Source organism: Pseudomonas sp. MF6767 (genome assembly GCF_016405475.1).
Taxonomy (GTDB): domain Bacteria; phylum Pseudomonadota; class Gammaproteobacteria; order Pseudomonadales; family Pseudomonadaceae; genus Aquipseudomonas; species Aquipseudomonas paracarnis.
The window spans coordinates 1-57,671 of record NZ_JAEKCY010000014.1 but is presented as its reverse complement, the minus strand read 5'-3'; the positions used below and the strand labels follow the sequence as shown (position 1 = coordinate 57,671).

The window sequence follows — 57,671 nt, the reverse complement described above, 5'->3', positions numbered from 1 at the left end:
CGTCAACACATCGGCCCGTTCTTCGAAGATCGACTGCGTGCCGTTGCCGTGGTGCACATCCCAGTCGATCACGGCGACTTTGCCCAGTCCGTTGCGGGCCTTGGCGGCCTCGATGGCAATGGCAATGTTGGCGAGAAAGCAAAAGCCCATGGCGCTGTCTGCCAGGCAGTGATGCCCCGGTGGCCGCGACAGCGAATAGGCATTGTGCGCCTGGCCCTTGAGCACCGCGTCCACGGCGGCCAGGGTCAGTCCGGCGGACAGTTGCGCAATCTCGTAGCTGCCCGGCCCGATCGGTGCCTGGGGGCCAAGCTCACCGCCGCCAGCATCGCTCAGGGCCTTGAAACGCTGCAGATAGGAACGGCTGTGGACGCGCAGCAGATCCTCTTCACTGGCTGGCGGCGCGCTGCGCAGTTGTAGTTGGCGGCTCAATCCGGAGACATCCAACAGGCTTTTCAAGCGGCGCTTGGTCTCCGGTGACTCGGCATGCCCGCTGCCGGCCGGCGGCTGCACCCAGCCGCCCACGGGCAGGGTCAGCGCATGGGCGCCGGCGCTGTGCCACAGGCTAATTTCGTCGAAGAAAAATGCGGTGGTTGGGTTCATACCGGTTCCAGTTCAGTGGGGGAGTGGGGACGGCTGGCGATGATCATCACCAGCGACAGCAAGGTGATAGCGGCTGCACCGAGCAGCAACAGGCTGAACCCGCCGCTGGCCTCGATCAGGCGGCCGGCGAGCGCTGGGCCGATGGCCAGGCCGCCGCCGATGACCAGGTTGGAGGCGTTCATCAGCTTGCCGCTGTGATCGAGGTCGGCCAGGCAGGCCAGGATCAGCGGCAGAATGAAGGTCCAGGTGAATTTGAACAGCAGCGCCGCCAAGGCAAATCGCAGCAATGCGGGCTGGCCAAGCAACAAGAGCACCGCTGCCGCCATCAACAGGTAGCCCAGCAGCAACAGCACTCCACGCGGCAAGCGGGCCCCGATCAGTGAAGCGCTCGCTGCCCCGGCAATGCCCATCACGGTGGCGATGGCGAGGATTTCGCCGCCGTGCTGCGCCGAAATCCCGGCACTGGCGCCCAAGGCACCGATAAAGGTCCATACGCCCCCCAGGCTGATGTAAAAGGCCAGCACCGCGCCAACCCCCAGGGCGGCTTTCCAGCGTGAACCGGGCAAGACCGGGGCGCGGTTGGCGGGCAACGCAGGGCTACCGGCGGGAAACGCCCGCGCCAATGGCAGCAGCAGAGCCATCAACCCCGCCAGGATCAAGTAGCAGGCATTCAAGCCAAATCGTTCGAACAAACCAGGCAACACCACCAGGCCGACGGCACCGACGATCAACTGCCCCATCACCCACACACCATAGACCCGGCTGGGGTTGGCGGTGGTGGCCGCACTGGCCAGGCAGAGGATCATCAACGAGCCGCCGGCCAGGGCGCTGGTAGCGCGCAACACCAGCAGTCCGGCGTAGGTGTCGGCCAGCATCGACAGCAGGTTGGCGGCCATGAACAGCAGCGCGGCGACCCGGGCGGCGGTGCGCCAGTCAACCCGCTTGAGCCACCACCAGGCGGGCAAGGTCGCCAGGCTCATGGCGCCCAGCTCCACGGAAAACAAGTCGCCAATACGCGCCGGGCTCAGTTGCCACTGGCTGGTCAACTGCGCGGCCACGGCGGGAGCGGTCATCAGGATGGTCGGGGTGATGGCGGCAAACAGCACGATCGCTGCCAGCCGTGCTGTTATCGCAGGGTTGGAAATGGGCATTTTCAAGCTCCAGGGAAAGGGGTCAGAACACATGCACCAGGCGCAACAGCGCTTCGGTGCCGGCATAGCCATTGGAAGCCGCAACGCTTTGCGAAAGGCTGACCATCAGTTGGTTCTGCCGGTCGAGCCAATGCCCGAGTTCGAAGCCGACTTGGGTGTATCGCTTGTGGGTGTCGTCGAGGCGGCGGTTGTCGAGGCGCAGGGCGCCACCGTCGGCCTGGATCAGGCGCAGTGCACCGTAAGTGGCGGCGCTGAAGTCATACGAGGCAAAAGCCTGCAGGCGATACAGCGGGGCTTGCTTGAGTTCGCTGCCAAAGTAATCGTCATTGCGGCCATAGAGCTGGGCTTCCAGGTTGGCTTCCAGTACCCAGTTTTCGCCGATGCCGTGGGTGTAGTTGTAGACAAAGGTGGCGCCCCAGCGATTGGCACCGGGAGAGACGTCCGGGTTTTGACTGTGATACTCACCCACCGGCACGGTGATCAGGCTCAACAAGCCGCTGTAAGTGCGCGAAGCCGGGTCGTTGACGAAAAACAGCGTGCCGCCCACCTGTGGATCGCCCAGGCCGCGCTCGCGGCTGCGCTGGTTGGCGCCGGGCAGGCGTGCGCTGATGTCGGCAAAGGGCAGGATGAATTGCGGCGTGCACAACGTGCCGCAGGCGTCGGTGAAATACACCTGGCGGTAAGCCACGGCGTTGACCCTGAGGTCGGCCTTGCCGGTGCTGTCGGCGGGGCCATGGAAATCGCTGGCACGGGTGGCGGGCAGGTACAGCACACCCAGGCGGGTGCCCGGTGGGGCGGCGAAAAAGTCCCGGGCGTTGAGGTCGGCAGCCTGGCTGTCGAGGCTGAACAGGCTGGCGCACAGCACTGTCAGGTTACGTAGGCGCGTTGAAGTCATGGCGAAGCGTCTCGTGTCAGAGGAGGCCGGAAAATGGGCAACAGCAGCCCGTGACCGTAAAAAACGACCGTGGCAAAACCGTGGGAGAAGCGGGCAGGGTCAGTCGGGCGGGGCGTGCACCAGGTGCGCTATGCGCGCCTTGTCCTTGACGCCGAGCTTGGCGTAGATGGCGCGGATATGGTGACGCACGGTGTTGGGTGAGAGGCCAAGGTCGCGGGCCACTTCCTTGTAGGTCTTGCCCTCGCCAAACCCTTGGGCTACGTCGTTTTCCCGTGGGCTGAGCTGGGGCAGGGCGCGGTTGAGGCGCGCGGCCAACAGCAATTGGTCGCCCACCGGTGACGCCTGGATATGGATGCGCTTGCCGTCATGCCCGCGCTCATCCAGCAGCACCGGCAGAGTGGAGCCACGCCATTGCGGCCATTCGCTGAGCAGCAGGTCGACAAAACCGCGCTCGGCGCATTGCAACACACCCCGTGGGTCGCACACCGCCAGGGCCAGATTGCGCGGGCTGGCCAGGGTTTCACGCATGGCCACCAAGGTGCGGATCTGGTTTGCCGAGACCGCCGCCACCAGATGCAGCATCAGGTTATTGAGCAACTGGCAATCCTGCGCGTTGAACGTGGGCGCAGTGGGCTGGCGGTAGAGCGTCAGGTGGTGGCTGAGGTGGGTTTGCGGGTCGATATGGATCACACACAGCAATTCACCCAGGCCGTGGCGTTGCCCCAGCCAATTCAAGGCGCTGCCGTTGGCGGGGTCGCGCATATCGATAATCACTGCCTCGCCAGGCGAGGCATGCACCCGTGCAACGGTAACGTCCAGATGGCGGATCGACTGCCAGTCCGCCAGGTAGTCGGGTGGCAACTGATAGAGGTAGCTGTTGTGCTCTTGTGGCAGACCGTTGATGACAGCCGAGCGTCCCCACCAGGCACTGTCGAAGGCCAGCAATTGGCTGACGCGTGCCAGGGCATGGCGCTGGAAGTGTTCGATGTCCTGATGTTGGGCCAGGCGTTGCAGGTCCAGGGTCAGGGTGCTGAAGGCCTGCAACAGGCCCGAGTGATCAAAACGGCTCATGGGTGTTCCTCTGTGGGACTTTTTTTGTTGTTCTCGTCACAGGGTGAAGGCCGAAGCGTCGGGTTGACGGGGCAGGGCCTGGGCAGAGTATCGGCGCTGCGCATATGGATCGCCATCGTTCAGATGCAGGATGGTGCTGGTCGGCCAGTGGGAAAACTCCCGGCTCGTCAGCCAGGCGCTTAGCCTCTACACTGGCCCGCCACTTGTCTTTCAAAGGATGAAATGCAATGCACCCACCTGAACCGTCTATCGTGATCCAGCGTTTTACCGAGGCCCACCTGGAGGGCGTCGCCGCGCTCTACAACGAACCGGCTGTTTGTCGTCAGGTGCTGCAAATGCCTTTTCAGTCTGTTGAGATGTGGCGCAAGCGCCTGGTGATGGATAACGAGCGGCGCCTGCAGCTGGTGGCGGTGAAGGGCACTGAGGTGATTGGCCAATTGGGGCTTGAGCAGTACTTGCGTGTACGCCAGAGCCACGTTGGCTCATTGGGGATGGGCGTGGCGCCCGCGTGGCAGGGCAAGGGCGTCGGTTCGCGGCTGTTGGCGGCCGCGTTGGAGGTAGCCGACAACTGGATGAACCTGCGCCGTGTGGAGCTGACTGTTTACGCGGACAACGAGCCTGCGCACAACCTGTACCGCAAGTTCGGCTTCGAAGTGGAAGGGCGGCTGCGCGATTACGCCCTGCGCGACGGTATGTTTGTCGACACCCTGAGCATGGCGCGCCTGCGCACGTCGGCTTGATCCTGTAAAACTGTGGGAGCTGGCTTGCCCCAATGCCAGTCAGTTAATACAGAATCGGTAACTGTGGCGAGGGAGCTTGCTCCCGCTGGGGCGCGAAGCGGCCCCAAAAATGGGACTGCTACGCAGTCCAGCGGGAGCAAGCTCCCTCGCCACAAGTCACTGGTTGTCTGCTCTAGCTCTTAACTGACTGGCATTAGGGCAAGCGCGCGAAGGCGGAGTGTCAGTCACTGAATCTACAACTGAACCACCGCTATCGCAGGCAAGCCAGCTCCCACACGGGTCATGCATTACCCACAGAATCAGCGTCTGGTACAGATCCCCTGTGGGAGCGGGCTTGCCCGCGAAAGCGGTCTGACCGCCCGCCAGGATGTTGGATCAGACCGAGTACATACCCGTTCAGGCAAGGACCACAAAGTTGTGTAGACACCTAAGCCTCTAAGGCAAACCCCACTGCGGCCTGCGCATGCAACGCGGTGGTGTCCAGCAGCGGCAGGGCGCTGTGTTCGGGCTGGATCAGCAAGCAGATTTCCGTACAGCCGAGGATGATCGCCTGGGCGCCTTGTGCAGCGAGTGCCTGGATCACCCGCTGATACACCTGGCGTGACGCGTCACTGATGATGCCCACGCACAGTTCTTCATAGATGATTCGGTGCACCTCCTGGCGTTCATCCGCGTCTGGCACCAGCACGGTAAGCCCCTGGGCGGCAAGGCGGGACTTGAGGAAGTCCTGCTCCATGGTGAATGCGGTACCCAGCAAGCCTACCGTCAGGGTCCCGGCCTCCAGAGCCGCCGCCGCCGTGGCATCAGCAATATGCAGGAAGGGGATCGATACCGCCGCCTCAATACGCGGTGCCACCAAGTGCATGGTGTTGGTACACAGCACCACACAATCAGCGCCCCCGGCCTGCAAGCGCCGTGCGGCATCTTCCAGGATCAGCGCGGCATCGTCCCAACGCCCGGCATGCTGAGCCTGTTCCACCGGGCCGAAATCTACGCTGTACATCAACACTTGCGCCGAGCGCAGCGGGCCAAGACGGTCGCGCACGCGCTGGTTTATAAGGCGGTAATACTCGGCGCTGGACTCCCAGCTCATGCCGCCGATAAGGCCGATGGTGCGCATAGGGTGCTCCTGAAAAAGGATGAGCCTTCACCTTATCCACTCGAGGCTGATAAGTCATACGCAGTTGCCGACCCATTCACCGGAGCAGTTCAAGAAGCGTGGGTGATCCGTCATTGTTCGGTGCTCGGCGACTCGTCCACATCTGTGAGAAATGACAGTATATTTTGCTGCAAGCCCCATATTTAATCAGCACGAACCACCGAACAGCCCCTGAGCGCTCATGATGGCGACGCTCCGTTTTCCCCTACGCCGAAAGACCGCCATTGCCGGGTGACCTTCGGATACCTCTCACATCCTGCGTTTTTGATTTCAAATAAAGTCAGCCCTACTGAAAGTTTGATTCCAGAGGAGCTTTTCATGGCACCGCAACACTGTGAAGGCGACACCGATACCCGCCACAACAGTCATTCGTCCCCGGCGCCGCTCACTATTCCCGATATCCAGCTACCTTTCGCCGTTGCACCGCCGCGTGCCGACACTGAACGGCTGCGTGCGCATGCGCTTGCTTGGGCGCAGCGATACGGTTTGATCGGCAGGCGTGGCGCGCATCGGTTGACCACCACGGCACTGCTCGACCTGGGAATAGCATTGTGCGGGCGGGCGCCCACGCACCGAGCGCAGACTCTGGTGTGCTGGTACCTGTGGGCGCTTACGCTGGATGACCGTATTGATGACGGACCCTGGGCGGAAAACGGCGCGCTGGAGCATTTCATCGCCGCCGTGCAGGCATTGACCGACAGCGGCGATGCTGTGCCGTCAGGTGAACGCGGCGGGTTCGAGGACCCGATGCTGGCTGTTCTGGTCGACGACTTGTGGCCCGAGACCCAGCGTTGGGGCAGCGGGCCTTGGCGGCAGAGGCTGGCGGGGCACTTAATCCAGCATCTGCGCGCGCAGGCGGCGCAGGTACGCATGCGAGAAACCGATACGGCGCTCGCCCTGGCTGAGTATCTGCCGTTGCGCCGGGATTCCTTCGGCGCCCTGTTCTTTTTTGATCTGATCGATGGTGCCGAAGCCCTGGACCCGCACGAGCATCCTGCGCAGGTGGAAACATGGAGCAGGTTGCGTAAGCACGCTGCCGATATCATTGCGTGGACGAACGATATCCACTCGGTTGCCAAAGATGTGGTGTGTGGCGAGCGCTTCAATCTGGTGTCAATACTCGCGCACACCGCCGGCCTGGACTGGCCTGGCGCGATAGAAGCAGCCCATCAGATGATCAACACGGCAGTTGCTCAATTCACGGCAGCCGCTACCGAGCATGCCCATTACCCGCCGTGCGCTGCGACCGATCCGGACCGGTTGCGTCAGGTTGTCCGGGCGGCGGGGGACTGGCATCGCAGCGTTTCGCGCTATCACCTACAGGCCGATGGCTGCGCGGTACAGCACAGCCGACAAGTGGACCTGGCGCTGACTCCGCCGACCCTCAAGTCCCGCCAGTTCGAAATCGACCCGTACCCCTTGTATGAGCGTTTACGCACCACACTTCCGATCGCGTACGACGAGCCCACCGATGTGTGGCTGGTCAGTCGCTATGTGGATGTCAAAGCCGCGCTGACCCACCCAGGGGCAAGCAATCGCAACTACACCTGGCAGATTGGGCCGCTGCTGGGGCACACCATTGTGACCATGGACGGCTGCGAACACGCCCAGCACCGAGCATTGCTCACCCCGTCGTTTCGCAGCAAGGCGCTGGTGGCGCTCGAAGCGTCTGTCACCGCAGTGACCGCAGACTTGCTGGCGCGTATGCAGGGCCGGCCTCAGGTCGACCTGATTGCCGATTTCACCGCTGCGCTGCCGGTGCGAGTGATGGCTCATGCATTGGGCCTCCCGGCACACACACGAGAGGAGGTGGAGCGGCTCAAGCGTTGGTGTGCCATCGGCTTCGCGTACATGGGCAACTATCGTCAGGACCCAGCACTGTTGACTGGCGGGTTATCCAACCGAGACAGTTTTTACCACTTTATCCAGCCCTACATCGACGCTCGGCGTATAGAACCCAAGGACGACTTGATTTCACAACTCCTGGCGGCACGCATTGACGACCAGCCGTTGTCCGAGTCCTTTGTACGGTCCTATTGCGCGATCCTGATGACGGCAGGCAGCGAGACCAGTCACGGCGCCCTGGCGAATCTGATTGTCAACCTGTTGAGCGAACCTGGCGTGAAAGAGGCGGTGATCGCTGATCCAGCACTGATGGACAACGCCCTCACTGAAACCCTGCGACGCAACCCGCCATTGCAACTTGTGCTGCGGGAGGCGACTGAACCGCTGCAACTGCCCTCGGGAACAATTCCGGGTGGCGCAACCCTGGCCTGCCTGATCGGTTCAGCCAACCGTGATCCGGCCCGGTTCAGCGACCCGGACACCTTCAATATGTTGCGCGCCGAACAGGCGACCAGCCATTTCGCTTTCGGAGCGGGGCGCCACTTCTGCCTGGGCTCCATGCTCGCCCGGATGGAGATCACGATCGGTGCGCGCATGCTGCTGCAGACCTTTCCCAACCTGCGCTGGGCTCCGGGGTTCAAGCCCGAAGAGCGCGGGTTTCTCAATCGCTGCCCTGATCAATTGGAGGTCGTGCTTTGACCACATCTGTTTCCACCGAGCAACCCGGCTACACCCGCAGCTATCTCGCGGACCAACACGCAGGCCAATTGGCGAGGTTGCAAACCCTGGAGCGCGCCTTTGACCCGTTAAGCCATAAGGTTTTTGAACGATTGGATCTGCCGGACGCGCCCGCCATCCTTGATCTGGGCGCCGGTGCCGGATCGCTCGCCGGCTGGTTGAGCCAGCGATATCCCGACGCAACGGTTACCGCCACGGATATCGATACCCGCTTCCTGGTCGATATCCCCGGCATCAAGGTGATGACCCACAATGTCACGACCGATGATTTTCCTGCCGCATCGTTTGACGTGGTGCACGCCCGGGCGTTGCTGTGCCACCTCACTGACCGCGAGGAGATAGTGACGCGAGCCGCCACTTGGTTACGTCCCGGAGGCTGGTTGGTGATCGAAGATGTGAGCCTGCAACCGAGCCTCAGAACGACGAACCCGTTGTTGCGCAAAGTAGCCCAGGCCGGAATCACACTGTTGGAGCAGTCCATCGGGTCTGACATGTTCTGGGCCGATCGACTGCCTGATCGGCTACGTGACCGGGGGCTTGTCAACGTGGGGCATCGCACCCTCGAAGGCCGAATCGGCGACAACAGCCCGGCAGATGCCTTCTGGGCGGCAACCACCGCGCAGGCAGGGCCTGCATTGTTGGAACTTGGGTTACTCACCCAGGCAGAGCTGGATGCCATGGTCATGCTGCGTGCCGATCCAGCGTTCACCGACGCCGCGTTGACCTTGGTCAGTGCCTGGGGACAAATTCTTTAGCTCGATACTGTGTGGCGTGCGCGCCTCATTGCACAAAAGGAGATCCAGCATGATCCACGAGGTAGTGTTAGTCGACGCACAGGATGTACAGATTGGCGTGTGCGATAAACGCGATGCTCACCTGGGAGCTGGGCAGCTTCATCGCGCTTTTTCAGTGCACTTGATTGACAGCCGTGGGCGTCATCTGCTTCAGCGTCGGGCGGCGGATAAAATGCTCTGGGCAGGTTTCTGGTCGAATGCCTGCTGCAGTCATCCGGCACCTGGAGAGACTATTCTGGATGCCGCCTCTCGTCGTCTGCGTGAAGAGCTAGGCGTCTGGGCTTCGTGTCGAGCTCTCTATTACTTTGAGTATCATGCTTTGTTTGGCTCGATCGGCGCCGAGCATGAACTCTGTCATGTGCTGGTTGCTCAATCTGACGCTGAGGTCTCGCCCGTCCCAGAGGAAGTCAGCGATATCAAGTGGCTGACCCGCGCCGAAATAACGGCCCAGCTTGCAGAGCCCCGAGCGCCATTCACGCCCTGGTTTCGGATGCAGTGGCAGCGCCTTCTATCAGAGCATCCTTCGTTCGATGCGCCCAGGGCCGAGGCCACGCTCCCACCGCTGGGTCGCGGAGCATGAGGTAGATAGGCGTCGGCTGCCAGGTGAGTTTTTGGAACTGTTTTGCGTAGGAATACCACTGATACGCAGGTCGCCGGCCTGCCGTCAGGCGAGTAGACAAATGCCAAGTTCCCATAGGACTACCTCATGAATATTGATCCGAACATTGCGTTGGCAAGAGCATGCGCCACCAGCGTTGCACACAGGACTGTCGTTGAAATTGCTCATGCTGACGACCGCGGCGATAAGATTAAACATCGCCAAGTTTCATTGTCCATGGACCAAGTATTAAAAGGGTCAAAAGGTGCAGCCGGATTTGCCGGTTCACTGGGTTCCGGGGACCCTGCGGAGGTGACGTATGAGTTCGCCAATCGTCCCGAAACGGGGGGCACGACCAGCCAGTTCACAGAAGCACAAAAAGGCGTGATCCGTGAGACCCTGAATAATTTCAGCGATACTGCAAATATTCGGTTCAAAGAGTCTGTCAATGCACAATCCCATCATATGCAGATCAAGGTTGATGGCGGTAGCTTCAAGTGGCAGGCCCCCTGGTATACGCCCGTGTCCGATGACGAGCCCGGCAAGGTGCAGGTATCGCTGAACCAGCGCCATGCCGATGAGCTGGTAAAACCCAATAGTTTTGGGCGTCACATCATTGCAAAGGCTGTGGCCTTTAAATTAGGTCTTCCTGACCCAGCGTCTGCAGTATCGAGAAGCAACTACGCGGAAAATACGTCGGCTTACACGGTAAGGAGTCCTTTTCTGGAAACCCGCTCAGACCATCGCTTTAATAAGTTCCATGGTGATAAGACTCAGTATTCAAGTGCGCTGATGATGGATGATATTGCAGTCACGCAAGATAAATTTGGTGCGAACCTCCAAACGCGGACCGGGGATACGACGTATGGCTTTAACTCCAATGCTGATCGTGACGTATTCAAACTGCAGTCGAGCGACGACTTGCCGGTGTTTTGCGTGTGGGACGCCGATGGTAATGACACCTTCGATTTCTCCGCCTTCAGGCAAGATCAGGTTCTCAACTTGAAATCGGGCAGCTTCTCTAATGTTGGGGGAGGCCTAGGCAACGTTTCGATCGCCAATGGCGTCACCATCGAACGGGCTATTGGCGGTGCGGGCAATGACATTTTAATTGGCAATGACGTCGGTAACGAACTGGAGGGCGGCGAGGGCGATGACATTCTTTATGTCAAGGCGAACTCGGGTTTTAACCGGCTGACAGGCGGGCCGGGTAAAAATACCTTCGTTATCGGCGCGAACGACTCATCTGCCAGCTTCGCAAACACCGTAATAATGGATTTCGTCAGCGGCAAGGATAAATTGGATATTTCAGCCCTGCGCGCAGCCCACCCTCGACTCACCTTCACCCACGAATATTATCGCAGCCATAATCTCACCTTTTTGCGTTTCGATTTCGATGGCGACAAAAAAGAAGACTTCATGGTGAACATATATGGGCGAATCGCGGATTCCGATTTCCGCTTCTGACCTGAATGTTTAACGCATGTACTGGCTGGCGCCGAGCGAAATCAGGTGTGCTGCCCAAGTATTGGCTATACCTATAGCTCATTCTTACGATGATGGTCGCCAGGGAGTTCACTAATGAAGCTAAGGCTAATAATCGGCACAGTGTGCGTCGCCTCGCTCGGTTTGGTTGGTTGCGCCAGCAAAGTGGTGCAACCGAATGAATATTCAGGGTTCCTTTCCAACTACAGCCAGCTCAAGGAAGCCAAGTCACCGTCGGGGGCTGAGGTGATGCGCTGGGTTGATCCACAGCTGGACCTGAGCCGCTACACCGCGGTCTACATCGAGCCTACCCAGTTTTACCCCAAGCCCCAGGCCACTTCCCGAATTCCCGAGAGCACGTTGCGGGGCATCAATGACTATTACAACCAGGCGCTCAAGCGCGAGCTGGGTCAGTCACTGCCCGTGGCCAATGCCCCAGGCCCAGGGGTAATTGTTGTGAGAGCGGCGATTACCGCCGTGAGCAGCAAGACCGAGAGTCTCAAGCCATATGAGTTTATTCCCGTCGCCCTGGTGGCTGCGGCAGTGAGCACGGGCACCGGCATTCGCGACCAGGAAACCACCCTGGGCACCGAGGCGCAGTTCATCGATGGCGCCACTCATAAAGTGCTGGCCCAAGTGGTGCGCAAAGGCACCGGCAAGCCGCTGGCTAATGACTCCCAAGTGATGAAGGCCGACGATGTAAAAAGCGTCATCGACGGTTGGGCGTCAGACCTGCACCAGTCCTACGTGAAACTGAAAAAACACTGAGTCAAAAAAAAAGCGCGGCGGGTCATCGCCCGTCGCGCTTTTTTTATTCGCCGAGCTTATTTAAGCGGCGTCAACGCTGGTAGCTTCCACTGGCCGCTGCCAACTTCAGGCTTGGGCAGGTAAATGCGCAAGACCGCGTAAAACGGGCCGGGTGGGGCCGGCAACCAGTTGCTCTGCTCAGCCTTGGGAGGTTCGTGGTGCTGCAGCGCCAGGGTCAAGCCACCATCGGCATCGAGCTTGAGGGTGGGCAGCATCTGCGAGTTGATCAGGTAGCGCTTCTTGTGATTCGGCACCAGCAATTTGGTCTTTGCGTCATACATCGTCAGCGACCAGAACGCATCAGCCGGCGGCAACTGATCCTTGGCAAAATGCACGGTGTAGCTGTGGCGTGCACCATTGGCCGGCTTGCCCTCGCTGTCAATGACGTAGCTCAAGTGCGCGGCTTCATCACTGGAGTTGCCGAACATCCCCAGCTCGGCACCGGCGTAGCGGTACAGGTAGTTGTTTTGCAGGTGATCGCGGCTGCCGTACAGGTCTGCGCCGGTTACTTGGTGGGTGTCGACCTTGGCCTTCTTGAACGCGGCGAATTCTGCGCGGCCATCGGCGATGCCGTCTTCCAGAGCCTTGCGCTGCTCGGCGGTCAACTGGTTGACTTTGAACGGCGCGCCCGGCGCAATACCGATCCTGGCAAAGCGCGCCAGCAGGTCTTTTTCATTGTCCTGGGGCGCGGCGAAGGCCAGCATGAAGTTCAGGTAGCGAAACAGCTGCGGGCCTTCGGTCATCGTCGCCATCGGCTTGGGCCATTGGATCTTCGGCACGTTGGCGGGGGCGGGTTGCTTCACATAACTGCTCAGCGCCTGCACCTTGTAGCCGCTCTGGATCTGCTTGACCTTGCTCAGGTCTTTGTCGTCAAACAGTTGAGTGCGGTAAAGGGCGTAGGCGATGTTGCTTTCGCTGTAGACCACACGGTCGATGTCCACCGGCTGCTGACCTTTCCAGTCTGGCCCGGCGATCATGTAGTGGCCGCCGTTATTGCCGGTACTGCGGGTGCCCAGGTAGGCGAAATTTTGCGTATAGAGGTCGATCAACTGCACCGAGTAATAGCGGTTGTCTTCAATCTTGGGCAGGGTCAGCACCAGCGGCTCTTTGCGCAAGTCCATCCACACGAACGAGTAGGGCGTGTCGACGTTCGGGGTGGTAACTGCGTTGTCCTTGGGGGTGAGCACCTGGGCGCTGTTTTCGATACGGTTGAACGGCGCCTTGAAGTGGGCACCGCCTTTATCAACGGCCTGGGTGTAGAGCGTCTTGTACATCTGCACCACCGGGAAGCCGTACAAGTAGGCTTCCTTGGCAATGGCCCTGGCTTCGCTGGGGCTTGCGGTGAAGTCAGCCCAGGCGCCGGAGCTCATGAGTATCGAGAGGCTCGCCAACAGCAGGCGCGTCGGTTTTCCAATCATGTTGTTGCGTCCTTCCTGAGTGCTATCTGAGAGCGTGGCGTGAAGGCGCTGAGTTTCCTGTTTTATTGGCCGGTCGTCACGTTAATCTCTGCAAAGGACCATGGGGAAGGGGCGTTAGAGCATGGATTTGACTTTGTCACGCAACTGATCGATCGAAAACGGCTTGCCAATCACCTCCATACCCTCGGGTACATCAATGTTTTCGGCATAGCCGCTGGCAAACAGGATAGGCAGGGTCGCGCGCAGTTCGCGGACTTTGTTCGCCAGTTGTTTGCCGTCCATGTCGGGCAGGCCAACGTCGGTCATCATCAGGTCGATGATCTTGTCGGTATTTTGCACTAGCGCCAGTGCTTCCCCAGCATCCGCGGCTTCGAGCACCGTGAACTCCAACTCTTCGAGGACATCGACGATCAGCATGCGCACGATGGCGTCGTCTTCGACTACAAGGATGGTGGAGGTGTGAGACATAGTGGACTTTCCTGAACAGTGAGAGCGCTGGGCTTAAAGGCAACTAGATTGTGAGTAATAACAATGCCAGCAAGTTCCGAAGCAATTGCTGGCATTGTGACCTTAGCGGCGCAAAAAGTCCCGTCCGCTTGCGTGCTGACTCACCAAGGTGCAGGCGCCATGAGCTAGACCGCATCCGCTGCCAATCAACGCACAAACATAGCGTTGAGCGACGTTATTCGGGCAAACTTGCGGTTTTCCCGCATTTGGCCAAGGCATGCCCATGACACCCGCGTCGTCCGTCGATGAAAAAAGCTTTCGTACCTTGCTGAGCCGTAACGTGGCCCTGCCCTTGGGCGTGGGCGTGCTCAGCGCGGTGTTTTTCGTCTGCCTGATTACCTATTTGCTCTCGGTGATCCAGTGGGTGGAGCACACCGACCGCGTCATTAACAACCTCAATGAGACGTCCAAACTGACGGTTGACCTGGAAACGGGTATGCGCGGGTTCCTGATCACCGGTGACGAGCACTTCCTTGATCCGTACGAAGTGGCCAAGCCGCGGATCATTGCCGACCTGCGCAATTTGCAGGATCTTGTGGCCGACAACCCGCAGCAGGTCGACCGACTCAAGCGCTTGGAAACCTTGCAAACCGAATGGAACAACTACGCACAGTCGATGATTGAGCTGCAGCGCAACAGCGGTGATTACCGGGGCGCGGTCAAGGCGGGCCGGGGCAAGCGGCTCACCGATGAAATTCGCAAGGAATATGAGGACGCGGTGGCGATGGAACAACAGTTCCGTATCACCCGTAACGCAGAGGTTACCCGCACGACGGTGATCAGTGTCACGTTGTACCTGGCGTTTGTACTGGGGCTGAGTGGTTTTCTGGCCTACATCGGCAGGAAGAATTTAATTTCACTTTCAAAGAGTTACAGCGCAAACCTCGCGTCACAACAGAAGATTGCACGGCGCCTGGAGCAAACCGCCTGGCTGCGCAATGGCCAGACCGAGCTGGCCGAGCAAGTGCTGGGCCAACTGACCCTGAACATGCTGGGACGCAATATCCTGCAGTTCTTCGCCCAGTACATGGGCTCGGCCGTCGCGGCGCTGTACGTGCGCGAAGAACACGGCGGCCTCAAGCGTGTGGCCACGTATGGCTTCTCCCGCGAGCAGGAACAACAGGAACAGTCGATCTACAGCGACGAAGGCATCGTCGGGCAGGCCGCCCAGCGCGATCGCCTGATTCGCCTGGACGATGTGCCGGTGGATTACTTCAAGGTCAGTTCCGGCCTCGGTGAAGGGGCCGCCCGCAGCGTATTGGTGGCGCCAACCAGCGATGATGACCGTGTCAATGGCGTGGTCGAGCTGGGTTTCCTGCGCCCGCTGGATGAGCGTGATATCGAACTGCTGGAACTGATCGCCGGCAATATCGGCACCTCCATCGAAGCCGCGCGCTATCGCCAGCGCTTGCAGGAAGTGCTGGCCGAGACCCAGCAGCTCAACGAAGAACTGCAAGTACAGCAGGAAGAGCTCAAGACCGCCAACGAAGAGCTGGAAGAACAGTCGCGCATCCTCAAGGAGTCCCAGGCCCACCTGGAAACCCAGCAGGCTGAGCTGGAGCAGACCAACGAGCAACTCGCCGAACAGACCCAGACCCTGGCCGAACAGCGCGACGCCATGGACCGCAAGAACATCGAGCTGAACCAGGCCCAACTGGAGCTGGAAGACCGCGCCGATGAGCTGCAGCGTTCCAGCAAGTACAAGTCCGAATTCCTGGCCAACATGTCTCACGAGCTGCGCACACCGCTGAACAGCTCGCTGATCCTGGCCAAACTGCTGGCAGATAACCCCCAGGAAAACCTCAGCGCCGAGCAGGTCAAGTTTGCCGAATCGATCTATTCAGCCGGCAATGACTTGCTCAACCTGATCAACGACATCCTGGATATTTCCAAGGTCGAAGCCGGCAAGCTGGAAGTGCGCCCGGAAAACGCTAGCGTCGAACGCCTGGTGGATGGCCTGCGCGGCATGTTCGAGCCGCTGGCAATGGACCGCAAACTGGGCTTCCAGGTGGACGTGCAGCAAGGCTCGCCAACCCTGCTGTTTACTGATCGCCAACGCCTGGAGCAGATCCTCAAGAACCTGTTGTCCAACGCCATCAAGTTCACCGAACAGGGCGAGGTCAGCCTGTCGGTGTCACGCGCGCCGGGGGAGGGCATTGCCTTTACCGTGCGCGATTCCGGCATAGGTATCGCCCCGGATCAGCAGGAAAGCATCTTCGAAGCCTTCCGCCAGGCCGACGGAACCACCAATCGCCGTTACGGCGGTACTGGCCTGGGCTTGTCGATTTCCCGTGACCTGGCCACCTTGCTGGGCGGCTATATCAGTGTGACCAGCGAACCGGGCAAAGGCAGTATTTTCACGCTTGTACTGCCTGAACAGTATGTCGAACGCGACGAGGACGCAGCGCCGATCGAGCCACCGCGTCAAGTGGTGGTCGCGCCGGCACCGGCGCCCGTCAAGGTGTCGCCATTGCCGGTGGCCGACGCCAAGCTGATCCCACGCTTTGCCGACGACCGAGAAAAAGCACCGTTCAGCACCCGCTGCATCCTGGTGGTGGAAGACGAGCCGAATTTTGCGCGAATCCTGTTCGACCTCGCTCACGAACTGGGTTACCACTGCCTGGTCGCCCACGGTGCCGACGAGGGCTATAGCCTTGCCGAGCAGTACATCCCCGACGCGATCCTGCTGGACATGCGCCTGCCAGACCATTCCGGGCTGACCGTGCTGCAACGCCTCAAGGAACACGCCAACACGCGCCATATCCCCGTGCATGTGATTTCCGTGGAAGATCGCGTCGAAGCTGCCATGCACATGGGCGCCATCGGTTATGCCGTCAAGCCCACTACCCGCGAAGAGCTCAAGGACGTGTTTGCGCGCCTGGAAGCCAAATTGACCCAGAAGGTCAAACGCATCCTGCTGGTGGAAGACGATGACCTGCAGCGCGACAGCATTGCCCGCCTGATCGGTGACGATGACATCGAGATCACCGCCGTAGGCTTTGCCCAGGAAGCCCTCGACCTGCTGCGCACCACCATCTACGACTGCATGATCATCGACCTCAAGCTGCCGGACATGCTCGGCAACGAGCTGCTCAAGCGCATGGCCACCGAGGACATCTGCTCGTTCCCGCCAGTAATCGTCTACACCGGGCGTAACCTGACCCGGGATGAAGAGGCCGAACTGCGCAAGTATTCACGCTCGATCATCATCAAGGGCGCGCGCTCGCCCGAGCGTCTGCTGGATGAAGTCACGCTGTTTCTGCACAAAGTCGAATCCCAGTTGTCCCATGACCGCCAGAAGATGCTCAAGACTGCCCGCAGCCGCGATAAGGTCTTCGAGGGGCGCAAGATCCTGCTGGTGGACGACGACGTACGCAATATCTTCGCCCTGACCAGCGCCCTGGAGCACAAAGGCGCTGTGGTGGTGATCGGGCGTAACGGCCAGGAAGCCATCGACAAGCTCAATGAAGTGGACGATATCGACCTGGTGCTGATGGATGTGATGATGCCGGAGATGGACGGTTACGAGGCCACTGCCTTGATCCGCCAGGACCCACGCTGGAAAAAACTGCCAATCATTGCCGTGACGGCCAAGGCCATGAAGGACGATCAGGAACGTTGCCTGGCAGCAGGCTCAAACGATTACCTGGCCAAGCCGATTGACCTGGACCGCCTGTTCTCACTGATTCGCGTATGGCTACCGAAGATGGAACGCATTTAAGTGGAGCAGTGTTTCTTGGATAAGAGCAGCGATATTGAGCTGCGCCTGTTGATCGAGGCGATTTACCTCAAGTACAGCTATGACTTTCGCGACTACTCGGGCGCGTCGGTCAAACGCCGTGTGGCCCATGCCTTGCGTCAGTTCGACTGCGCGACCATTTCCGCACTGCAAGAGCGCGTGTTGCACGACCCGGCCGCGTTCATGCAGTTGCTGCAGTTCTTGACCATTCCGGTGAGCGAGATGTTTCGCGACCCGTCGCACTTCCTCGCGATTCGCCAGGAAGTCGTGCCGCTGCTCAAGACCTACCCGTCGATCAAGATCTGGATTGCCGGCTGCAGCACGGGCGAGGAGGTGTACTCCATGGCCATCCTGCTTCGTGAAGAAGGCTTGCTGGAACGCACCATCATCTACGCCACGGACATCAACCCCGCGTCGCTGGACAAAGCCAAGCAGGGCATCTTTTCCCTGGAGAACGTGCGCGCCTACACCGCCAATTATCAGCAGGCCGGCGGGCAACGGTCATTTGCCGACTACTACACAGCGGCTTACGATTACGCGATCTTCGACAAGACATTGCGCGAGAACGTGACCTTTGCCGACCACAGCCTTGCGACCGACAGCGTATTCTCAGAAACTCAATTAATTTCATGTCGTAACGTATTGATTTATTTCAATAAAAAATTGCAAGATCGAGCGTTTGGCTTGTTTCATGAGTCGCTGTGTCATCGCGGCTTTTTGGTGCTGGGCAGCAAGGAAACCCTGGATTTTTCCGCCTACAGCAAGCAATTCGAGCCCTTGGTCAAGCAGGAACGGATTTACCGAAAATCATGAGCGACGCGCCAGACACCCCGATTTCGGGGATCGAAGCCATCGTCGTCGGCGCTTCCGCCGGCGGCGTTGAGGCGTTGCTGAGTATTTTCGGCCAGTTGCCGAGCACCTTCGCGCTGCCGATCATTGCCGTGCTGCACCTGCCGGACGAGCGCCGCAGCCAACTGGCAGAAGTCTTTGCCCGGCGCCTGAACATCCCGGTCAAGGAGGCCAGGGACAAAGAAGCGCTGGAGGCGGGCACCTTGTACTTTGCCGGGCCCGGTTATCACCTCTCGGTAGAGCAGGACCGCAGCCTGTCCCTGAGCCAGGAAGACCGGGTGCACCATTCCAGACCCGCCATCGACTACCTGTTTTCCTCGGCGGCCGATGTGTATGGGCCTCGCCTGCTCGCCATTTTGTTGACTGGCGCCAACCAGGACGGCGCAAGCGGGCTGGCCCACGTCAAGCAATCGGGTGGCATTACCATCGTGCAGGACCCACAAGAGGCACGCATTGCCGTCATGCCCCTGGCGGCCCTGGCCTTGCACACACCTGACCATATTCTTTCCTTGAGCCGAATCGGCTCATTGCTGGCTTCCCTGGAACCCTTCCCATGTTAAGTACTGTCCAGGCCAAACTGCTGATCGTCGACGATCTGCCGGAAAACCTGCTGGCCCTCGAGGCGCTGATCAAGCGTGAGGATCGCCAGGTCTTCAAGGCATTGAGTGCCGACGAGGCGTTGTCCCTGTTGCTGGAACATGAATTCGCCATGGCGATCCTCGACGTGCAGATGCCTGGCATGAACGGTTTCGAACTGGCCGAACTGATGCGCGGCACCGAAAAGACCAAGAACATCCCCATCGTGTTCGTCAGCGCCGCTGGCCGCGAACTCAACTACGCCTTCAAGGGATATGAAAGCGGCGCGGTGGACTTCCTGCACAAGCCGCTGGATATCCATGCGGTCAAGAGCAAGGTCAATGTGTTCGTCGACCTGTATCGGCAGAGCAAGGCGATGAAGCTGCAAGTTGAAGAACTGGAGCGCAGCCGCCGTGAGCAGGAGCTGTTGCTCACGCGCCTGCAGGCCACCCAGGCCGAGCTGGAACAGGCGGTGCGCATGCGTGACGACTTCATGTCGATTGTCGCCCACGAAGTGCGTACGCCCCTCAACGGGCTGATTCTGGAGACCCAACTGCGCAAGATGCACCTGGCCCGGGACAACGCCGCGGCGTTTACCCTGGACAAGATGCGCGCCATGGTTGACCGCGATGAGCGCCAGATCCAGAGCTTGATCCGCCTGATCGAGGACATGCTCGACGTGTCGCGTATCCGTACCGGCAAGCTGTCGATTCGCCCGGCACGCATCGACCTTGCGCAACTGGTACGCAACCTGGTGGATAACTTCGCGCCGCAAGTGGCAGCCGCCGAGTCGTCCATGCAATTGCAGGCCGAAAGCCCGGTGCAAGGCTGCTGGGATGAGTTCCGTATCGAGCAGGTGATCACCAACCTGCTGACCAACGCCCTGCGCTACGGAGCCAAGAGCCCGGTGCAGGTGCGGGTGTATACCGAGCATGGCGAAGCGCGGGTAGAGGTACGCGACCATGGCATTGGTATCAGCGAGGAGAACCAGAAGCGTATTTTCCAACAGTTCGAACGGGTTTCGGCCAACCATTCCGCAGCCGGCCTGGGCCTGGGCCTGTTTATTTCCGAGCAGATCGTGGCGGCCCATGGCGGCACGATTGAGGTCGAGAGTCAGATAGGTGAGGGCGCCCTGTTCCGGGTATGCCTGCCTTTGGAAGTGGCCGAGTGAAATCAATCGTCACCCCGACGCAACCTCTGCGTGACCCCATGGTCGTAACTGCAGCAATTGACCGGACAAAGGCTTCCCATGAGTGAAGATGCACAAGATGTCGTACTGATCGTCGAGGACGACGAATCTATTATGTTTGTGCTGGGCGAGTACCTGGCAGGCTTGGGCTACCGGGTCTTGAAGGCGATCGACGGGGAGCAGGCCTTCGAAATCCTTGCGACCAAACCGCACCTGGACTTGATGGTGACCGATTACCGCCTGCCGGGTGGGATCTCGGGCGTGCAAATTGCCGAGCCGGCAATCAAATTGCGTCCGGAGCTGAAGGTGATCTTTATCAGCGGGTACCCGCAGGAAATTCTGGACTGCCACAGCCCCATCACGCGCAATGCGCCGATCCTGGCAAAGCCGTTCGATCTGGGTACGCTGCAGGAGCATATCCAGCGGTTATTGGCGTAATACCGCACAACTTGAGACTCTGCGCATCTCGACGCTCTTCTTTTTAGGTGGCGTGACCGCCTCAGGCCCTGATCATTTCTCGGACCTTGGCGGTCAATAAATCGAAGGTAAACGGCTTGGTGATCAACTGCATGCCCGGATCCAGGAATCCCCCTCGCACGGCGGCATGCTCGGCATAGCCGGTGATGAACAATACCTTGAGTTGAGGACGAATCTGCCGGCCGATTTCCGCCAGTTGCCGGCCGTTCATACCGGGTAGGCCGACATCGCTGATCATCAGGTCAATGCGCTGTTCGGATTCAATAATCGGCACCGCCGTATTCGCATCCCCAGCCTCGATAAACCCATACCCCAGTTCTTTGAGCACAGCGCTGACCAGCACCCGAACCGCGGGGTCATCCTCGACAATCAACACCGTTTCCCCAGCATTGGCAAACGGCAGCAGTGTCGGGTTGAGCGGCGCCTGTGCCTGGGGCTCACCGATGAAGCGCGGCAGAAACAGGCTGACCGTCGTGCCTTGGTTGACTTCGCTGTGGATGGTCACATGCCCACGAGACTGACGAGCGAAGCCGTAGATCATCGACAACCCAAGACCGGTGCCTTGGCCGATGGGTTTGGTGGTAAAAAACGGATCGAACACGCGGCCCATCAGATGTTGCGGTATGCCGCAACCGTTGTCGCTGACACTCAGCTCTACGTAGTCGCCCGGGGTCAAGGTGCCGTAGGCGGCGGTAAAGACACTGTCGAGGTGGCGATTGGTGGTCTCCACGGTCAGCGTGCCACCCGTGGGCATGGCGTTGCGCGCGTTGATCACCAGGTTGAGCAAGGCGCTTTCGAGCTGGTTCGGGTCGGCTTCGGCGGTCCACAGGGCATCGCTCAGACGCATGTCCAGGCTGATGCTTTCGTTGATGCTGCGTTGCAGCAACTCGCCCATGGCTGCCACCAGTTGATTGATCTGCACGGGCTTGGAGTCAAGCGATTGTCGGCGCGAAAACGCCAGCAACCGGTGTGTGAGGCTGGCCGCGCGATTGGCGGAGGTCACACCCAGGTCGATCAGGCTGTCCAGGTCATCCAGCTTGCCTCGGGATACCCGCCTGCGCAGCAGTTCCAGGCTGCCGATAATGCCCGTGAGCATATTGTTGAAGTCATGGGCGATACCGCCGGTCAACTGGCCGACGGCTTCCATTTTCTGCGACTGGCGCAAAGCCTCTTCGTTATGGCGCAGTTGAGCCGTGCGTTCTTCCACTTGCTGTTCAAGCGTTTCCAGGGTGCGCTGCAGCCGCAGTTCACTCTCGCTCAAGTCAATCAACCGGTCCCGTGCTTCGTATTGGCGACGCCGACCGCGCAGCGCGGCGCTCACCAGGCTGATCAGGGTAATGGGGTGGAAAGGCCGCTCCAGAAACGTCACGTTGCCCAGCAAGCCACTGAGCCGGGTGGAGCCGTTCTGCTCTTTGCCGCCATGATGGGTCATCAGCACGATCGGCAGGTCGGACCACGCCGGCTGCTGGTGCAATTGCTCGAGCAGTGGTTCAAGGTCTACGCCACGCAGCGCCTCGGCGGCAATGATGAGCAGGCCGGCGCCTTGCGCCAGTTCTTCGCACACTTGCCCCAGGTTGCTGGCGACGATCCCGCTGTAGCCGGCTTCGTTAAGCATCATCAGCGCCAATGAACCATCGCGGCCCATGGGCGCCAGCACGATGGCGCGCTCGGAGATGGGGGAGAGGGCCGGCACTAGCCCTCATCCTTGAGCAGAGGGGAGCCGGCGCCCATATAGGTTGGAATGCCGCGCAGCACACCCTGGAAGTTATCCAGGGGAACACCCACGGTCATGCCACGGCTGCCGATGCGATATTCGCGGATAGTCGACTCATGGGAGCCAGTCCTTTTCTTGATGATCGAAATGGCCCGGCGAACTTTGCCCAGAGCCTCGAAGTAACGCAGCAGGATCACGGTGTCAGCCAGGTAGGTGATGTCGACCGGGGTCTGCATATCGCCCACCAGGCCGTGCTGGGCCACCGTCATGAAGGTCGCGGCACCGCGGCGGTTGAGGTACAGCAACAGCTCATGCATATGGAGGATCAACGCGTTTTCTTCAGGCATTGCGGCCTGGTAGCCGTTGATACTGTCGATGACCACCGTCTTGATGCCGCGCTCATCCACGCAGCGACGAACCCGGTGCGAAAATTCGCCGGGGGAGAGTTCAGCGGCGTCTACCTGTTCGATCAGCAGGTTGCCGGTGTCCCGTAGCGCGGCGAGATCAATGCCCATGTTTTTCATGCGCTCGAACAGCAGGCCCAGTTCTTCATCGAAGATAAACAGCGCAGCCTTTTCGCCTCGCGCCACGGCGGCGGCGGCGAAGATCATCGAGATCAGCGACTTGCCGGTGCCCGCCGGGCCGAGAATCAGGCTGCTGGAGCCGGTCTCGATACCACCGCCGAGCAAAGAGTCCAACTCCTCGATGCCACTGCTCAACGTTTGACGGTTATAACCACCGCGATGCTCGGCCGCTACGAGGCGCGGGAACACGTGAATGCCGTCGCCCATGATGGTGAAATCATGAAAGCCGCCACGGTATTTCTGGCCACGGTATTTCACTACGCGGATACGCCGACGCTCGGCACCGTAGGTGGGGGTCAGTTCTTCCAGGCGAATCACGCCGTGGGCCACGCTGTGCACGGTTTTATCCAGGGACTCGGTGGTCAGGTCGTCCAGCAGCAGTACGGTGGCGTCATAGCGTACGAAGTAGTGCTTGATCGCCAGGATCTGCCGGCGATAGCGCAAGGAGCTTTGCGCCAAAAGGCGGATCTCAGACAGGCTGTCGACCACCACGCGGGTCGGCTTGACCCGTTCTACCACTTCAAAGATCTGGCGGGTGGCTTCACCCAGTTCCAGGTCGGAGGAATACAGCAGACTTTGCTGGTGATCGGCGTTGAGCAGGCTTTCCGGTGGGGTCAGCTCGAAGATATGAATATGCTCATCCAAGTCCCAGCCGTGGGATTTGGCACCCTGGCGCAGTTCGTGCTCGGTTTCGGACAGGGTGATATATAAGCAACGTTCGCCGTTCTGCGCACCGGCCCGCAGAAAATGCAGGGCCACGGTGGTTTTACCGGTGCCGGGTTCGCCTTCGAGCAAAAACACGTGGCTTCGCGATAGCCCCCCGGCAAGAATGTCATCAAGACCTTCGACGCCGGTGGCCGCCTTTTCACTCAACAGCTGTTTGGATGTACTCAAGAAGTGCCCTCAGGTCACGTACAAGTAGAGGGGCACGCCGAATGGGACGCGCCATATTCACTTGACCGTAGTGGCACGTAGCGGTTCAACGTTTTGTAAGAAATGCAGCCGTGTAGGAGCGAGCTTGCTCGCGAAGATCTGAAGGGCGCCACGGTGAACCAGGCAGTCCGCGTTATCGTTAACGATCTTCGCGAGCAAGCTCGCTCCTACAGGCCCTGCTGTAGCGCCGGATCATCCGGGTTCTGTTGCTCCAGTTGAGCGAGCAGCACCTGGACGTTCTGCAACTGGCCGGTCTCTTTCCAGTAGGTGACCAGCAGCACGCGGGCTTTGCGGTTGGCGGGGTGACGCTGGACGATTTCTTCCAACTGGCGCTGGGCCGCCTCTACTTCGTCCTGGGCGTGCAGGGTCGTGGCCAGGTCGTAGCGATAATCCGGGTTGTCCGGCGCAAGCTCCACCGCCTTGGACAGGCCGAGCAGGGCGTAGGGCCGCTCGCCATGGTGCAGCAGCCACATGCCCAGAGCATGTTGCAGGTAGGCCGATTCGGGGTGCGCAGCCAATTGTCGGGCCAGCAGTTGACGCGACTCGTCAGTCTTTCCTTGTTTGTCCAGCAGTTCGATTTGCGATACCACCGCTTGCAGGTTGTCCGGCTGCAAGCGCATTGCCTGCTCCAGGGCGTTTTGCGCCTCCGGCAGCAGGGCGCTGTGGATGTACAGGCGCGCCAATTGAATCCAGCCTTCAGCCGTTTCGGGCTGGGCCTTCAGCGTTGTCACGAATTCGTCGAGCACCTGCTGCAGTGGGCCAAAGTACAAACCCAGGGTATCGGGCGACAGGCCGAGCAAGGCGTTGGCGGCCGCAAAGCGCACCGATTGTTCCGGATCGTCCAGCACCGGGCCGAGCAGTAAGGTGCGCTGGCCAGTGGGCACCAAGCCGACGATGCTGTGAATCGCGGCTTCGCGCACCAACGCCGACTTATCGGCGAGGTCTTTATCGGCCAGTTTCAGCGCCTGGGGGCTGGGGTAATTGGGCAGCTCGGCGTGCAAGGCGGCGCGGCGCTCGGGCGACAGGTCCGGCCGGCCGAGCTGTTGGTACAACACACGTGCGGCGCCTGGCTCGCCGTTATGCGCCTGCTTCAAGGCCTTGGAATAGCCATGGGCGATGGCCGGGGGGACGGCCACTGCCGGGGTACGGGAGAAAAACCAGGTGATCAGTACGATCAGCAACAGGGCGCACAGGCCGATGATGGAGTAACGGCGAGACTTTGACATGCAGGCGTCCGAAAGCTTGGGCAGCAAAGTTCCAAGCTTCGGTCAGTGCGAGGCGAGTGTCAAACCCGCGTCAGGTCAGCACGTAGTCCGCTGGCTCCAACGCTGGCGGCAGGTTGACTTCACCCAAGGCGGAGAGCATCTCGCGCTCCAATGTCCGCAGGATAGCGTCACACGGCAAGTCGTTTTCGTCGAAGCCGAAGGGGTCTTCCAATTCATCGCCAATCGCATCCAGGCCAAAGAAGGTGTAGCTGACAATCGCGGTGAACACTGGCGTCAACCAGCCAAGAGGCTCGGCCATGGCGAATGGCAGCAAGATGCAGAACAGGTAAATGGTGCGGTGCAACAGCAGGGTGTAGGGAAAGGGCAGTGGTGTGGTCTTGATGCGCTCGCATGCCGCCTGCACCTGGCTAAGGCTGACCAGCCGGGCTTCCAGTTGGGTGTAGCGCCATTCGCTGATCACGCCCTGTTGTGCCAGGACCGAAAAGCGCGCACCGACTGCTTGCAGCACGCTGTCCGGCAGGTTGGGGTGGCTCGCTGGCACGCTGATCCACGGGTGTATCGCCCGGGCTTGATCTTCATGGCGCAAATGCGCGACCAAGCCATGGGCAAAACCGCACAGGCCGCGCAGCAGGCCAGCACGCTCGGCGGTGTCCCCCAGCACCTGGGTCTCGCGAATCAGCGAGCGCACGTCAATGACCATTTGCCCCAGTTGCTTGCGGCCCTCCCACCAACGGTCGTAGCAGGCGTTGTTGCGAAAACTCATGAAGATCGACAGTGACAGGCCCAACAAGGTGAAGGGCGTAGCGTTGACCTTGGAAAAATAGGCGGGGTGCAGGGTTTCCACCAGCACGATGACCGAGGCCAACAGCGTGACCAGCAGGCTGCGCCAGGCAATGCGCTTGGCAATGGAGCCTTTGAGGGAGAACAGGATACCCAGGACGTTGGGTTTAGGGCGAACGATCATGGAGGGCTTCTGTGGCGGAGCAGGCTGTCAGATTAGAAGCTGCTATGCATCGCGTCCAATCACTTGGATCGACCGTCTGATCAGTCAACTCAATGACTAACGTGTGAACCGGCAGTACATAACCCTGTGGGAGCAGGCTTGCCTGCGAAAGCGGTGGTGCAGTGACAGTCGGGGTGACTGACCCACCGCCTTCGCGGGCAAGCCCGCTCCCACAGAAAAGCGAAAAAGCCCCCGTGTTCACTACGGACTGGCCAAACCAGTCAGCCAAGTTGAAGGCTTTGACCATTGCCGCTGCGCCGCTCTGGAGCGACTATTTCAGCGGTTTATCGAGTTGTAAACGTCCTGAAAATAAAAACACAGAAGGATAGGAAGCGATGCGTGAGTATTTGGCTGCCACTACCGAGTTTGATTACCAGCATACCGCCGACGCCGCACTGGCCGGCAATCTGCAGGCGCTCAATGCCTGTGTTGAATGCTGTGACCGTCACGCGCTGCCGGGGCGCATCGCGTTGTTCTGGGAAGGCAAGGACGGGCGCAGCGCCACCTCTACCTTTACCGAACTGCAGGAGCAGGCCGCACGTTTCGCCAACTTCCTGCTGGCCCAGGGCGTCAAGCGCGGTGACAAAGTGGCGGGCCTGTTGCCTCGCACTGCCGAATTGTTGGTGGTCGTGCTGGCAACGTGGCGCATCGGCGCGGTCTATCAGCCGCTGTTTACCGCGTTCGGACCCAAGGCGATTGAACATCGCTTGAACAGCTCTGGCGTAGCGCTGGTAGTCACCGATGCAGTGAACCGTCCCAAGCTGGCGGAGGTCGCCGACTGCCCGACCATCGTCACAGTCGCCGGGGCCAAAGGCGAAGGTATCGTGCGGGGCGACTACAGCTTCTGGGCCGAACTGCCCAATTACTCTTCTCACTGCGAGCCGGTGCTGCTGGGCGCAGAGGAGCCGTTCCTGCTGATGTTCACCTCCGGCACCACCGGCCCGTCCAAGGCGCTGTCGGTACCGCTCAAGGCCATCGTCGCGTTCCAGGGCTATATGCGCGACGCCGTGGACTTGCGCCCCGAGGACGCGTTCTGGAACGTTGCCGACCCTGGGTGGGCCTATGGCATCTATTTCGGCGTGACCGGGCCGTTGTCCATGGGGCACCCGATTACCTTCTACGATGGCCCGTTCACTTTGGAAAGCACCTGCCGGGTCATCAATAAATACGCGATCACCAACCTGACCGGTTCGCCCACGGCGTATCGGCTGTTGATTGCCGGTGGCGAACAGTTCGCCCGTTCGATCAAGGGCAAGCTGCGCATCGTCAGCAGCGCCGGCGAGCCATTGAACCCGGAGGTGATCCGCTGGTTCGCCGACAACCTGGGCGTGACCATCCACGACCATTACGGCCAGACCGAGCTGGGCATGGTGCTGTGCAATCACCATGGTTTGGCGCATCCGGTGCATGTCGGCTCGGCGGGTTTTGCCTCGCCAGGGCATCGCATCGTGGTGCTGGATGACAACCATCAGGAGCTGCCAGCCGGCCAACCCGGCATCCTTGCCATCGACCGCGAGCAATCGCCTATGTGCTGGTTTGCCGGGTACGACGGCGTGAAAACCAAGGCGTTCGTCGGCAAGTACTACCTCAGCGGCGACACCGTGGAGCTGAACCCGGACGGCAGCATCAGCTTTGTCGGGCGCAGCGACGACGTGATCACTACATCCGGCTACCGCGTGGGCCCTTTCGATGTGGAAAGCGCGTTGGTGGAACACCCTGCAGTGGTCGAGGCTGCCGTGGTCGGCAAGCCTTGCCCGGAGCGCACCGAGCTGGTCAAAGCCTTTGTGGTGATCAGTGAGCAATACCGTGCCACCCCGGAGCTGGCTGAAGAGTTGCGCCTGCATGTGCGTCAGCGCCTGGCCGCCCATGCGTACCCGCGGGAAATCGAATTTGTCAGCGACTTGCCCAAGACCCCGAGCGGCAAGCTGCAACGCTTTATTTTGCGCAATCAGGAAATAGCCAAGGCCCAGGCGGCCGTGGCGTGATCCCTTTAAAAGGAAACAACGATGCAGATTGAAAACAAGGTATTCCTGGTCAGCGGCGGCGCGTCGGGCCTCGGCGCGGCCACGGCTGAAATGCTGGTCGCCGCAGGTGCCAAGGTGATGCTGGTGGACTTGAACGCTGACGCCGTGGCCGCCAAGGCCGAGCAACTGGGCGACAACGCCCGCAGTGCCGTAGCAGACATCAGCCAGGAAGCCGCTGCAGAAGCGGCGGTGAAGGCAGCGGTCGAGGCCTTTGGTGGCTTGCATGGCCTGGTCAACTGCGCGGGTGTGGTGCGCGGCGAGAAGATCCTCGGCAAGAATGGCCCGCACGGCCTGGCAAGCTTTGCCCAGGTGATCAACGTCAACCTGGTCGGCAGCTTCAACCTGTTGCGCCTGGCCGCTGCGGCTATCGCTGAAACCGAGGCGAATGCCGACGGCGAGCGCGGCGTTATCATCAATACCGCCTCGGTGGCGGCATTCGATGGGCAGATCGGCCAGGCTGCGTACGCCGCCTCCAAGGGCGCGATCGCCAGCCTCACCTTGCCTGCCGCACGGGAACTGGCGCGCTTTGGTATCCGCGTGATGACCATTGCACCGGGCATTTTCGAAACCCCGATGATGGCCGGCATGACCGACGAAGTCCGCAACTCCCTGGCTGCCGGCGTGCCGTTCCCGCCACGCTTGGGCAAACCCGCTGAATATGCCGCGCTGGTACGCCACATCATTGAAAACAGCATGCTCAATGGCGAGGTGATCCGTCTCGACGGTGCCTTGCGCATGGCCGCCAAATAAGGAGCAATTGCCATGAACGACCCTATTGTTATTGTCAGCGCCGTGCGCACGCCCATGGGCGGTTTCCAGGGCGACCTCAAAAGCCTGACCGCACCGCAGCTGGGCGCAGCCGCCATTCGTGCGGCGGTCGAGCGTGCCGGTATCGCCACCGATGCTGTTGACGAAGTGCTGTTTGGCTGTGTGCTGCCCGCCGGGCTTGGACAGGCGCCTGCCCGCCAGGCTGCCCTGGGCGCCGGGTTGGACAAGGGCACGCGCTGCACCACCCTCAACAAAATGTGCGGTTCCGGTATGGAAGCGACGATTCTGGCCCACGACTCGCTGCGCGCTGGCAGCGTGGATGTGGTGATCGCAGGCGGCATGGAAAGCATGTCCAACGCCCCGTACCTGCTGGATCGTGCGCGCAGCGGCTACCGCATGGGCCACGGCAAGGTGCTGGACCATATGTTCCTCGACGGCCTCGAAGATGCTTACGACAAGGGGCGCCTGATGGGCACCTTTGCCGAGGACTGCGCCGAGCACAATGGTTTTACCCGGGAAGCCCAGGACGCGTTTGCCATCGCTTCCCTGACCCGCGCACAAGAGGCCATCACCCACGGCAGCTTTGCCAGTGAAATCGTCCCGGTGCAGGTCACCGTGGGCAAGGAACAAAAAACCATCCTTCACGATGAGCAACCGCCGAAAGCCAGGCTGGACAAGATTGCCAGCCTTAAACCGGCGTTCCGTGACGGCGGTACAGTGACGGCAGCCAACTCCAGCTCGATCTCCGATGGCGCCGCGGCGTTGTTGCTGATGCGTGAGTCCGAGGCGCTCAAGCGCGGCCTCAAGCCGTTGGCAGTGATCCACGGGCACGCCGCGTTTGCCGATGAGCCTGGGCTGTTTCCGGTGGCGCCGGTGGGGGCGATTCGCAAACTGATGAGCAAGACCGGCTGGGGCCTCGACGAGGTCGACCTGTTCGAAATCAACGAGGCCTTCGCCGTGGTCAGCCTGGTGACCATGAGCAAGCTGGAGATTCCCCACGACAAGGTCAACGTGCATGGTGGCGCCTGTGCATTGGGCCACCCCATTGGTGCCTCCGGCGCACGCATCCTGGTGACGTTGCTCGCGGCCCTGCGCCAGAAGGGCCTCAAGCGTGGCGTCGCCGCTATCTGCATTGGCGGCGGTGAAGCCACGGCCATGGCCGTTGAATGCCTGTATTGAGGATGACCTATGTTGCCCAATGACGAACAACTGCAGATCAGCGACGCCGCCCGGCAATTTGCCCAGGAACGTTTGAAACCCTTCGCCGCCGAGTGGGACCGCGAGCATCGTTTTCCCAAGGAGGCCATTGGGGAAATGGCCGAACTGGGATTTTTCGGCATGCTGGTCCCGGAACAGTGGGGCGGTTGCGACACCGGCTACCTGGCCTACGCCATGGCCCTGGAAGAAATCGCCGCGGGCGACGGTGCCTGCTCCACGATCATGAGCGTGCACAACTCGGTGGGTTGCGTGCCGATCCTCAAATTTGGCAATGACCAGCAGAAAGAGCAGTTCCTCACGCCCCTGGCCAGCGGCGCCATGCTCGGTGCCTTCGCGCTGACCGAACCCCAGGCCGGCTCCGACGCCAGCAGCCTGAAAACCCGTGCGCGCCTTGAAGGCGACCACTATGTACTCAACGGCTGCAAACAGTTCATCACCTCCGGGCAAAACGCCGGGATCGTGATTGTGTTTGCGGTCACCGACCCCGCCGCAGGCAAGCGTGGAATCAGCGCGTTTATTGTGCCCACCGATTCGCCCGGTTATACCGTGGCCCGGGTGGAAGACAAGCTGGGGCAGCATGCCTCGGACACTTGCCAGATCCTGTTTGAAGACGTGAAAGTACCGGTGGCCAACCGTCTGGGCGAGGAGGGCGAGGGTTACAAAATCGCCTTGGCCAACCTGGAAGGTGGCCGCGTGGGCATCGCCTCCCAGTCGGTGGGCATGGCCCGCGCCGCCTTCGAAGCGGCCCGCGACTATGCCCGTGAGCGTGAAAGCTTTGGCAAGCCGTTGATCGAACACCAGGCCGTGGCCTTTCGCCTGGCCGACATGGCCACCCAGATCGCCGTCGCCCGGCAGATGGTGCATTACGCCGCCGCCCTGCGTGACAGTGGCAAGCCGGCGCTGGTGGAAGCGTCCATGGCCAAGCTGTTTGCGTCCGAAATGGCCGAGAAAGTCTGCTCGGCCGCCTTGCAAACCTTGGGCGGTTACGGTTACCTGAACGACTTCCCTCTTGAGCGGATCTACCGCGACGTGCGGGTCTGCCAGATTTACGAAGGCACCAGCGATATTCAACGCATGGTCATCTCACGCAATCTTTAAGGAGCCGATACATGAGTTACGAAACCATCCTGCTTGACGTCCAGGGCCGTGTCGGGCTGATCACGCTCAACCGTCCCAGCGCACTGAACGCCTTGAATGCACAACTGGTCAGTGAGCTGAACCAGGCGCTGGACAGCCTGGAAGCCAACCCTGAAATTGGCTGCATCGTGCTGACTGGCTCGAAAAAAGCCTTCGCGGCCGGTGCCGACATCAAGGAAATGGCCGAGCTGACCTACCCGCAGATCTATATGGACGACTTGTTCAGCGACAGCGATCGCGTGGCCAATCGCCGCAAGCCGATCATCGCCGCCGTGAATGGCTTCGCCCTGGGCGGTGGCTGCGAACTGGCCCTGATGTGTGACTTTATCCTTGCCGGCGACACCGCCAAGTTCGGCCAGCCGGAAATCAACCTGGGCGTGCTGCCGGGCATGGGCGGCACCCAGCGCCTGACCCGTGCAGTGGGCAAGGCCAAGGCCATGGAGATGTGCCTGACCGGGCGTTTTATTGACGCGGTAGAGGCCGAGCGCTGCGGCATTGTCGCGCGTATTGTGCCCGCCGATGAGTTGCTGGAAGAAGCGCTGAAAGTGGCCGCCCTGATCGCGGGTAAATCCGTACCGATCAGCATGATGGTCAAGGAAAGCGTGAACCGTGCGTTTGAAGTCAGCCTGTCCGAAGGCGTGCGCTTTGAGCGCCGGGTGTTTCATGCGGCGTTCGCGACCCAGGATCAGAAGGAAGGCATGGCCGCATTCGTGGCCAAGCGGGCGCCGGAATTCAAGGATAAGTAACCCCTGCCAAACGCCCCAGAGCAAAGGTGGGAGCTGGCTTGCCTGCGATGGCATCGCCTCGGTTAGCTGATGGACCGAGGTGTCTGCATCGCAGGCAAGCCATAATGCCAGACGGTCAAGGCATTTTTGTAGGAGCGAGATTGCTCGCGAGAAGCTCACAGACGCCGCGGTCAGTCAGCAAGCACGCGTTATCGTTGACGTTTTTCGCGAGCAAGCTCGCTCCTACAGAAGCCGATGGTGTCATGTCCGTCAGAGCTGGTAGTTTTTCAGCTCCCTGGCAATCACCATCCGCTGAATCTCGCTGGTGCCTTCGTAAATCTGCGTGATCCGTGCATCCCGGTAGTAGCGCTCCACCGGGTAATCCTCCAGATACCCATACCCTCCATGAATCTGCATTGCCTTGGAGCAGACCCGCTCGGCCATTTCCGAGGCGAACAGCTTGGCCTGGGAGGCTTCGGACAAGCACGGTTTGCTGGCAGTGCGCAGGCGTGCGGCGTGGAGGATCAGCAGGCGCGCAGCGTTGAGCTGGGTTTGCATGTCGGCCAGCAGGTTGGCCACGCTCTGGTGTTCGATGATTGCCTTGTCGAACTGCACCCGATCACGGGCGTAGGCCAGCGCGGCTTCAAACGCGGCGCGGGCGATGCCCAGGGCCTGGGCGGCGATACCAATGCGGCCGCCTTCCAGGTTGGAGAGGGCGATGGCCAGCCCCTTGCCGCGCTCACCCAACAGATTGGCTTCGGGAACCTTGCATTGGTTGAGGGTGACGGCGCAGGTGTCTGACGCACGAATGCCCATCTTGTGCTCGGTGCGGTCGACCACGAAACCTGGGGTATCGGTGGGCACCAGGAACGCCGAAATACCTTTCTTGCCCAAGTCCGGATCGGTCACGGCGAACACGATGGCCAACTTGGCCCGCTTGCCGTTGCTGACAAACTGCTTGGCGCCATTGATGACCCATTGGCCATCACGCAGCTCGGCACGGGTGCGCAGGTTATGGGCTTCGGAACCGGCCTGGGGTTCGGTCAGGCAGAAGCAACCGATGGCCTGGCCACTGGCGAGTTCGGCCAGCCAGGTGTGTTTCTGTTCGGTTGTGCCGTAGTTGAGGATCGGCCCGCAACCCACTGAATTATGGATGCTCATCAACGCGCCCGTCGCAGCGTCACCGGCGGATATTTCCTCCACGGCCAGGGCATAGGCGACGTAATCGACATAGGTGCCACCCCATTCTTCCGGGACGACCATGCCTAGCAGGCCCAGCTCGCCCATCTTCGCCACCAGGGCGTCGTCGATCCAGCCGGCTTTTTCCCAGGCTTGGGCATGGGGGGCGATTTCGCCTCGGGCAAAATCCCGCGCCATGTCGCGGATCATCACTTGTTCTTCAGTGTATTCAAGATCTTGCATGGCTTATTTCCCAATCTGCACGAAGTCGCGGAAGAAGCTGTCCACATGGCTGGCATCCAGCGCATGGAGGGTGGGCGGGTTCCACTTCGGAGTCTTGTCCTTGTCGATGATCAGTGCGCGAACCCCTTCGATCAGGTCGCCGCGCTCGAACCATTGGCGATCCAGATGCAGTTCGAGGGCAAAGCACTGTTCCAGTGGCAAGTGGCGGCCACGGCGCAGCATCTCCAGGGTCACGGCCATGGCCAGGGGCGAGCGGGTCTGCATGAGGTTGGCGGTGGTCAGCGCCCAGTCATGGCTATCGGCCACGGTGACTTGTTGCAGTTGCTCGACGATGCTGGGCACGTCCGGCAACCCGAAAAAGTGGTCAATGGCCGGGCGCAAGGCCGCCAAGGGGGCGTCGGGCAATTGCTGCACGGCGAGCTTGGCGAGTGCGCCTTGCAGGTCCTTGAGCGGTGAGTCATGCCATTGCAGGCCGTCGAGTTTCTGATCCAGCTCAACCCACTTGGCGCTGTCGATGTACCAGTCTGCCAATCCGCAGTACAACGCATCGGCCGCACGGATCTGCACGCCAGTCACCCCAAGGTAAGTACCCAACTCACCCGGAATGCGTGAGAGGAAATAGCTGCCGCCGACATCCGGGAAGTAGCCGATGGCCACTTCCGGCATCGCCAGGCGGCTGCGTTCGGTGACTACCCGCAGGTCCGCACCTTGCACCAGGCCCATGCCACCGCCGAGGACGAAGCCGTCCATCAACGCCAGTACGGGTTTGCGGTAGTGGTGAATGGCCAGGTCGAGGGCATATTCCTCGACGAAGAAGTCCTGGTGCAGGGTGTCGCCTTGCTTGAAGCTGTCGTACAGCGAGCGGATGTCGCCGCCGGCGCAAAAGGCTTTCTCACCGGCGCCGCGCAGTACCACGGCATAGACCTCGGCATCGTCGGCCCAGGCCTGCAAATGCGCGGTTAACTGGCGGACCAAGTCCAGGGTGATGGCGTTCAAGCCAGCGGGACGATTGAGGGTGAGGTGGCCGATATGGTTGCGCACGCTTGCCAGGACAGCGTCCTGCTGCACCTCGGCGTGGCTTGCTTGGGATGAAACCTGAGCAGTCATCTCTAACTCCCTGCTTTTATTGTCTTTATCAAGATGTTCGCGGGTGAACTCTCTCGTGATCGTACCAGTGCAAATTTGCCCAGTACAACCCGGAATCCTGCAGGTCGTTGTTGCATTTATGCAGTGCCGGTCAAACCACCCGGCTGGCCAGTACCTCACCGATACTGCGACGTCGGGCATGGCCCTCGGCGGCGTGGATCAGTTGCTCCAACTCTGTCGGTTCGACATCGTAGAACTGCTCCATCTCGGCCAACGCGAGCTTGAGGTCGGCTGCCGTGATGCTCGGCTCGCTCACGGCATTGGCAGAGCCCAGGATAACCGGGGCTGGCTCGGCAAGGCCCTTGGGATAACGCGTGCGCGTGGCATTGTTATAGGCCAGCGCGCAGGCGAGCAGGGCGCCGGCGCCGAGCATCACCGGCGCAAGCTCGTACCAGCCGAGGTTGACCGATGCCGGATCGGCCAGCACCAGGGTCATGGCCAGGCCGCCGGCCGGTGGGTGCAGGCAACGCAGCCAGCAGATGAGAATCACGGTCATGCCCGCCGCCAGGCAGGCGCTGCCCAAGGTGCGCCCCAGGACGCGGGCGACCAACAACGCGACGATGCCTGCACACAGGTAACTGCCCATGATTGACCAGGGTTGGGCCAGCGCCCCCGACGACACGGCAAACAACAGTACGGCCGATGCGCCCAGAGGGCCGAGCAGGTGCAGGGCCACCTCCATGCCGAACACCTGGGCACAGGCCCAGACACTGAACATCGTGCCCAGGGCCATGCCGATGGCTGCACGGCTCCATTCGGCGGGACGGGTGTTGATTGCAGCGGGTAACCAGCGAGCGAGCATTGAGAGACGGTCCATAAACAGCGGGCGAAAAAAAAGGCCTGCCTGGTTTCCCGGAACAGCCCTTTGAAGGTTCCAACATTTGGGGGAAGGAACCTGTGCAGTGTGCAGTGCTTGATAACGCGGCGCCAATGCATATTAATGAGGGTTAAATGCAAAATAAATGCAGCTAAAAGGCCTCGCCGTAGGTAATCGGCCCGGAGTCTGCGGGTGTAGCCGGATTGATCTTGCCCAGCACGCGACTATGGGTTTCTTCATTGAACAGACGCGCTTGCAGGTCTTCGCGCAGCCTTGGATCGTCGGCCAGCGGCCCCTTCAACGCCACCAGTGCGTCACGCAACGCCATCAAGCGATCCAGCCTGGGTAAAGGGAGGGTTAACAGGTTTTCTCGCACGGCATTGTCCTCTCGATGAAGTAAGCCATCGCGCGCGGGCAGCCTACAACGTCCTTGTTGTCATGAAGTGCCCTGGCCCAAGCGTTTCAGGGCAGTCCTGGCGGTCGGGTGGTAGATAGTAAGTGCACGTGGCAGCGAGTCTACAGTTGGGCTCCGAGCACCGGAAGGGAAAGTGCACCAGCCATTACGCAAACAAATGTAGGTGTTTTCTTGGTACCTATGATGAAAGTCGCCCACTCGTGGAGGAGTGGGCGTTCTTTCTTACAGTGCAGCGGGCATAGCACTCAAGGCGTCGTGGCTTTTGCCAAGTGCAGCAACACATACGGATTTTTGTCGAACGCTGCGGTGAGCGTCGGCGTGATTGAGCGCAGGCGCGGATCGTCCAGTGCCTGGAAGTCAGCCTGGCTCATGACCAACCATGCCGGCGCCTGGACCGGTTTCAATTCGGCAGGCAGTTGGGTAAACAGCGGCACCTTGTCGCAATCGAAGTTGACCATGAACTTGATAGCTTTCGCGTCTTTGCCCAGTGCATGCAACACCAGCGGCGCCGGTTGCTGCTGAACGTGCGCCTTGACGGCAAGGCTGAAGGTGCGGGTGTCGTACACCTGACGTTCCAGGGGTTCAACCACCATGATGTAGGTGGTCCAGAGGGCGAGCACGGCGGCCAAGGCGGGGCCGTAGGTGCGCAGCCGCGAGCGGAGCAATGCCAGCAGGGCCAGCACCTGTAGCGTGCCGAGCACGACGAAGATCAGCTCAAGGTCGGCCAGCGGTTCCGGGTAGCGCCGCCGCGCCACCATCAAGCCAATGGCCAACAGCGTTGGCAACAGCGTCCAGATGCCCAGCATCAAGGCGCGTAGCCACGCAAACTGTCGCCCTTGCGTGACCGCGAAGGGGTACGCGGCAATGATCGCGGCCATCGGCAGCATCGGCAGGATGTAGCGCGCTTTCTTGGCTTGAGGTACCGACAGGCCCAGCATCACCAGCACAGCCGCTGCCGCGCAGTAGAGCACCAGCTTCAAGGCCGGGGCCGGTGCGCGTCGACCGTCCATCAGCACCGCCAGCAGCACTAACAATGCCAGTGGATAGGCCAGGGCGTAGTTGCCCAGGGAACTGGTGAAGTAATACAGGACGCCGCCGGAGCCTTCGCTGCCATCCATTCGCCCCAGGAACTGCATGCGAATCACATCATGCATGAAGTCTTCGCCGCCGCTGAGCTTGGCCAGCAGCAACAACAGGCCGACGCACGCCGCCAGCAGCGCCAGTGCCAGCAGGCCGAAGCTGAACAGCTGGCGCCACTGACGGTTGATCAGGTAGTAGCTGCACAACACGCCCGTGGGGATCACCAGGCCAATCGGGCCACGAATGGCAAACCCCAACAGCAGCAGAAAAAACACCCAATGCAGGCGCTTGGCTGCAGCGAAATGGTCATGGGCATAGCCCAGGTAGAACACCGCCAACGCCACGGCGGCGAGCATCTGGTCGAGGGAGACTGCGCGGGTTTCGCTGACGAAGGTACTGCTGAGCAGCAGCATCGCAATGCTCAGCAGGCCCCAGCGCGGCGAGTAGGGCGCGGTGAGGCGATAGACCAGCACCACGATCAGCGCCGACGCGACCGCCGTGGGCAGCCACGCTGTCAGGCTGGTGACCTGACCCAAGGGCAACGACAGCAGCCATGTCAGCAGGGTCGACGTTGCCAGGTAATCGGCATACGGCTGACCATAGGTGGTGGGAAAGAAACTCGGGCCATGGCGCAGCATTTCCTGGGCAAACAGCACAAAGCGCGAATCAAAGCCGATGATCGCCTGGTGCCAGTTGCCGACGATAAACAGCAGCAGCGCCAAGAGCCCAAGCCCCAGGGACTGGCGACGGATCGTTGCACGCTGCCCGGACGGTAAGGCGATGTTCACTTAGCAAGCGTCCTTGACCTGTTCCACCCAGTTTTGCTGGGGGATCGGTAACTCGCAGGAGTCGCCGCGGCCGATGGGGAAGTACTTGAAGCCTTTGCGCGTCAGGCGCTCGCCGTCGTACAGGTTACGGCCGTCGAAGATCACCGGGGTTTTCAGGCGCTGGTGAATCAGGTCAAAGTCCGGCGCCTTGAATTGCTGCCATTCAGTGCACACGATCAACGCATCGGCGCCGCCCAAGGTGGATTCCGGGGTGCCCATCAGCATCAGGCGCGGGTCATCGCCGTAGATGCGTTGGGTTTCCTGCATGGCTTCAGGGTCGAAGGCGCGCACATTGGCCCCGGCAGCCCACAGGGCTTCCATCAGCACGCGGCTGGGGGCGTCACGCATGTCATCGGTGTTGGGCTTGAAGGCCAGGCCCCACAAAGCAAACGTCTTGCCCTTGAGGTTGCCCTGGAAGAACGCGTTGATGCGCTCGAACAGCTTGCTCTTCTGGCGCTGGTTGATGGCTTCCACGGCTTCGAGCAGGTCGCTGGAGCAGTTGGCCTGCTTGGCGCTGTAGATCAGGGCGCGCATGTCTTTGGGGAAGCACGAGCCGCCATAACCGCAGCCAGGGTAGATAAAGTGGTAGCCGATGCGTGAGTCGGCACCGATGCCCAGGCGCACCGACTCAATGTCGGCACCCAGGTGTTCAGCCAACTCGGCGATCTGGTTGATGAAGCTGATCTTGGTGGCCAGCATGCAGTTGGCGGCGTACTTGGTCAGTTCGGCGCTGCGCAGGTCCATGAAGATGATGCGATCGTGGTTGCGGTTGAAGGGCGCGTACAGGTCGCGCATCACGTCGCGCACCTCTTCACGCTCGCAGCCGATGATGATCCGGTCCGGGCGGCGGCAGTCGGCAACGGCTGAGCCTTCCTTGAGGAATTCCGGGTTGGAGACGATATCGAACTGCAGCTCACGGCCGGCGGCGCTCAGGTTGTTGAGGATGTGGTCGCGCAATGTGTCGCCAGTGCCGACCGGTACGGTGGATTTCTCCACCAGGATCACCGGCGCCACGCGATGGCGGGCGACCGCATCACCCACCGACAGCACGTATTTCAGGTCGGCAGAGCCGTCTTCATCCGACGGCGTGCCCACGGCAATAAACAACACTTCACCGTGCTCGACGGCGAGTTTTTCGTCGTGGGTAAAGCGCAGGCGCCCGCTTTCCAGGTTGTCCTTGACCATGGCTGCCAGGCCCGGCTCAAAGATAGTCACGTGACCTTTTTGCAGCGATTCGACCTTGTGCTTGTCAACGTCCATGCAAATGACATCGTGACCGACTTCGGCTAATACAGTGGCCTGGACCAGACCAACGTAACCACTACCAAATACACTGATTTTCATGGGGTATTCCTGGGACTTGAGGTGCTAGCACGACGAGAGTTGATAACCAGCACGCCGAGGATGACCAAGGCCACCCCCAAGGTTTTTGAAAGCGAAAAAGTTTCGTTGAACGCCGGCAGGCTGGCGGCCAGCAAATACACCAGCGCGTAACTGATGCTGAGCAGCGAATAAGCGCGGCCCAGGGGTAAGTGCTTCAGTGCGCCGAGCCAGCACAGCATCGACAGCGCATAGGCGATGGTCGCCAGGATCACCACGCCCAAGGCGCCCAGGTCGATGCTGTTATCCGTGAAGGCAGCCAGCCATTGCGTGGGAAGCGGCAGGCGCGTCATGCTCCAGCGCATGCCCAGTTGGGCACCACTCACCAGGCCGACACTGCCCAAAGCCAGGGCGAAACCCCGCACGCGACTCATACCTGGCGCCCCAGCAAGACCACGCCGGCAATCACCAGCCCCACGCCCAGCCAATGACGAGCATCAATGGGTTCATGAAACACAAAGCGCGCCATCAGCGTGACCAGCACAAAATTCAGGCTGAGCATGGGGTAGGCAATGCCGACTTCCAGGCGCTGCAACACCAGCAGCCACACCAGCAAGCCCAGGCCCAGGCACACCAGCGCCGACCACAACCACGGTGAGCGCAGTTTCGGTGCCCAGCCGTCCGGCACGTCGCGCCAGCTTTCCACGGCGAATTTTTGCGAGACTTGGCCCATGCAGGTCAGCAGGCAGGCCGTGAGCAGTAGCAGCAGGGTGATCATGGCGCGACCTGCGGGAAAATCAGGATCACGATCTTGCCTTGCGCATAACGCTTGCCGTCAGTGGGCAGCAGTGCGAGTTCTTCTTTTTCGCCGGTGCTATTGACGCGCATCACCACGCCCACCGCGCCGGTACGCCGGGTTTCGGCCATCCACGCCTGGATGCGGTTACGGTCGACCAGACGCGGGGCCGTATCCTCGTAAGCCAGGCCGTACTTGACCTCACCCGAGGTGTTGTACAGCGTGATATCGGGACGCTTGAGGCGCCAGGACAGCGCCGAGGCGGCGCCCAGGTCGTTGCTCAGCAGGGCAACGCTGGGTTGCAATTCGTCGATGTGATCAATGATGAACTGGTCCGGGGTCTTGTTGTAAACCACCGAATGAGGCAACGCCGCAGGCACCAGCAGCACCAGCAATCCACTGCCGATCAGCGGCGCGGCCCACAATGCCAAAGGGCGCGCCGCTTGCAGCAGATTGACCACGATCCAACCGAACAAAAAGATGAACACCAGCACCAGGCTGAGGGTTTCTTCTCCCGGTTCGTATACCGGCTTCTTCAACTGGAACCAGCTGAGGGCCAGCAAGACCAGCACGCCGATCACCAGGTTCAACCAGCCATTGATGCGCAGAACGCGGTCGTGGCCTTGAGCCAGTTTGTCGCTCAGGGCCGAGCCCATCAGCAAGGCGAGGGGGAGCATGCACGGCATAATGTAGGAGGGCAGCTTGCCTTTGGCCAAGCTGAAAAAGGCCAGGGGCATCAACAGCCACAGTAGCAGGAACGCGGTTTTCGGCACACGCCGTTGCAGCCAGGCCTGCTTGAACGCGGACGGCAATAGCGCAACCCACGGCAGTGCGAACCCTACCAGCAGCGGCAAGTAATACCAGAAAGGTTCGGCGTGCTGGGCGTCTTCACCGGCAAAGCGTTGGATGTGCTCGTGCCAGAAAAAGAAATGCCAGTAGTCCGGCTCTTGCAGGTGCACAGCCAGGGCCCACGGCACGCTGACCGCAATCGCCACCACCACGGCAACAGGGCCAAATTTGCACAACTCGCCAAAACGTTTTTGCCAGACGGCGTAGGGCAGGGCGACCAGCACCGGCAGCAACCAGGCCAGGAAGCCCTTGGTCATGAAGCCCATGCCGCACGCCAGGCCCAGCAAGGCCCAGGACCACAAGCGCGCACGCCGCGTGGTGCTGTCGAAGCAGAACCACAAGGCCACGCCGGTCAGGTTGACCCAAAAAGTGAACTGCGGGTCCAGGTTGGCATAGCCGCCCAGCGCAGCCACGCTGACGAAACTCATGTAGAGCAACGTGCTGACCAGGCTTTTTTGCGGATCATTCCACAACCGGCGAGAGACCAGATACACCAGCAGAATGCTCAAGCCGGTGCTCAACGCCGAGGCAAACCGTACGCCGAACAGGTTCTGGCCGAAGATCGCCTGGCCCAGCGCGATCATCCAGTAGCCGGCCGCAGGTTTTTCAAAGTAGCGAATCCCCATGAAGTGCGGCGAGGCCCACTTGCCGGTCATCAGCATTTCCTGGCTGATTTGTGCATAGCGGGTTTCATCGGGAATCCACAGGCCATGGGTGGCCAACGGCAGCAGGTAGAACACCGCAAACGCGAGCAGGAGCAGGGGCAAGGCCCAGCGGCGGATCATGCCTGCTGTACTCCAAGCCAGCCCTCGCGGCCGCTCAAGGCGCCGCGTACCAGCTGTTGCTGGGGCAGGGTGGTCACATCCGTGGGCAACAGTTCGCCCAAGGGTTTGAAATCAATGCCGCGCTGCCCTGCCTGGGCGAGCAACTGGCGAAAATCATTGGCCATCAGAATCCCTTCTACTTCTGCGTGGATCGTATAGACGTTCAGCTTCGACGCGCTGAACCTGTCGAGAATGAAACGGTTGAAATCGTTGGCAGCCACCACCGGCCCGACGACTTCGTCGAAGGTCGGCAGGTCTACCGGAATTTGTGGGGTGCCCGCACTGCCATCGGCCAAGGTTGGTCGAAACAGGCTGGTGCCCCGGCAATCGCTGTTGTAGCGAAAGTTGAAGCCTTGCTTGGCTTGCACCACGCGCTCATCGGCACGCCAGCCGGCGGCCGCTGAACAGTCGACGCGCTCGCCGAGGATGTCGCTCAAGGTGTCTACGCCGCGCCGAATCTGCTCGACCAGCTGTGCCTCGCTCCAACGCCCGGTGTTGGCCTGCCAGCCATGGTGGTCCCAGGCGTGCAGGCCGACTTCATGCCCGGCGGCCTTGGCCTGGCGCATCAAATGCCCCAGGTCGCGGCCAATCGGCTTGCCTGGCCAGGCGGTGCCGGCCAGCAAAATATCCCAGCCATACAGGCCGGCAGCGTTGGAACGCAGCATCTTCCACAAAAACTGCGGGCGGATCAGGCGCCACAAGTGGCGCCCCATGTTGTCCGGCCCGACACTGAAGAAGAACGTCGCTTTGACCCCAGCTTCGGCCAGGGAGTCGAGCAACCGTGGCACACCTTCACGGGTGCCGCGGTAGGTGTCGACGTCGATGCGAAGACCTGCCTGCATTACTTTTTATCCGCAATTTCAAGCATGGCTTCACGCAAGAAGAAATCGAGCGTGTTGCCGATGGTTTCGCTCATCTGCACGCTCGGCTCCCAGTTCAGCAGGCGCTTGGCGTTTTCGATGCTCGGCTTGCGGTGCGCCACGTCCTGGTAACCTGTGCCGTAGAACGCCTTGCTCTCGACGTCGCGGAAACCGGCGAACGGCGGGAAATTGTGGCGCAGTGGGTGAGCCTCGAACTGACGCAGCAGTTCTTCGCCCAACTGGCGAATGCTGGCTTCGTTTTCGGGGTTGCCGATGTTGATGATCTGGCCGTCGCAGACGCCATTGTCGTTATCAATGATGCGCGCCAGGGCTTCGATGCCGTCGGCAATGTCGGTGAAGCAACGCTTCTGCTCACCACCGTCGAACAGACGGATCGGCGTGCCTTCCACCAGGTTCAGGATCAGCTGGGTAATGGCGCGGGAGCTGCCGATACGCGCCGAGTCCAGGCGGTCCAGGCGCGGGCCCATCCAGTTGAATGGACGGAACAGGGTGAACTTCAGGCCCTTGTCGCCGTAGGCCCAGATCACGCGGTCCAGCAGTTGCTTGGAGACGGAGTAGATCCAGCGTTGCTTGTTGACCGGGCCCACCACCAGGTTGGAGGTGTCTTCGTCGAAATACTGGTCTTGGCACATGCCATAGACTTCGGAGGTCGACGGGAAAATCACGCGCTTGTTGTACTTGACGCAGTAGCGCACCAGCTTGAGGTTTTCTTCGAAGTCCAGTTCGAACACGCGCAGCGGGTTACGGGTGTATTCGATCGGCGTGGCGATGGCCACCAGCGGCAGCACCACGTCGCATTTCTTGATGTGGTACTCGATCCACTCGGTGTGGATGCTGATGTCGCCTTCCACGTAATGGAAGTTCGGGTGGCTGCGCAGGCGCTCGATGGCGTCGGAGCCGATGTCCAGGCCATAGACTTCGTAGCGGTCGTCACGCAGCAGGCGCTCGGACAGGTGGTTACCGATAAAACCGTTCACGCCCAGGATCAGCACACGGGTACGGCGCGGCTTGCGGCCCGACTCGGCGCCGCGCAGCACGGAACCGTCTACCAGGCCCAGTTCATCGGCCAGGGACGGGCCGGCCAGGTACAGGCCGTTTTCGTTGCGCTGGCCGAACTTGACCACCAGGGAATCTTCACCGCAGGCAATGCGCAGCGGGTTGACGCTGATTACACGGCCAGGCGCCAAACCTTCGTTGCCCTTGACCACGTCGGCTTGCCACACGATCAGCTTGTGCTCGCCCACGGCGCAGAAGGCGCCGGGGTACGGCTGGGTCACTGCGCGTACCAGGTTGAACAGTTGCTCGGCAGGTTTTTTCCAGTCCAGCTTGCCATCGGCGGCGGTGCGACGACCGAAGTAGGTGGCTTTGCTCTCGTCCTGGGCGGTTTCGCTCAGCTTGCCCTGGGCCAGCTGTGGCAGAGCATCGCGCAACAGGGCAGTGGCCGCCTCACGCAGCTTGGCGTGCAGGCTCAGGCCGGTATCGCTGCGCTCGATGGTGACTTTTTGCTGGGCCAGGATGGCGCCGGCATCGGCACGCTTGACCATGCGATGCAGGGTCACGCCGGTTTCGGTTTCGCCGTTGACCAGCACCCAGTTGGCCGGGGCGCGGCCACGGTATTTAGGCAGCAACGAGCCGTGCAGGTTGAACGCGCCTTTGCGGGCGGTGGCCAACAGCGGCTCGCTCAGCAGGTTGCGGTAGTAGAACGAGAAGATGTACTCCGGGTTCAGCTTGGCGATGCGTTCGATCCACAGCGGGTGGTTGGCGTCTTCCGGTGCATGTACCGGGATGCCATTGCGGGCGCAAAGTTGGGCGACGGAACCGTAGAAGTTGTTTTCCTTGGGGTCATCGGCATGGGTGAACACGGCGGCAATGTCGTAACCGGCGCTGAGCAGCGCTTCAATGCCTGCGCAGCCAATATCGTGGTAGGCGAATACAACAGCTTTTGAACTCATGACTGGACCTGATCCGAAGAAGAAGTAGAAGTATGGGAAGACACCAGGCCGTCGACCACGACGACTGGAGCCGGTGCTGCCGGTTGGTTGCGCAGCACTTTTTCAATAAAGAAGCGTGGGCGGGCACGTACATCGCTGTACATGCGGCCCAGGTATTCGCCCAGCAGGCCCATGCCGATGAACTGGCCACCGGTGAACACAAACAACACCGCAAACAGCACGAACAGGCCATCACCGGCCCAGTCGGCGCCGAAGGCCAGGCGCATGACGATCAGGGCAAAGGCAAACAGCACGCCCAGCGCCGCCAGGCTGAAACCGACGATGGACAGCAGGCGCAAGGGCGTGGTGGTCATGCAGGTCAGCAGGTCGAACATCAGGCTGATCAGGCGCATGGTGCTGTATTTGGATTCGCCGTGCTCACGTTCGGCGTGGTGCACCAGGATTTCCGTGGTGTGGCGGGCGAAGCCGTTGGCCAGGATAGGAATGAACGTGCTGCGCTCACGGCAGGCGAGCATGGCGTCGACGATGGTGCGGCGGTAGGCACGCAACATGCAGCCGTAGTCGGTCATGGCCACGCCGGTAGAACGTTGCACGGCGAGGTTGATCAAGCGCGACGGCCAGCGGCGGAAGGCCGAGTCCTGGCGGTTATTCCGCACGGTGGCAACCACGTCGTAGCCCAGGGCAGCTTGCTCGACCAGGCGCGGGATCTCTTCCGGCGGGTTCTGCAGGTCGGCGTCAAGGGTGATCACCACTTCGCCACGGCACTGTTCAAAGCCGGCCATGATCGCCGCGTGCTGGCCGTAGTTGCGGTTAAGGATCACCGCTACCACATTGCTGCCGTCTTCCGCGGCGGCGTCTTCGAGCAGTTGGGCCGAGTTGTCGCGGCTACCGTCATCCACCAGGATGATTTCGTATTCGTAGGCCAGATGCTTGCAGGCTGCCGTGGTGCGACGCAGCAACTCAGGCAGGCTTTCTTGTTCGTTGTAGACCGGGATAACGATCGACACGCAATGAATAGGGTAGGGTTTCAAAGATTCATGACCTCGGGCTAAAGCGACTTCAAGCGTGAAAACGGCAGCGTTCATTGGGCAAAACTACAGCCCGCAGGTTACAAAACGGGGCTAAAGATGATGCGTTTTCAATAGGTTAGTCGATAATCCACGGATTGCTCTCAAGTGTTGCCTACAAGGTTAAGCGCAAAAATGTGCAACGAATATGAAAGGCGGATGAAAAACTCGTTTATTTGACAGGCAGACAGCTTGGGTTCAGCTAAGTAATCAAGGCGTTACATGTAGGTCTCACAGGGCGACATCGGAGCTTCGTACAAGACGCTTGGTTCAATCTGAGCGAGGCGATCAGCCCAATGCTCGCCCTTCAACAATCTTCTCTGCATTAGCGCTCAAGTGCCGGTAAAGTAAGCCCTCTCTTGCCAGGGTACTCGGATGAATAGCGTGCAGCTTTTACGCGGCCAGTTGCGGCCAGCGCTGATGGGATTGTTGATGACGGTGGCCTGTGTCACCAGCGTGCGGGCCGATCAAGGCGTCGCGCTGACCCCACTGGACCAGGTGCCGGACGGGGTGGAAGTGCGCGGCAAGCAGGTCGCGGCTTATACCTGGGATGACCGCCAAGGCAAAAACCTGCTGGTACTCGCCGAGCAAGTCGGTGAGCGCGATGACGATGGTACCCAATCGGCCTTTGTCTACGCGGCGCAATACGTGCTGGGTGGCGAGCGCCCCAAGCGCGTGTGGATGCTGTACGACGATGTACAGCACTGCGAATTCGACGCAGGGCTGCGCTTTGACCGGGCTGCCACCAAGGTCACCGACCTGCTGGGCGACGGCAATACCCAGGCCACGGTCGGTTATTCGCGGGCCTGCACCAGTGATGTCAGCCCCAACGAATTCAAGTTGATCATGCATGCCGGCAAGTCCGAGAAGTATCGTCTGCGTGGCCTTGACCGCGTGGGCGCCAGTTGGTGGGACGAGGACGCTGGTGCCTTGCGCGGCATGCCCCTGCCCACCGACTGCAGCGTCGCGGCGCAGCAAGCGCTGGTCAGCCAATACAAGGAGCAGGGCACCGAACTGCCCCTGCCAGGCTGCTATGGCGACGAGAAGGACTTTGCCAAGGCGCCGGACAGTTACCTCGCTTTTATGCGCCAGCAGTGGTTCGCGCTGATGCAGCAACAGGACGCTGACTGGAGCCAATCCCAGGCCCAACCCCAGGCAGCCAGCGAAGACGACGAATCGGCCCCGTGATTTTGTGCCAGGGCCGGTCCTGGGTTAGACTCGGCCTTCGCCAATCCACTAAATACATCGACTAATCAAATAGTTGGTCGGTGTATTTAATCCAAAGGCTGATCTACCTTGACCGAGTCCATTTGCAACCCACTGACCCTATATCTCACCCGCCTGGCGCCTTCCAGCCAACTGACCATGCGCTACGTGCTGCAGGATGCCGCCGACCGCTTGGGTTTCGAAGACCTCAACCTCGAAGAGATTGACTGGCACCTGCTGCAGCCTGAACACGTCATCGCACTGGTGGCTGCCTTGCGCGAGGACGGCTTAGCGCCGAACACTTCGTCGCTGTATGTGAATGCGGTGCGCGGGGTCATGAATGAAGCGTGGCGCATGAGCTTGATCAGCCAGGACCACCTGTTGAAGATGCGCTCGGTCAAGGCCACACCTGGCACGCGCCTGAGCCAGGGCCGCAACCTGCGTCGCACCTTGATCCGCGAGATGCTCGACGTCTGCGCCGCCGACCCTCGGCCCCAGGGCCTGCGGGATGCAGCGGTGATCGGCCTGTTATATGGCTCGGGCATGCGCAAGTCGGAGTCGGTGAACCTGGACTTGGCACAGGTCAACTTTGACGAGCGCAGCTTGCGCGTGATCGGCAAGGGCAACAAAGAGTTGGTCAAGTACGCGCCGGACTGGGCGTTTGCCAAGCTGCAAGCCTGGCTGGCGTTTCGTCGCGAGCACCTCAAGGAAGGCGAGCAGGACGACAGCTTCCTGTTCAACCGCATCCGGCGAGGCAGCCATATCACCCGAGAGCGGATCACCAAGCATGCGATTTACTACATCGCGCGCCAGCGCGGCGATCAAGTGGGGGTCAAGATCATGCCCCATGATTTCCGTCGTTCGTTTATCACCCGGGTGATCGAGGAGCATGATTTGTCGATTGCGCAGAAACTGGCGCATCACACCAACATCCAGACCACTGCCAGCTATGACGTGCGTGACGACAATGAGCGCCGGCGGGCGGTGGACCGATTTGATTTGTAGGCTTGTGGATACGCCACGATTCAAATGTGGGAGCTGGGTTGCCTGCGAAGAGGGCCTCACAGGCAACCAGAATGTTGAATCTGCCTGCTCCTGTGCTCAAGAGGAAGGCGGGACGCTTGAGGTCAAGTGAGCCGGTAAGCGCCGCAACGTCCACAAGGTGGTCAGCATCGCGGCAAGCGCACACAGCGCAATACCGATCAACATCGGCGCCGGTGTATGGTCGGCAAAGATACCCACCAAGGTCATCGCCACAGCCGCTGTGACCATCTGGATCGCACCCAGCAGTGCAGACGCAGAACCTGCCACCGCACCATGATCCTCCAGCGACAGTACCCCGGCCGCCGGCAATAGCAGGCCAAGAAAGCCGAAACCGATAAACAACAGCCCCATCATCAAGCCCAGGCTGTCACCCCACAGTGTGGTGCCCGCCAGCAAGCTCATGACCGCCGCCACGCCCACCACCGACCAGCGAATCAACGGCGCCAGGCCAAAGCGGGCGCTGAGGCGGGCGGTCAATTGGCTCATGGCGAAAAACGAGGCCGCGTTGAGCGCAAAGCACAGGCTGAACTGGGTCGGTGTCAGGCCAAAAAACTCGATGTACACGAAGGGCGCGCTGCCGATGAACACGAAGAAGGTGGCCAGACCAAACCCGCACACCACCGACAAGCCCGTAAAGACCGGGTCGCGGAGGAGGGCGCCATAACTGCCGAACGCCTGGCCCAGTGTCTTGCCCAGGCGGCGCTCGGCCGGGTGGGTTTCTGGCAGTTGTACTGCGGTCATCACCAGACACAGAACGGCCACCACCGCCAACACGGCAAACACTTCGCGCCAGCTCCAGATCGAAATCACCACGCTACCGGCCAGTGGCGCGAGGATCGGCGAAACACTCATCACCAGCATCAACAAAGCCATCAGACGCGCCGCTTCATGGCCGGTGTACAGGTCACGGACAATCGCCCGTGGAATCACCATCCCCGCACAGGCACCGAACGCCTGCACCGCACGAAAGCCAATCAACACTTCGATGGTCGGTGCCAGCGCGCAGCCGACACTGCCAATGGCAAAGATCACCAGGCCCGCATAAATCGGCGGTTTACGCCCGAACACATCGCTGAGGGGGCCGTAGAACAACTGGCACACGCCGATAATCATAAAGAACACCGTCAAACTCATCTGCACGGCCGCCGGCGAGGCCTGGAGGCTGGCGCCCAGGGTGGGCAGCGCCGGCAGGTAGATGTCGATTGCAAACGGGCCGACGGCGGTGATCAAGCCCAGCAACAGGGCGAGACGGGCGATACGTTGAGGCATTTGGCAGATCCAGGTAGAGCAACGGACGGTCAGCTTAAGGGAACCGCGCAGATCCGCAAACTTAGGCTTCACTAACAAGCAACAGCTGCCGATACAGCTAGCAGCGACATTGAAACGGTTGGGTTCCCAACCGGCGTTCCTGGCACGGGGTACCACTATGACGATCAAATTACGCTTGGTGCTGTTGATTGCGACCGGGTTGCTCACGGCTTTGATCATGAGCCTGGCTGGCTACCTGGGCAATACGCGGATGGCCGATGCGGTACAGGACAACGACGTCAGCATGACGGTACTGCGCAACCACATGGAAGCCGACATGATGCACGACGCCCTGCGTGCGGATGTACTGTCGGCGATGTTGGTCGGGCTGAGCAAAAGCACCAGTACGCCGGCCGAGGTCAACAGCTCGATCAAGGAGCATGCCGAGCACTTTCGCGAGGTGCTGGCGGACAATCTCAAGCTGCCGTTGGACGCCTCGATCAAGGCCAGCCTGGAAAAAATCAAACCCAGCCTGGACACCTACATCAGTGCCGGCGAGCGCATCGTCGCGCTGGCCCTGGAGAATCCAGAGGCCGCACGAGGGGAACTGCAGACCTTCAATGCCGCGTTCAGCCAGTTGGAAGAACAAATGGCGGCGTTGAGCGAACTGATCGAAAACAATACCCAACTCACCAGCACCGGTACCCGGCAAACCATCAGTAACGCTAACTGGACCTTGATTATTGTATTGGGGGCGAGCCTGCTGTTGCTGCTGGCACAAGGACGTTGGGTGACCCTGAGCATCATGGGGCCGTTGCGCACCGCCAGCCGTATTGCCCAGAGCATTGCCCATGGCAACCTGAGCGAGCCGATTGCCGAACCCAAGAACCAGGACGAAGCCAGTGCACTGATTCGCAGCCTGGCGACGATGCAGCGGGATTTGCGCGGCATGATCGAAGTGGTTCGCAGCAATGCCCATGGCGTGAATGGCATGAGCGAGCGCCTCAGCCAGGGTTGCCATGAAGTGGCAGGCAGCAGCCAGCAACAAAGCGTCGCCGCCAGCACCATGGCCGCCGCCGCGAGCGAAATGACCGCCAGTATCGAAGAAATCACCCGTCACGCCCAACGTGCCCTGGACATGGCCAGTCAGGCTGAAACCCTGGCCAAGGACGGCGGCCGGGTTATCCACCAGGTGGTCAGCGACATGGACGGCATCGCCCGTTCTGCCCAACAGTCGGCGCAAGTGATCCGCACGCTGGACAAGGAGTCCGAGGCGATCTACAGCATTATCCAGGTGATCAAAGGGATTGCCGACCAGACCAACCTGCTGGCCCTGAACGCCGCCATCGAAGCCGCCCGCGCCGGTGAACAAGGGCGCGGCTTTGCAGTCGTGGCCGACGAAGTGCGCAGCCTGGCCGGACGCACCAGCGCCTCCACCCAGGAAATCGCCAGCATGGTCGGCAGTATCCAGCAAAACACCCGTGAAGCGGTGATCAGCATGGAGGAGGGTGTTGCCCAAGTGGACAAGGGCATGGCGGTGACTGCCGAAGTGGAACGCGCCATTCGCGAGATCCTCCAGGCCACGTTGAGCACTACTGAATTGGTCAATGATATTTCTCGCACCATCAGTGAACAGAGCTTGGCCAGTAATGAGATTGCTCATCAGGTGGAGAGGATTGCGGGGATGTCGGAAAGTAACAGTCGGGTGATTGGCGAGACGGCGTCGACGACGGATGAATTGTCGAGTTTGGCGGGGAAGCTATCGCAGTCGGTGGATCGGTTTAGGCTTTGATGGATAACGATCAGATATAACTAAACTAAATAGTCATTTAGTTTAGTTATAATGCATATGAATATGTACGGAGGCGAAGGGACCAGAATTCATGGCCCTCCATCTAATTTACGCGTGTATCACCAGGTTCGTCGGGTAACACTGCCCTGAGTCTGGTCGAATTCGCCTTGGCTCACCGTAATCGGTGCACCAATGCTCAAATCATCCGAATCTCGCTGCCAAAGCCTGAAAATCGGTTTGCCGGCCAGCTCCAAAACTACTAGGTCATCTTGGGTAGGTGGACTGACAATACTGTATTCCTCAGTGATTCCTGGGTATCCAAAGCTAACTGAAGCTGTGCCTTGATCAAAATCAGCGATTCGTTTTGGCTCAACATGAGCATCGACTTCAAGTGTGAAAATGTCCATTTCCATTGAGTCTGATTTGTTCTTGCGCGTGAAGGACAACTTGAATTTCATCCATGACCTCAATTATCGGTAGCTGTAGTTTGAGCGTGTAGATTCTCATGACGTGCTCGGATAAGCCAACCGTGACGGAGTTGTCGTCAGGTGTCGCGAGCCTGTTTGACTTACGCTTTACTGATATCCAGGTACGGGTTGCTGCCAAGTGATCGAAGCCTGTGCCAGGCTCGAAATCTGACCACCAGAGCCCCCCAGCTCCGCATAGGACGGTTCGCATAATGTATATTATGTTAAATAATGTATTATGTCGGATATGTTCATAAGCGACGTAAGTCACTGATTCGACGAATTCGTTATTACGCCTACTCTCCCAATGATGTGAGCGTTGAAACCAAAGCGGAACCTTGTCGTATCGCCGGAAACAATCTCCTCTCAACACGTTGCCCGCGACAGCTTAGGTGAAGCCTGAACTACAGCCAGGCACTGTCGAACCCAAAACGGAATGCCCCAACGGCGTAAGCTCGTTTTTTTGCATCCTGACACCTGCCGGAACCAAAACGGAAAAATGATGCAGCCTCCGTCTCTGGCGAACCTAACCAACTGAAATCTGTGTATTTCTCTTGGCTTAATTTCGAACGCCTGGTCATCGACGTTGGAACCAAAACGGAATAATGATGGGTTGCCCCATTCGTTTATCTTGAAGGATTGCTAAACCTCGAGACTTGGCTACATTGGGCCGAAGCATCGCCGTAATCGGCCCCATCAAGGACGTCAAGGTGATCCCAAGATCAATTCTCACAGACTGCGGTGAAACCGCATGTTGTACCAAAGCCAACGTCAACGACAGCGCCGAAGCCGATGGGCGCTCCGCGTCCCAATCGGCCCTGATTTACAGTTATCTGGCCTTGTTCCCAGCAAACATCGCCGCAGTCGAAACCTACGAGCATTTTTGCCGCTACGCTCAGAGCCTTTCGTCCGGTCTAAGAAGCAAATCTCGCATCGTGGCGTTCCTCGAAAAGTTTGTCCTCTGGGCGATCTGTATTGCGAGGAAGCCATTGGACGAGTTCACGGCATCCGATATCAGGGACTTCAGCGCCTTCTGCGCAGAGCCGCCAGAGTCATGGATTGGTACTCGGAAAGCGCGATTCGTTACCAACGCAGGCGCCGAGTGCCATGGCGGAGACTGGAAACCATTTGGGCAGTCGATAACAGACCCTGAACTGGGGTACGTGATTAATCGGTTTTTCAAATTTTTGAGCCCAGAATTGGGTACGCAACCCAGGCTGTCGAGATCCGATCTGTTCAGAGCACCGCGAGCGCCGTTCAGCGAACTTGACGATTCTCGGGCCCTGAAGTATCTCCAATACCTCGCCAACCTGCTGCCATGCACTAAAGTATCTGAGCGTAGTTTGTTCGTTTTCTCGGTTTGCTATCACCTTCGCCTGAGTTTCAAGGAATGGCGCTCAGAGCGCAGCCTCCTTTCGATGGCGTGTTTCTCATCAATAGACTCCAGCAATCCATGCTTTATCATGCGAGGTCATCTACGGGACTATCAAATCCCCGTCCACCAAGCCCTCGTAGATGAGATTTACAGATATAGGCGCAGCCTGGGCCTGACCGCCGTTCCATCCCCGGAGGAAATCGATCCAATACTCACTCAAGCCTTGCTAAACAAGGTGATGTGTAGGCTTCCCATAATGTCTGGCTTGGATTGTTCTCCAAGTGTTTTGCTTGATCGAGCCTTGGGTTTTCATCGCAGCGGGGTCGATCCGTCAGCCCCTGCTACCTCAAAGAGCGAGAGTTCGCGCCAGTATCGATTGGGCTGGAAGCGTAAGCAGCTTTCGATGCCGCGTAAGGACGTTCATCAACAAGCCCATGCGGATCAGGATGTCGGCTATCACTTACAGGAGTGCCCGCCTCCATTGTTTGGGATGCGACATAGGGAAGTATTCGTTCTTTCAAAGCCCCAAGCACAGGCTTATGCTAAAAACTGTTTTCCAAAAAGTTTATTCAATATTGCGGTGGAGTCGTTTGAGATCCTTCGGATTTATCGATCATGCAGTGCCGATCGGTTAAAGCTGGTGGCGCTTGAGAAGCTACTACTGTGGTCAATTTATGTAAAAGGTAAGAGCCTTTATTCACTAACCGCGTTTGATGCGTATGAGTTTTACGCGTTTTGTCTTGCTCCACCGGCGAGTTGGATAGGTAGTTATGCACGAGCAAGGCTGGACGCGGGAGCTATGGGTGTGCAGCCAAATCCCAGTTGGACTCCATTTGTCCACATTCCGGGCGGCGATCAAGAAAGGGGCTTGCGCGCGGCTCGAATCATGGACTGGTGTGATAACGTCTGTAACTCACTACTGGTTATGGAGTCGATCAATATTAATATTTTTTCTGGGCTGACGGATTAGGAATTTAGATATGCCACAAGATACATCTCGCTAGTCAAGTCGCAGAATACGACCACCCTCCTCGGCTCATCAAAAAATCCTATACCCAGACGTGTTAGCCGTGCTGACATAGTTAGTCAGTGAAGGACTGGCTATAGAGTCCAGCGTAATTCAGCGCATTGATGCGGCGTGAAATACGTTTGGTGTGCCACAGTTCTAGCGATACATTGGCCATACCGCTACTACAAGCCAAGGTCTCGAGCCAATAGCTTGGAGCGAAGGGCGCCTGTTACAAGCTCATCCTTAACCAAATGTTCTAGTAGTGCATATGTAAAGCCGGCCCATGAAGCTCCTAGGTAATCCTCGCCGGCATCAATAATCCATGCATATACCGGTCGCTGATTTTGATTTTTCATATGCGCCAGTGTTCTGAAGGCAACGGAGCCTGGCCCCTGAAGAATATCCATAGGTGGCGACGGGGAACGTTCAAAGCCCATATTTCCAAAGCTTGACAGCTGAAAGTAGGACTTCCTGAGATCGAGGTTGTTGAAGGGTTTTTCGAGTATTAAGGTTATCAGGCCGACAGAGTACTCCAGGCTCGCAGTTCGGAATACTTCATGTACCTGGTACGCGTCGAAACCCTCCCTTGTCGAAGCCCGCAGTACGGTGGAGTAGATATCGAGGATGGCCAGTGGTATCCTTTTATCCTTAGACCTGAAGGCAATTTCTCTCTGGTTTTTGTACGAACCGCTAATGCTTCGTTTACTGAAGCCAGCCACGCTCTCAGAGATACTTTGAAAGACTCCTTTGGTGTTCGTTTTATTATAGATCACTTGTCCTCCTTCAGTTCAATACTGTTATCAAACGGTAGAGGGTAGCGTAGAGCATCATGGTGCCTTGTCAAAGGTAGAGGTTGCATCGGGCATTAAGGTTTTACATTCATCTCTGTCGAGATAGTCCGCAGAAGTCAGGCTGTTAAACGCTCTCCTGCAAGTTATTATAGGCGCATAATCTATATATTGAAGTTATCCACTCAGCGAAGCTAGTGTCTCTAGCTCGGCGCTTACAGTTCAGTCCTAGGTAGATTTTCCTATAGGTCGAATTCTGAAGAATGAATTTTTAAACAGCGCTTATACATTGTATTGTTGTGTCTAACATCGTCCGGTCAGCGTCAATTTAATACTTAATGAGCGGCAAGATTTTCGCGTATTCACCGACGAGCGGTAGTCGGCTGCCTGGCCAGTGCGCAGACTGCGAACCGCAGGGCCCTGCAAGTGGTGAGCGCGGCGCTACAGCTGTCGAGGCTTACTTGAAGCGCCTCAAATTTTCAGGCGACACGCCTCTAGAGCGCTATTCGCGGCCAATCAGGCGATAAACCCATGCTCCAAGCGCCTGATAAACTCGATAACCGTTTCAGTCTCTAACCTGGTAGTGACCATAGCGGCAGGAGCTTTGCCGCCAAATGCTTTTACCGGACGTGACATCCAGTGCATGGCTGCGTCGATATCGCCGCTATACAAACGCTTCGCGGCGTCGAGAACTTCCAAATAACGGGCCTGTTGATCGGGGGGCAAAGTGCTCATGAGTACGCTCCTGCTGAGGTCTGATCCTAGACTACACCATCGCCATCCGTTCACTGTCTCCCCCCTTATAGGCGAGCCTGGTGCCAGTTTCAGGCGTGCCTATTACTAAGATCCCGGCAGGTGGTTATGTTGGCCTGAGGCTGGCGTCTCAGGAAAATGTGTAAACCAGTTTTTTGACGTGTAAAGCTGGGTGGTTTACACATCAAAAAATTGGTTTACACACCGGGTCGAGGGCGGTTTCAAGCGAGATCTCACTTCTCTCCCGGATTCCCTCCCCGTATCCCACTGCGTATCAGCACGCGTTGACTCAAGTCCACAACACCATGTTCGTCATTCGCATGCTCGCTGCAATTGCTCAGCAAACAGAGGCATATAAAGCTCAGACTCGGCTATTTGCCACCAAACCTTATTCTCGTCCTTGTCGGTGAAGGCCAGTAGATCGTGCGCCAGGAAGGTCTCAAAGCCCGCCCTCGCGACCTTATCTTGGGCGGTGAACTCGTAAAGCCCTGCTTGGACAAGTAGCTTTTTGACGATCAGCGGCAGCAACCAGGCGGAGAAAATGAGGTGGTTATGGCGAGGCCAGATGCTTCCCTTCTCACCATTTGCGGGGCCATGAGCTGCCGCGTTACGAGCGGCACAGAAATCGTGACCCCAGGCGTCGAGCGGGCGATTTACGTGCTTGTCCCAGTGCTTGCACCACCACTGTTCGTCCAGGCTCCCTTTATGCCAGATGGGCGGGTTCGGTAGCTCGTCGAAGTGTTCGTTGATGGCTCTGCGGAAGGCAGCTTTGTCATGCGGAACGTCAAGCAGCGTGTCTATGGCGACCCGCATCAGGATCAGTTCGGATCGTTCATCTATGGATGACGCATCGGTGTTGGCTCTGAGGAAGGAAACGACCGCTTCGTCGATACGTTCCTTAAGCTCCCCAACAGGTAGCTTGAGTAGTGCTTCAAGCAGTGGGATGTCGAGCGTAATTCGCGAGCTGTTGTCGACGTGGTAGGGGCGAATGAACTTGAGCCCTCCCCTGCCCGCCAGCATGTTTTGTGTTCCACCGTCACGCCGGCGCGTGGTCACACAGGAATGAGCAGGTGACGCGACATCAAACCGCTGCGCAACGACCTGGAGTGTGTCGGCGTTGCAGTAGTCGAGAGTGGAGCACAGCGACCGACCTACCAAGGCAGAGAATGCGAGATACGAACACTGAACCAGTCGCTGCTGGATCTGGGCATCCGAGGCTTCAAGGCCCGGTGTGTCTTCGTCCCAAATGATGACCGCGGCTTGCTGGATTGGCTGTGAAGGTTGAGAGCCGAACCCTCGATCGCCGTAGTTGCCTAGTACGCCGTCGAAAGCTTCCTGCGGTATGCCCAGCAACTCACCCGGAAGTCGACCTCGCTCGTAAGGGATCAAACGAAGATCTGCTATTCGCACCTCTTTGGTAGCAGATACCCACGGTAGAAAGAACACAACTGCCATAGCCCCTCGCTTCACTTGGTCATAAGATTGAAGAATCTTAGCTCAGCGATGAGTGATCAAATGGGACTGATTTCTTCCGCAGGGCTGAGTGACTAATCCCATGTCGAAGGCGAAGAATTCTAAAACGAAAAAGCCCCGAAAGGAGCTTTTGTGTGCGTGCAAAAATCATCTTGATAGTTACACTAGTCCGAGAAGGCACGTCAGAGAGTCAGTACCACACCTATTAGATTGGAGCACTGCTCGGACTTTCAGGCTGCATGCAAACACAGTATGAAAGTCAACCTCCGTTACAAGCCACGACCGACCCTACTCACGAGGCGGATCAATATAAGTGGCAAACTTCTTCTGCACACTCTCCAGCTTTCGCGTGAACGTAATGAGGGGAGCGGAACACGACCAGGGCGGCATCTTGAAATACCAAGACGCCTGCTTTACCGCGGGAAACCGTGATACAAGGTCTGCTGCCAACCTTACCAGGACACGCTAATCATGAAAGAGCTACGGACAGCCGCTGAAGTCCTTGAGCGCCTCAGCCATAACCAGGATGCGTTACGCGCCGCCGTCGAAGAGCTAGCCAAATGGGTGGGTGATCGAGGAGCATGCAGTGTGGTAGAAAATGTGAATGGTGCTCTGACGACTCTCGACGACAACATCGATGCCGTGCGACAAGGCATCGCGGAACTAGTAGCGGCGAGCGTCAAGCAATAGGTGGTCTCAAAATCTGTGCCTTTACGCGCATGATCGCTACGGCTCGGGCAGTGAGCGGTACCACTCAGCATAGGGCGTGTTAACAGCCTTGTGGCGGTTGTAGTCCGGGCTGCCGTCGCTCCACCATACCGGGCCCCTCTCCCCTAGTGCCCTTTTCGCCTGATCTACTTCTGCTCGAGCGGTGCGCATCTGATCTGCATGATTTGTTGCCTTCGCTACTTGACGGCTCTCCGCGCCTCCATCAGCACCTGCACCAGTTGCTGGCGCTGGTCATCAGATAGCGCGGGATTGCTTCAGCGCCATAGCTGACCTTTGACTACGAAGTAGCGACCGTGAATCGCCCCGGGTTTCCTAGACACTCTCCAGGCTCGCTGCGTAACGCTTTTCAAACTCTACCGGTGACAGCTGATTGTTGAAACTGTGGCGTCGTTTTGGGTTGTAAAACATCTCGATGTAATCG

The 57,671-nt window shown here is 59.5% G+C and carries 50 protein-coding genes and 2 pseudogenes (1 of these 52 running past the window's edge); 22 read left to right on the top strand and 30 right to left on the bottom strand.

Annotated elements, in window-relative coordinates; genetic code table 11:
* From JFT58_RS20655 to JFT58_RS20640, 4 genes are all read right to left on the bottom strand, one after another.
* Window positions 1-600, bottom strand: partial view of a class II histone deacetylase gene (locus tag JFT58_RS20655; RefSeq protein WP_054898447.1) — the 5' portion only. The gene continues 513 nt to the left of window position 1, outside the view; the window shows 600 of its 1,113 coding nt (coding positions 1-600); it begins with the start codon at window positions 598-600; its stop codon lies off the left edge, out of view.
* Window positions 597-1,751 (bottom strand): MFS transporter, encoded by a 1,155-nt coding sequence (locus tag JFT58_RS20650; protein WP_054898448.1) that lies wholly within the window; start codon window positions 1,749-1,751, stop codon window positions 597-599. Before JFT58_RS20650 ends, JFT58_RS20655 begins: the two co-directional genes overlap by 4 nt.
* Before the next feature lie 22 nt (window positions 1,752-1,773).
* Window positions 1,774-2,646: a transporter gene (locus JFT58_RS20645; protein ID WP_054898449.1), complete on the bottom strand. Its 873-nt coding sequence runs from the start codon at window positions 2,644-2,646 to the stop codon at window positions 1,774-1,776.
* 99 nt (window positions 2,647-2,745) lie between these two features.
* Window positions 2,746-3,717 (bottom strand): helix-turn-helix transcriptional regulator, encoded by a 972-nt coding sequence (locus JFT58_RS20640; protein WP_054898450.1) that lies wholly within the window; start codon window positions 3,715-3,717, stop codon window positions 2,746-2,748.
* Between the two features lie 227 nt (window positions 3,718-3,944).
* Between JFT58_RS20640 and JFT58_RS20635 the strand changes: the two genes are divergently transcribed.
* Window positions 3,945-4,457, top strand: coding sequence for a GNAT family N-acetyltransferase (locus JFT58_RS20635; protein WP_054898451.1), 513 nt, complete (start codon window positions 3,945-3,947; stop codon window positions 4,455-4,457).
* A gap of 427 nt (window positions 4,458-4,884) precedes the next feature.
* Here the strand turns inward: JFT58_RS20635 and JFT58_RS20630 are convergent, their stop codons facing one another.
* A complete protein-coding gene (locus tag JFT58_RS20630; RefSeq protein ID WP_054896527.1) occupies window positions 4,885-5,577 on the bottom strand; it encodes an aspartate/glutamate racemase family protein in 693 nt (230 codons plus the stop codon).
* A 357-nt stretch (window positions 5,578-5,934) separates the two neighbouring features.
* On the opposite strand from JFT58_RS20630, the gene JFT58_RS20625 reads away from it, so the two are divergent.
* The 5 genes from JFT58_RS20625 (at window position 5,935) to JFT58_RS20605 (ending at window position 11,844) form a co-directional block, all read left to right on the top strand.
* Window positions 5,935-8,160, top strand: a complete 2,226-nt coding sequence (locus tag JFT58_RS20625) for a cytochrome P450 (RefSeq protein WP_054896526.1) — start codon at window positions 5,935-5,937, stop codon at window positions 8,158-8,160.
* Entirely contained in the window at window positions 8,157-8,954 is a 798-nt protein-coding gene (locus tag JFT58_RS20620; protein ID WP_054896525.1) for a class I SAM-dependent methyltransferase, read from the top strand. The genes JFT58_RS20625 and JFT58_RS20620 overlap by 4 nt, the downstream gene beginning before the upstream one ends.
* 49 nt (window positions 8,955-9,003) lie before the next feature.
* Complete coding sequence (gene idi / locus JFT58_RS20615; protein WP_054896524.1) at window positions 9,004-9,573, top strand: isopentenyl-diphosphate Delta-isomerase; 570 nt, start codon at window positions 9,004-9,006, stop codon at window positions 9,571-9,573.
* A gap of 126 nt (window positions 9,574-9,699) precedes the next feature.
* Window positions 9,700-11,058, top strand: a complete 1,359-nt coding sequence (locus JFT58_RS20610) for a M10 family metallopeptidase C-terminal domain-containing protein (RefSeq protein WP_054896523.1) — start codon at window positions 9,700-9,702, stop codon at window positions 11,056-11,058.
* A 114-nt stretch (window positions 11,059-11,172) separates the two neighbouring features.
* On the top strand, window positions 11,173-11,844 hold the full coding sequence (locus JFT58_RS20605) for a DUF3313 domain-containing protein (RefSeq protein ID WP_054896522.1): 672 nt from the start codon (window positions 11,173-11,175) through the stop codon (window positions 11,842-11,844).
* 56 nt (window positions 11,845-11,900) lie between these two features.
* On the opposite strand, the gene JFT58_RS20600 is transcribed toward JFT58_RS20605, so the two are convergent.
* Together JFT58_RS20600 and JFT58_RS20595 are read right to left on the bottom strand one after the other, a co-directional pair.
* On the bottom strand, window positions 11,901-13,301 hold the full coding sequence (locus JFT58_RS20600) for a DUF1254 domain-containing protein (RefSeq protein WP_054896521.1): 1,401 nt from the start codon (window positions 13,299-13,301) through the stop codon (window positions 11,901-11,903).
* A 114-nt stretch (window positions 13,302-13,415) separates the two neighbouring features.
* Entirely contained in the window at window positions 13,416-13,769 is a 354-nt protein-coding gene (locus JFT58_RS20595) for a response regulator (protein WP_054896520.1), read from the bottom strand.
* Between the two features lie 262 nt (window positions 13,770-14,031).
* Between JFT58_RS20595 and JFT58_RS20590 the strand changes: the two genes are divergently transcribed.
* From JFT58_RS20590 to JFT58_RS20570, 5 genes are all read left to right on the top strand, one after another.
* Window positions 14,032-17,529 (top strand): response regulator, encoded by a 3,498-nt coding sequence (locus tag JFT58_RS20590; protein WP_054896519.1) that lies wholly within the window; start codon window positions 14,032-14,034, stop codon window positions 17,527-17,529.
* Window positions 17,530-18,360, top strand: coding sequence for a CheR family methyltransferase (locus JFT58_RS20585; protein WP_019817062.1), 831 nt, complete (start codon window positions 17,530-17,532; stop codon window positions 18,358-18,360).
* On the top strand, window positions 18,357-18,956 hold the full coding sequence (locus JFT58_RS20580) for a chemotaxis protein CheB (protein ID WP_054896518.1): 600 nt from the start codon (window positions 18,357-18,359) through the stop codon (window positions 18,954-18,956). Before JFT58_RS20585 ends, JFT58_RS20580 begins: the two co-directional genes overlap by 4 nt.
* Window positions 18,950-20,143, top strand: coding sequence for a hybrid sensor histidine kinase/response regulator (locus JFT58_RS20575; RefSeq protein WP_034127459.1), 1,194 nt, complete (start codon window positions 18,950-18,952; stop codon window positions 20,141-20,143). Before JFT58_RS20580 ends, JFT58_RS20575 begins: the two co-directional genes overlap by 7 nt.
* 78 nt (window positions 20,144-20,221) lie before the next feature.
* Window positions 20,222-20,599 (top strand): response regulator, encoded by a 378-nt coding sequence (locus JFT58_RS20570; RefSeq protein WP_198834510.1) that lies wholly within the window; start codon window positions 20,222-20,224, stop codon window positions 20,597-20,599.
* A 61-nt stretch (window positions 20,600-20,660) separates the two neighbouring features.
* On the opposite strand, the gene JFT58_RS20565 is transcribed toward JFT58_RS20570, so the two are convergent.
* The 4 genes from JFT58_RS20565 to JFT58_RS20550 form a co-directional block, all read right to left on the bottom strand.
* Window positions 20,661-22,331: an ATP-binding protein gene (locus JFT58_RS20565; protein ID WP_198834509.1), complete on the bottom strand. Its 1,671-nt coding sequence runs from the start codon at window positions 22,329-22,331 to the stop codon at window positions 20,661-20,663.
* On the bottom strand, window positions 22,331-23,830 hold the full coding sequence (locus JFT58_RS20560; protein WP_034127457.1) for an ATPase domain-containing protein: 1,500 nt from the start codon (window positions 23,828-23,830) through the stop codon (window positions 22,331-22,333). Before JFT58_RS20560 ends, JFT58_RS20565 begins: the two co-directional genes overlap by 1 nt.
* A gap of 206 nt (window positions 23,831-24,036) precedes the next feature.
* Window positions 24,037-25,095, bottom strand: coding sequence for a tetratricopeptide repeat protein (locus JFT58_RS20555; RefSeq protein WP_054896516.1), 1,059 nt, complete (start codon window positions 25,093-25,095; stop codon window positions 24,037-24,039).
* 70 nt (window positions 25,096-25,165) lie between these two features.
* Window positions 25,166-26,059, bottom strand: a complete 894-nt coding sequence (locus tag JFT58_RS20550; RefSeq protein WP_054896515.1) for a bestrophin family protein — start codon at window positions 26,057-26,059, stop codon at window positions 25,166-25,168.
* Window positions 26,060-26,433: 374 nt separating this feature from the next.
* On the opposite strand from JFT58_RS20550, the gene JFT58_RS20545 reads away from it, so the two are divergent.
* Genes JFT58_RS20545 through JFT58_RS20525 form a run of 5 tightly spaced genes read left to right on the top strand, consistent with a single transcriptional unit; the run spans window position 26,434 to window position 31,991 of the window.
* Window positions 26,434-28,083 carry an AMP-binding protein gene (locus tag JFT58_RS20545; RefSeq protein ID WP_054896514.1) on the top strand — a complete coding sequence of 550 codons (1,650 nt, stop codon included), beginning with the start codon at window positions 26,434-26,436 and terminating at the stop codon, window positions 28,081-28,083.
* A gap of 21 nt (window positions 28,084-28,104) precedes the next feature.
* On the top strand, window positions 28,105-28,872 hold the full coding sequence (locus JFT58_RS20540) for an SDR family NAD(P)-dependent oxidoreductase (protein WP_054896513.1): 768 nt from the start codon (window positions 28,105-28,107) through the stop codon (window positions 28,870-28,872).
* A gap of 12 nt (window positions 28,873-28,884) precedes the next feature.
* Entirely contained in the window at window positions 28,885-30,069 is a 1,185-nt protein-coding gene (locus tag JFT58_RS20535) for an acetyl-CoA C-acyltransferase (protein WP_054896512.1), read from the top strand.
* Between the two features lie 9 nt (window positions 30,070-30,078).
* Window positions 30,079-31,206, top strand: coding sequence for an acyl-CoA dehydrogenase (locus JFT58_RS20530; protein WP_034127453.1), 1,128 nt, complete (start codon window positions 30,079-30,081; stop codon window positions 31,204-31,206).
* 11 nt (window positions 31,207-31,217) lie between these two features.
* Entirely contained in the window at window positions 31,218-31,991 is a 774-nt protein-coding gene (locus tag JFT58_RS20525) for an enoyl-CoA hydratase (protein WP_054896511.1), read from the top strand.
* A 249-nt stretch (window positions 31,992-32,240) separates the two neighbouring features.
* Here JFT58_RS20525 and JFT58_RS20520 read toward each other — a convergent pair whose 3' ends face one another.
* From JFT58_RS20520 to arnC, 12 genes are all read right to left on the bottom strand, one after another.
* Complete coding sequence (locus JFT58_RS20520; RefSeq protein WP_054896510.1) at window positions 32,241-33,392, bottom strand: acyl-CoA dehydrogenase family protein; 1,152 nt, start codon at window positions 33,390-33,392, stop codon at window positions 32,241-32,243.
* A gap of 3 nt (window positions 33,393-33,395) precedes the next feature.
* A complete protein-coding gene (locus JFT58_RS20515; RefSeq protein WP_198834508.1) occupies window positions 33,396-34,499 on the bottom strand; it encodes an enoyl-CoA hydratase/isomerase family protein in 1,104 nt (367 codons plus the stop codon).
* Window positions 34,500-34,629: 130 nt separating this feature from the next.
* Window positions 34,630-35,340, bottom strand: coding sequence for an HPP family protein (locus tag JFT58_RS20510; RefSeq protein WP_054896508.1), 711 nt, complete (start codon window positions 35,338-35,340; stop codon window positions 34,630-34,632).
* Between the two features lie 166 nt (window positions 35,341-35,506).
* On the bottom strand, window positions 35,507-35,695 hold the full coding sequence (locus JFT58_RS20505) for a type VI secretion system contractile sheath small subunit (protein ID WP_254989728.1): 189 nt from the start codon (window positions 35,693-35,695) through the stop codon (window positions 35,507-35,509).
* A gap of 320 nt (window positions 35,696-36,015) precedes the next feature.
* Entirely contained in the window at window positions 36,016-37,638 is a 1,623-nt protein-coding gene (locus JFT58_RS20500) for an ArnT family glycosyltransferase (RefSeq protein ID WP_054896507.1), read from the bottom strand.
* Entirely contained in the window at window positions 37,639-39,021 is a 1,383-nt protein-coding gene (locus JFT58_RS20495) for a UDP-glucose dehydrogenase family protein (protein WP_054896506.1), read from the bottom strand. It lies immediately after the preceding gene.
* A complete protein-coding gene (gene arnF / locus JFT58_RS20490) occupies window positions 39,018-39,431 on the bottom strand; it encodes a 4-amino-4-deoxy-L-arabinose-phosphoundecaprenol flippase subunit ArnF (protein WP_054896505.1) in 414 nt (137 codons plus the stop codon). The genes JFT58_RS20495 and arnF overlap by 4 nt, the downstream gene beginning before the upstream one ends.
* The gene (arnE, locus tag JFT58_RS20485) at window positions 39,428-39,775 is read right to left on the bottom strand and encodes a 4-amino-4-deoxy-L-arabinose-phosphoundecaprenol flippase subunit ArnE (protein ID WP_054896504.1); all 348 of its coding nucleotides are present in this window, start codon (window positions 39,773-39,775) and stop codon (window positions 39,428-39,430) included. The genes arnF and arnE overlap by 4 nt, the downstream gene beginning before the upstream one ends.
* Complete coding sequence (gene arnT, locus JFT58_RS20480) at window positions 39,772-41,427, bottom strand: lipid IV(A) 4-amino-4-deoxy-L-arabinosyltransferase (protein ID WP_198834507.1); 1,656 nt, start codon at window positions 41,425-41,427, stop codon at window positions 39,772-39,774. The genes arnE and arnT overlap by 4 nt, the downstream gene beginning before the upstream one ends.
* A complete protein-coding gene (gene arnD / locus JFT58_RS20475; protein WP_054896502.1) occupies window positions 41,424-42,308 on the bottom strand; it encodes a 4-deoxy-4-formamido-L-arabinose-phosphoundecaprenol deformylase in 885 nt (294 codons plus the stop codon). Before arnD ends, arnT begins: the two co-directional genes overlap by 4 nt.
* Window positions 42,308-44,299 carry a bifunctional UDP-4-amino-4-deoxy-L-arabinose formyltransferase/UDP-glucuronic acid oxidase ArnA gene (gene arnA, locus JFT58_RS20470; RefSeq protein WP_054896501.1) on the bottom strand — a complete coding sequence of 664 codons (1,992 nt, stop codon included), beginning with the start codon at window positions 44,297-44,299 and terminating at the stop codon, window positions 42,308-42,310. The genes arnD and arnA overlap by 1 nt, the downstream gene beginning before the upstream one ends.
* Complete coding sequence (gene arnC, locus JFT58_RS20465) at window positions 44,296-45,330, bottom strand: undecaprenyl-phosphate 4-deoxy-4-formamido-L-arabinose transferase (RefSeq protein WP_054896500.1); 1,035 nt, start codon at window positions 45,328-45,330, stop codon at window positions 44,296-44,298. The genes arnA and arnC overlap by 4 nt, the downstream gene beginning before the upstream one ends.
* A 411-nt stretch (window positions 45,331-45,741) precedes the next feature.
* Here arnC and JFT58_RS20460 point away from each other — a divergent pair, with 411 nt between their 5' ends.
* Together JFT58_RS20460 and JFT58_RS20455 are read left to right on the top strand one after the other, a co-directional pair.
* On the top strand, window positions 45,742-46,554 hold the full coding sequence (locus tag JFT58_RS20460; RefSeq protein ID WP_054896499.1) for a M949_RS01915 family surface polysaccharide biosynthesis protein: 813 nt from the start codon (window positions 45,742-45,744) through the stop codon (window positions 46,552-46,554).
* Window positions 46,555-46,662: 108 nt separating this feature from the next.
* The gene (locus tag JFT58_RS20455; protein ID WP_034127441.1) at window positions 46,663-47,577 is read left to right on the top strand and encodes a site-specific integrase; all 915 of its coding nucleotides are present in this window, start codon (window positions 46,663-46,665) and stop codon (window positions 47,575-47,577) included.
* A 96-nt stretch (window positions 47,578-47,673) separates the two neighbouring features.
* Here JFT58_RS20455 and JFT58_RS20450 read toward each other — a convergent pair whose 3' ends face one another.
* The gene (locus JFT58_RS20450) at window positions 47,674-48,885 is read right to left on the bottom strand and encodes a multidrug effflux MFS transporter (RefSeq protein WP_054896498.1); all 1,212 of its coding nucleotides are present in this window, start codon (window positions 48,883-48,885) and stop codon (window positions 47,674-47,676) included.
* Between the two features lie 157 nt (window positions 48,886-49,042).
* Between JFT58_RS20450 and JFT58_RS30835 the strand changes: the two are divergent.
* Window positions 49,043-49,798: pseudogene (locus tag JFT58_RS30835) on the top strand (MCP four helix bundle domain-containing protein); the annotation flags it as partial.
* Window positions 49,793-50,656, top strand: a complete 864-nt coding sequence (locus tag JFT58_RS30830; RefSeq protein WP_370694803.1) for a methyl-accepting chemotaxis protein — start codon at window positions 49,793-49,795, stop codon at window positions 50,654-50,656. The pseudogene JFT58_RS30835 and the gene JFT58_RS30830, both read left to right, overlap by 6 nt.
* A 119-nt stretch (window positions 50,657-50,775) precedes the next feature.
* Here JFT58_RS30830 and JFT58_RS20440 read toward each other — a convergent pair whose 3' ends face one another.
* The gene (locus tag JFT58_RS20440; RefSeq protein ID WP_054896496.1) at window positions 50,776-51,114 is read right to left on the bottom strand and encodes a hypothetical protein; all 339 of its coding nucleotides are present in this window, start codon (window positions 51,112-51,114) and stop codon (window positions 50,776-50,778) included.
* A 719-nt stretch (window positions 51,115-51,833) separates the two neighbouring features.
* Between JFT58_RS20440 and JFT58_RS20435 the strand changes: the two genes are divergently transcribed.
* Window positions 51,834-53,468 (top strand): hypothetical protein, encoded by a 1,635-nt coding sequence (locus tag JFT58_RS20435; RefSeq protein WP_198834506.1) that lies wholly within the window; start codon window positions 51,834-51,836, stop codon window positions 53,466-53,468.
* Window positions 53,469-53,689: 221 nt separating this feature from the next.
* Here the strand turns inward: JFT58_RS20435 and JFT58_RS20430 are convergent, their stop codons facing one another.
* The 3 genes from JFT58_RS20430 to JFT58_RS20420 all read right to left on the bottom strand — a co-directional run bounded on the left by JFT58_RS20430 (window position 53,690) and on the right by JFT58_RS20420 (window position 56,503).
* Window positions 53,690-54,280, bottom strand: a complete 591-nt coding sequence (locus tag JFT58_RS20430) for a hypothetical protein (RefSeq protein ID WP_186572934.1) — start codon at window positions 54,278-54,280, stop codon at window positions 53,690-53,692.
* Window positions 54,281-54,811: 531 nt separating this feature from the next.
* The gene (locus JFT58_RS20425) at window positions 54,812-55,030 is read right to left on the bottom strand and encodes an antitoxin Xre/MbcA/ParS toxin-binding domain-containing protein (protein ID WP_186572936.1); all 219 of its coding nucleotides are present in this window, start codon (window positions 55,028-55,030) and stop codon (window positions 54,812-54,814) included.
* Window positions 55,031-55,360: 330 nt separating this feature from the next.
* Window positions 55,361-56,503 (bottom strand): hypothetical protein, encoded by a 1,143-nt coding sequence (locus JFT58_RS20420; RefSeq protein WP_198834505.1) that lies wholly within the window; start codon window positions 56,501-56,503, stop codon window positions 55,361-55,363.
* A 489-nt stretch (window positions 56,504-56,992) separates the two neighbouring features.
* Between JFT58_RS20420 and JFT58_RS20415 the strand changes: the two genes are divergently transcribed.
* Entirely contained in the window at window positions 56,993-57,211 is a 219-nt protein-coding gene (locus tag JFT58_RS20415; protein ID WP_186572940.1) for a hypothetical protein, read from the top strand.
* A gap of 36 nt (window positions 57,212-57,247) precedes the next feature.
* Here JFT58_RS20415 and JFT58_RS30365 read toward each other — a convergent pair.
* Both JFT58_RS30365 and JFT58_RS20410 read right to left on the bottom strand, forming a co-directional pair.
* A pseudogene (locus JFT58_RS30365) lies at window positions 57,248-57,570 on the bottom strand (hypothetical protein).
* On the bottom strand, window positions 57,563-57,671 hold a 109-nt coding region (locus JFT58_RS20410), incomplete at its 5' end, for an IS3 family transposase (protein ID WP_138762977.1). The gene JFT58_RS20410 and the pseudogene JFT58_RS30365, both read right to left, overlap by 8 nt.

Excerpts from the sequence above, each read along its gene's own strand:
- JFT58_RS20650 (WP_054898448.1), bottom strand. The coding sequence starts at position 1,751 with ATGCCCATTTCCAACCCTGCGATAACAGCACGGCTGGCAGCGATCGTG.
- JFT58_RS20645 (WP_054898449.1), bottom strand. The coding sequence starts at position 2,646 with ATGACTTCAACGCGCCTACGTAACCTGACAGTGCTGTGCGCCAGCCTG.
- JFT58_RS20640 (WP_054898450.1), bottom strand. The coding sequence starts at position 3,717 with ATGAGCCGTTTTGATCACTCGGGCCTGTTGCAGGCCTTCAGCACCCTG.
- JFT58_RS20635 (WP_054898451.1), top strand. The coding sequence starts at position 3,945 with ATGCACCCACCTGAACCGTCTATCGTGATCCAGCGTTTTACCGAGGCC.
- JFT58_RS20630 (WP_054896527.1), bottom strand. The coding sequence starts at position 5,577 with ATGCGCACCATCGGCCTTATCGGCGGCATGAGCTGGGAGTCCAGCGCC.
- JFT58_RS20625 (WP_054896526.1), top strand. The coding sequence starts at position 5,935 with ATGGCACCGCAACACTGTGAAGGCGACACCGATACCCGCCACAACAGT.
- idi (WP_054896524.1), top strand. The coding sequence starts at position 9,004 with ATGATCCACGAGGTAGTGTTAGTCGACGCACAGGATGTACAGATTGGC.
- JFT58_RS20610 (WP_054896523.1), top strand. The coding sequence starts at position 9,700 with ATGAATATTGATCCGAACATTGCGTTGGCAAGAGCATGCGCCACCAGC.
- JFT58_RS20605 (WP_054896522.1), top strand. The coding sequence starts at position 11,173 with ATGAAGCTAAGGCTAATAATCGGCACAGTGTGCGTCGCCTCGCTCGGT.
- JFT58_RS20600 (WP_054896521.1), bottom strand. The coding sequence starts at position 13,301 with ATGATTGGAAAACCGACGCGCCTGCTGTTGGCGAGCCTCTCGATACTC.
- JFT58_RS20595 (WP_054896520.1), bottom strand. The coding sequence starts at position 13,769 with ATGTCTCACACCTCCACCATCCTTGTAGTCGAAGACGACGCCATCGTG.
- JFT58_RS20590 (WP_054896519.1), top strand. The coding sequence starts at position 14,032 with ATGACACCCGCGTCGTCCGTCGATGAAAAAAGCTTTCGTACCTTGCTG.
- JFT58_RS20580 (WP_054896518.1), top strand. The coding sequence starts at position 18,357 with ATGAGCGACGCGCCAGACACCCCGATTTCGGGGATCGAAGCCATCGTC.
- JFT58_RS20575 (WP_034127459.1), top strand. The coding sequence starts at position 18,950 with ATGTTAAGTACTGTCCAGGCCAAACTGCTGATCGTCGACGATCTGCCG.
- JFT58_RS20570 (WP_198834510.1), top strand. The coding sequence starts at position 20,222 with ATGAGTGAAGATGCACAAGATGTCGTACTGATCGTCGAGGACGACGAA.
- JFT58_RS20555 (WP_054896516.1), bottom strand. The coding sequence starts at position 25,095 with ATGTCAAAGTCTCGCCGTTACTCCATCATCGGCCTGTGCGCCCTGTTG.
- JFT58_RS20550 (WP_054896515.1), bottom strand. The coding sequence starts at position 26,059 with ATGATCGTTCGCCCTAAACCCAACGTCCTGGGTATCCTGTTCTCCCTC.
- JFT58_RS20545 (WP_054896514.1), top strand. The coding sequence starts at position 26,434 with ATGCGTGAGTATTTGGCTGCCACTACCGAGTTTGATTACCAGCATACC.
- JFT58_RS20540 (WP_054896513.1), top strand. The coding sequence starts at position 28,105 with ATGCAGATTGAAAACAAGGTATTCCTGGTCAGCGGCGGCGCGTCGGGC.
- JFT58_RS20535 (WP_054896512.1), top strand. The coding sequence starts at position 28,885 with ATGAACGACCCTATTGTTATTGTCAGCGCCGTGCGCACGCCCATGGGC.
- JFT58_RS20530 (WP_034127453.1), top strand. The coding sequence starts at position 30,079 with ATGTTGCCCAATGACGAACAACTGCAGATCAGCGACGCCGCCCGGCAA.
- JFT58_RS20525 (WP_054896511.1), top strand. The coding sequence starts at position 31,218 with ATGAGTTACGAAACCATCCTGCTTGACGTCCAGGGCCGTGTCGGGCTG.
- JFT58_RS20520 (WP_054896510.1), bottom strand. The coding sequence starts at position 33,392 with ATGCAAGATCTTGAATACACTGAAGAACAAGTGATGATCCGCGACATG.
- JFT58_RS20515 (WP_198834508.1), bottom strand. The coding sequence starts at position 34,499 with ATGACTGCTCAGGTTTCATCCCAAGCAAGCCACGCCGAGGTGCAGCAG.
- JFT58_RS20510 (WP_054896508.1), bottom strand. The coding sequence starts at position 35,340 with ATGCTCGCTCGCTGGTTACCCGCTGCAATCAACACCCGTCCCGCCGAA.
- JFT58_RS20495 (WP_054896506.1), bottom strand. The coding sequence starts at position 39,021 with ATGAAAATCAGTGTATTTGGTAGTGGTTACGTTGGTCTGGTCCAGGCC.
- arnF (WP_054896505.1), bottom strand. The coding sequence starts at position 39,431 with ATGAGTCGCGTGCGGGGTTTCGCCCTGGCTTTGGGCAGTGTCGGCCTG.
- arnE (WP_054896504.1), bottom strand. The coding sequence starts at position 39,775 with ATGATCACCCTGCTGCTACTGCTCACGGCCTGCCTGCTGACCTGCATG.
- arnT (WP_198834507.1), bottom strand. The coding sequence starts at position 41,427 with ATGATCCGCCGCTGGGCCTTGCCCCTGCTCCTGCTCGCGTTTGCGGTG.
- arnD (WP_054896502.1), bottom strand. The coding sequence starts at position 42,308 with ATGCAGGCAGGTCTTCGCATCGACGTCGACACCTACCGCGGCACCCGT.
- arnA (WP_054896501.1), bottom strand. The coding sequence starts at position 44,299 with ATGAGTTCAAAAGCTGTTGTATTCGCCTACCACGATATTGGCTGCGCA.
- JFT58_RS20460 (WP_054896499.1), top strand. The coding sequence starts at position 45,742 with ATGAATAGCGTGCAGCTTTTACGCGGCCAGTTGCGGCCAGCGCTGATG.
- JFT58_RS20450 (WP_054896498.1), bottom strand. The coding sequence starts at position 48,885 with ATGCCTCAACGTATCGCCCGTCTCGCCCTGTTGCTGGGCTTGATCACC.
- JFT58_RS30830 (WP_370694803.1), top strand. The coding sequence starts at position 49,793 with ATGCAGCGGGATTTGCGCGGCATGATCGAAGTGGTTCGCAGCAATGCC.
- JFT58_RS20440 (WP_054896496.1), bottom strand. The coding sequence starts at position 51,114 with ATGAAATTCAAGTTGTCCTTCACGCGCAAGAACAAATCAGACTCAATG.
- JFT58_RS20425 (WP_186572936.1), bottom strand. The coding sequence starts at position 55,030 with ATGAGCACTTTGCCCCCCGATCAACAGGCCCGTTATTTGGAAGTTCTC.
- JFT58_RS20420 (WP_198834505.1), bottom strand. The coding sequence starts at position 56,503 with ATGGCAGTTGTGTTCTTTCTACCGTGGGTATCTGCTACCAAAGAGGTG.
- JFT58_RS20415 (WP_186572940.1), top strand. The coding sequence starts at position 56,993 with ATGAAAGAGCTACGGACAGCCGCTGAAGTCCTTGAGCGCCTCAGCCAT.